The organism is Rhodococcus sp. 1R11, assembly GCF_004563845.1.
GTDB lineage: Bacteria > Actinomycetota > Actinomycetes > Mycobacteriales > Mycobacteriaceae > Rhodococcoides.
In genome coordinates this window covers 57,672-115,342 of the sequence record NZ_SPNG01000006.1, presented here as the reverse complement: position 1 = coordinate 115,342, position 57,671 = coordinate 57,672, and the positions used below count along the sequence as shown (strand labels likewise).

At 64.1% G+C, this 57,671-nt stretch carries 48 protein-coding genes and 1 pseudogene (2 of these 49 cut by a window edge); 19 read left to right on the top strand and 30 right to left on the bottom strand.

Going from position 1 to position 57,671, the window contains the following annotated elements:
- The 7 genes from E4P29_RS12595 to dnaA form a co-directional block, all read right to left on the bottom strand.
- A protein-coding gene (locus E4P29_RS12595) for a PDR/VanB family oxidoreductase (RefSeq protein ID WP_135045101.1) crosses the window boundary here: on the bottom strand, nt 1-379 show its beginning. It extends 755 nt beyond the left edge of the window; 379 of the gene's 1,134 nt are visible here — the first part of the coding sequence; the start codon lies at nt 377-379; the stop codon falls past the left edge of the window.
- Nucleotides 376-1,293 carry a metal-dependent hydrolase gene (locus tag E4P29_RS12590; RefSeq protein WP_135045098.1) on the bottom strand — a complete coding sequence of 306 codons (918 nt, stop codon included), beginning with the start codon at nt 1,291-1,293 and terminating at the stop codon, nt 376-378. Before E4P29_RS12590 ends, E4P29_RS12595 begins: the two co-directional genes overlap by 4 nt.
- 167 nt (nt 1,294-1,460) lie before the next feature.
- Nucleotides 1,461-2,021, bottom strand: a complete 561-nt coding sequence (locus tag E4P29_RS12585; protein WP_135045096.1) for a DUF721 family protein — start codon at nt 2,019-2,021, stop codon at nt 1,461-1,463.
- Nucleotides 2,018-3,250: a DNA replication/repair protein RecF gene (gene recF, locus E4P29_RS12580; RefSeq protein WP_135045094.1), complete on the bottom strand. Its 1,233-nt coding sequence runs from the start codon at nt 3,248-3,250 to the stop codon at nt 2,018-2,020. The genes E4P29_RS12585 and recF overlap by 4 nt, the downstream gene beginning before the upstream one ends.
- Nucleotides 3,251-4,177 (bottom strand): phosphogluconate dehydrogenase (NAD(+)-dependent, decarboxylating), encoded by a 927-nt coding sequence (gene gnd, locus E4P29_RS12575; protein WP_032407751.1) that lies wholly within the window; start codon nt 4,175-4,177, stop codon nt 3,251-3,253.
- 104 nt (nt 4,178-4,281) lie between these two features.
- On the bottom strand, nt 4,282-5,466 hold the full coding sequence (dnaN, locus tag E4P29_RS12570) for a DNA polymerase III subunit beta (protein ID WP_135045092.1): 1,185 nt from the start codon (nt 5,464-5,466) through the stop codon (nt 4,282-4,284).
- A 660-nt stretch (nt 5,467-6,126) separates the two neighbouring features.
- A complete protein-coding gene (gene dnaA / locus E4P29_RS12565) occupies nt 6,127-7,659 on the bottom strand; it encodes a chromosomal replication initiator protein DnaA (RefSeq protein WP_135045090.1) in 1,533 nt (510 codons plus the stop codon).
- Between the two features lie 622 nt (nt 7,660-8,281).
- Here dnaA and rpmH point away from each other — a divergent pair.
- From rpmH to E4P29_RS12520, 9 genes are all read left to right on the top strand, one after another.
- The gene (rpmH, locus tag E4P29_RS12560; RefSeq protein ID WP_026347786.1) at nt 8,282-8,425 is read left to right on the top strand and encodes a 50S ribosomal protein L34; all 144 of its coding nucleotides are present in this window, start codon (nt 8,282-8,284) and stop codon (nt 8,423-8,425) included.
- A 30-nt stretch (nt 8,426-8,455) separates the two neighbouring features.
- Nucleotides 8,456-8,836 carry a ribonuclease P protein component gene (gene rnpA / locus E4P29_RS12555; RefSeq protein ID WP_135045088.1) on the top strand — a complete coding sequence of 127 codons (381 nt, stop codon included), beginning with the start codon at nt 8,456-8,458 and terminating at the stop codon, nt 8,834-8,836.
- Entirely contained in the window at nt 8,833-9,162 is a 330-nt protein-coding gene (gene yidD / locus E4P29_RS12550) for a membrane protein insertion efficiency factor YidD (RefSeq protein ID WP_027495003.1), read from the top strand. The genes rnpA and yidD overlap by 4 nt, the downstream gene beginning before the upstream one ends.
- Before the next feature lie 4 nt (nt 9,163-9,166).
- Nucleotides 9,167-10,258: a membrane protein insertase YidC gene (gene yidC / locus E4P29_RS12545; RefSeq protein ID WP_135045086.1), complete on the top strand. Its 1,092-nt coding sequence runs from the start codon at nt 9,167-9,169 to the stop codon at nt 10,256-10,258.
- Between the two features lie 25 nt (nt 10,259-10,283).
- The gene (locus E4P29_RS12540) at nt 10,284-10,964 is read left to right on the top strand and encodes a R3H domain-containing nucleic acid-binding protein (protein ID WP_167735468.1); all 681 of its coding nucleotides are present in this window, start codon (nt 10,284-10,286) and stop codon (nt 10,962-10,964) included.
- A 2,599-nt stretch (nt 10,965-13,563) separates the two neighbouring features.
- Nucleotides 13,564-14,241 carry a 16S rRNA (guanine(527)-N(7))-methyltransferase RsmG gene (gene rsmG / locus E4P29_RS12535; RefSeq protein ID WP_135045449.1) on the top strand — a complete coding sequence of 226 codons (678 nt, stop codon included), beginning with the start codon at nt 13,564-13,566 and terminating at the stop codon, nt 14,239-14,241.
- Between the two features lie 76 nt (nt 14,242-14,317).
- Complete coding sequence (locus E4P29_RS12530; protein WP_135045084.1) at nt 14,318-15,319, top strand: ParA family protein; 1,002 nt, start codon at nt 14,318-14,320, stop codon at nt 15,317-15,319.
- A 4-nt stretch (nt 15,320-15,323) separates the two neighbouring features.
- Nucleotides 15,324-16,400, top strand: a complete 1,077-nt coding sequence (locus E4P29_RS12525; RefSeq protein WP_135045082.1) for a ParB/RepB/Spo0J family partition protein — start codon at nt 15,324-15,326, stop codon at nt 16,398-16,400.
- 234 nt (nt 16,401-16,634) lie between these two features.
- Nucleotides 16,635-17,315 carry a GNAT family N-acetyltransferase gene (locus tag E4P29_RS12520; protein ID WP_135045079.1) on the top strand — a complete coding sequence of 227 codons (681 nt, stop codon included), beginning with the start codon at nt 16,635-16,637 and terminating at the stop codon, nt 17,313-17,315.
- 38 nt (nt 17,316-17,353) lie between these two features.
- Here E4P29_RS12520 and E4P29_RS12515 read toward each other — a convergent pair whose 3' ends face one another.
- The 8 genes from E4P29_RS12515 to E4P29_RS12480 all read right to left on the bottom strand — a co-directional run bounded on the left by E4P29_RS12515 (nt 17,354) and on the right by E4P29_RS12480 (nt 28,864).
- Nucleotides 17,354-18,547, bottom strand: a complete 1,194-nt coding sequence (locus E4P29_RS12515) for an N-acetylmuramoyl-L-alanine amidase (protein WP_032371397.1) — start codon at nt 18,545-18,547, stop codon at nt 17,354-17,356.
- Nucleotides 18,548-18,685: 138 nt separating this feature from the next.
- Nucleotides 18,686-19,018: a thioredoxin gene (gene trxA, locus E4P29_RS12510; protein ID WP_008711582.1), complete on the bottom strand. Its 333-nt coding sequence runs from the start codon at nt 19,016-19,018 to the stop codon at nt 18,686-18,688.
- Nucleotides 19,019-19,065: 47 nt separating this feature from the next.
- Nucleotides 19,066-20,055 (bottom strand): thioredoxin-disulfide reductase, encoded by a 990-nt coding sequence (trxB, locus tag E4P29_RS12505; RefSeq protein WP_135045077.1) that lies wholly within the window; start codon nt 20,053-20,055, stop codon nt 19,066-19,068.
- 125 nt (nt 20,056-20,180) lie between these two features.
- Nucleotides 20,181-20,939 (bottom strand): hypothetical protein, encoded by a 759-nt coding sequence (locus tag E4P29_RS12500; RefSeq protein ID WP_135045075.1) that lies wholly within the window; start codon nt 20,937-20,939, stop codon nt 20,181-20,183.
- 59 nt (nt 20,940-20,998) lie between these two features.
- Nucleotides 20,999-21,580 carry an RNA polymerase sigma factor SigM gene (gene sigM, locus E4P29_RS12495; protein ID WP_135045073.1) on the bottom strand — a complete coding sequence of 194 codons (582 nt, stop codon included), beginning with the start codon at nt 21,578-21,580 and terminating at the stop codon, nt 20,999-21,001.
- Nucleotides 21,581-21,678: 98 nt separating this feature from the next.
- Nucleotides 21,679-25,887, bottom strand: coding sequence for a lipid II flippase MurJ (locus E4P29_RS12490; RefSeq protein WP_209205395.1), 4,209 nt, complete (start codon nt 25,885-25,887; stop codon nt 21,679-21,681).
- Nucleotides 25,884-28,286: a glycoprotein gene (locus E4P29_RS12485; RefSeq protein WP_245154286.1), complete on the bottom strand. Its 2,403-nt coding sequence runs from the start codon at nt 28,284-28,286 to the stop codon at nt 25,884-25,886. The genes E4P29_RS12490 and E4P29_RS12485 overlap by 4 nt, the downstream gene beginning before the upstream one ends.
- 2 nt (nt 28,287-28,288) lie before the next feature.
- Complete coding sequence (locus E4P29_RS12480; protein WP_135045069.1) at nt 28,289-28,864, bottom strand: NUDIX hydrolase; 576 nt, start codon at nt 28,862-28,864, stop codon at nt 28,289-28,291.
- A 101-nt stretch (nt 28,865-28,965) separates the two neighbouring features.
- Here E4P29_RS12480 and E4P29_RS12475 point away from each other — a divergent pair, with 101 nt between their 5' ends.
- Nucleotides 28,966-30,432, top strand: coding sequence for a CCA tRNA nucleotidyltransferase (locus tag E4P29_RS12475; RefSeq protein ID WP_135045067.1), 1,467 nt, complete (start codon nt 28,966-28,968; stop codon nt 30,430-30,432).
- A 133-nt stretch (nt 30,433-30,565) separates the two neighbouring features.
- Here E4P29_RS12475 and E4P29_RS12470 read toward each other — a convergent pair whose 3' ends face one another.
- Nucleotides 30,566-31,852, bottom strand: coding sequence for an MFS transporter (locus E4P29_RS12470; RefSeq protein WP_135045065.1), 1,287 nt, complete (start codon nt 31,850-31,852; stop codon nt 30,566-30,568).
- A gap of 24 nt (nt 31,853-31,876) precedes the next feature.
- On the bottom strand, nt 31,877-32,809 hold the full coding sequence (locus tag E4P29_RS12465; RefSeq protein WP_135045063.1) for an NAD-dependent epimerase/dehydratase family protein: 933 nt from the start codon (nt 32,807-32,809) through the stop codon (nt 31,877-31,879).
- Nucleotides 32,810-32,926: 117 nt separating this feature from the next.
- Here E4P29_RS12465 and E4P29_RS12460 point away from each other — a divergent pair, with 117 nt between their 5' ends.
- Complete coding sequence (locus tag E4P29_RS12460) at nt 32,927-33,616, top strand: TetR/AcrR family transcriptional regulator (RefSeq protein ID WP_135045061.1); 690 nt, start codon at nt 32,927-32,929, stop codon at nt 33,614-33,616.
- Between the two features lie 54 nt (nt 33,617-33,670).
- The gene (locus E4P29_RS12455; protein ID WP_135045059.1) at nt 33,671-34,288 is read left to right on the top strand and encodes a YqgE/AlgH family protein; all 618 of its coding nucleotides are present in this window, start codon (nt 33,671-33,673) and stop codon (nt 34,286-34,288) included.
- Nucleotides 34,289-34,360: 72 nt separating this feature from the next.
- On the opposite strand, the gene E4P29_RS12450 is transcribed toward E4P29_RS12455, so the two are convergent.
- Genes E4P29_RS12450 through E4P29_RS12435 form a run of 4 tightly spaced genes read right to left on the bottom strand, consistent with a single transcriptional unit; the run spans nt 34,361 to nt 38,149 of the window.
- Nucleotides 34,361-35,722: a glutamate decarboxylase gene (locus tag E4P29_RS12450; protein WP_135045057.1), complete on the bottom strand. Its 1,362-nt coding sequence runs from the start codon at nt 35,720-35,722 to the stop codon at nt 34,361-34,363.
- A 32-nt stretch (nt 35,723-35,754) separates the two neighbouring features.
- On the bottom strand, nt 35,755-36,741 hold the full coding sequence (locus tag E4P29_RS12445) for a bile acid:sodium symporter family protein (protein ID WP_205912897.1): 987 nt from the start codon (nt 36,739-36,741) through the stop codon (nt 35,755-35,757).
- A gap of 18 nt (nt 36,742-36,759) precedes the next feature.
- Nucleotides 36,760-37,740 carry a DUF1648 domain-containing protein gene (locus tag E4P29_RS12440; RefSeq protein ID WP_135045055.1) on the bottom strand — a complete coding sequence of 327 codons (981 nt, stop codon included), beginning with the start codon at nt 37,738-37,740 and terminating at the stop codon, nt 36,760-36,762.
- A gap of 4 nt (nt 37,741-37,744) precedes the next feature.
- On the bottom strand, nt 37,745-38,149 hold the full coding sequence (locus E4P29_RS12435; RefSeq protein WP_135045445.1) for an SdpI family protein: 405 nt from the start codon (nt 38,147-38,149) through the stop codon (nt 37,745-37,747).
- Nucleotides 38,150-38,217: 68 nt separating this feature from the next.
- Between E4P29_RS12435 and leuS the strand changes: the two genes are divergently transcribed.
- Entirely contained in the window at nt 38,218-41,040 is a 2,823-nt protein-coding gene (leuS, locus tag E4P29_RS12430; RefSeq protein WP_135045053.1) for a leucine--tRNA ligase, read from the top strand.
- Between the two features lie 124 nt (nt 41,041-41,164).
- Nucleotides 41,165-42,403, top strand: coding sequence for a lipase family protein (locus E4P29_RS12425; RefSeq protein ID WP_209205394.1), 1,239 nt, complete (start codon nt 41,165-41,167; stop codon nt 42,401-42,403).
- A 5-nt stretch (nt 42,404-42,408) separates the two neighbouring features.
- On the opposite strand, the gene E4P29_RS12420 is transcribed toward E4P29_RS12425, so the two are convergent.
- Nucleotides 42,409-42,834 carry a pyridoxamine 5'-phosphate oxidase family protein gene (locus E4P29_RS12420; protein WP_032367642.1) on the bottom strand — a complete coding sequence of 142 codons (426 nt, stop codon included), beginning with the start codon at nt 42,832-42,834 and terminating at the stop codon, nt 42,409-42,411.
- A gap of 91 nt (nt 42,835-42,925) precedes the next feature.
- On the opposite strand from E4P29_RS12420, the gene E4P29_RS12415 reads away from it, so the two are divergent.
- Together E4P29_RS12415 and E4P29_RS12410 are read left to right on the top strand one after the other, a co-directional pair.
- Nucleotides 42,926-43,651: a molybdopterin-dependent oxidoreductase gene (locus E4P29_RS12415; RefSeq protein ID WP_135045048.1), complete on the top strand. Its 726-nt coding sequence runs from the start codon at nt 42,926-42,928 to the stop codon at nt 43,649-43,651.
- On the top strand, nt 43,635-44,225 hold the full coding sequence (locus E4P29_RS12410; RefSeq protein WP_135045046.1) for a cytochrome b/b6 domain-containing protein: 591 nt from the start codon (nt 43,635-43,637) through the stop codon (nt 44,223-44,225). Before E4P29_RS12415 ends, E4P29_RS12410 begins: the two co-directional genes overlap by 17 nt.
- An 18-nt stretch (nt 44,226-44,243) precedes the next feature.
- Here the strand turns inward: E4P29_RS12410 and E4P29_RS12405 are convergent, their stop codons facing one another.
- From E4P29_RS12405 to E4P29_RS12395, 3 genes are all read right to left on the bottom strand, one after another.
- A complete protein-coding gene (locus E4P29_RS12405; RefSeq protein WP_135045044.1) occupies nt 44,244-45,668 on the bottom strand; it encodes a hypothetical protein in 1,425 nt (474 codons plus the stop codon).
- A 153-nt stretch (nt 45,669-45,821) separates the two neighbouring features.
- Nucleotides 45,822-49,655: a hypothetical protein gene (locus E4P29_RS12400; RefSeq protein ID WP_135045042.1), complete on the bottom strand. Its 3,834-nt coding sequence runs from the start codon at nt 49,653-49,655 to the stop codon at nt 45,822-45,824.
- 40 nt (nt 49,656-49,695) lie between these two features.
- The gene (locus tag E4P29_RS12395; protein ID WP_135045040.1) at nt 49,696-50,934 is read right to left on the bottom strand and encodes a TetR/AcrR family transcriptional regulator; all 1,239 of its coding nucleotides are present in this window, start codon (nt 50,932-50,934) and stop codon (nt 49,696-49,698) included.
- Between the two features lie 353 nt (nt 50,935-51,287).
- Here E4P29_RS12395 and E4P29_RS26315 point away from each other — a divergent pair.
- A pseudogene (locus E4P29_RS26315) lies at nt 51,288-51,509 on the top strand (LuxR C-terminal-related transcriptional regulator); the annotation flags it as partial.
- Between the two features lie 207 nt (nt 51,510-51,716).
- On the opposite strand, the gene E4P29_RS12385 reads toward E4P29_RS26315, so the two are convergent.
- Entirely contained in the window at nt 51,717-52,388 is a 672-nt protein-coding gene (locus E4P29_RS12385) for an SDR family oxidoreductase (protein WP_135045036.1), read from the bottom strand.
- A 22-nt stretch (nt 52,389-52,410) separates the two neighbouring features.
- Nucleotides 52,411-52,926 (bottom strand): DinB family protein, encoded by a 516-nt coding sequence (locus E4P29_RS12380; RefSeq protein WP_135045034.1) that lies wholly within the window; start codon nt 52,924-52,926, stop codon nt 52,411-52,413.
- 107 nt (nt 52,927-53,033) lie between these two features.
- Between E4P29_RS12380 and E4P29_RS12375 the strand changes: the two genes are divergently transcribed.
- On the top strand, nt 53,034-54,371 hold the full coding sequence (locus E4P29_RS12375) for a glycogen debranching protein (RefSeq protein ID WP_135045032.1): 1,338 nt from the start codon (nt 53,034-53,036) through the stop codon (nt 54,369-54,371).
- A gap of 10 nt (nt 54,372-54,381) precedes the next feature.
- Here the strand turns inward: E4P29_RS12375 and E4P29_RS12370 are convergent, their stop codons facing one another.
- The gene (locus E4P29_RS12370; RefSeq protein ID WP_027495037.1) at nt 54,382-55,068 is read right to left on the bottom strand and encodes a thioesterase domain-containing protein; all 687 of its coding nucleotides are present in this window, start codon (nt 55,066-55,068) and stop codon (nt 54,382-54,384) included.
- A 140-nt stretch (nt 55,069-55,208) separates the two neighbouring features.
- A complete protein-coding gene (locus E4P29_RS12365) occupies nt 55,209-56,402 on the bottom strand; it encodes an MFS transporter (RefSeq protein WP_135045443.1) in 1,194 nt (397 codons plus the stop codon).
- A 139-nt stretch (nt 56,403-56,541) separates the two neighbouring features.
- Here E4P29_RS12365 and E4P29_RS12360 point away from each other — a divergent pair, with 139 nt between their 5' ends.
- On the top strand, nt 56,542-57,423 hold the full coding sequence (locus E4P29_RS12360; protein WP_135045030.1) for a LysR family transcriptional regulator: 882 nt from the start codon (nt 56,542-56,544) through the stop codon (nt 57,421-57,423).
- A gap of 67 nt (nt 57,424-57,490) precedes the next feature.
- Here E4P29_RS12360 and E4P29_RS12355 read toward each other — a convergent pair whose 3' ends face one another.
- Nucleotides 57,491-57,671, bottom strand: the final stretch of a protein-coding gene (locus E4P29_RS12355; protein ID WP_135045028.1) for a PhoX family phosphatase. 1,877 nt of this gene lie beyond the right edge of the window; only the last 181 of its 2,058 coding nucleotides appear in the window; the start codon falls outside the window, past its right edge — the gene reads right to left on this strand; its stop codon occupies nt 57,491-57,493.

The window sequence follows — 57,671 nt, the reverse complement described above, 5'->3', positions numbered from 1 at the left end:
ATCCGCACAGGGAGTACTGCCGTCGCCGACCGGACGGGAGGTAGAAATCCAGGTGCATCCCCGGTGCCCACGCCGGCAGGGCCGACCCGTCGGCGGCGGCGAAGGTCAGCTGGACGACCTGTTCGTCGATGCAGAGAACGTCACGGGAGACCAGTGTCAGTTCTCGGGTGCGCACGACGGGAGGTGCCGCGAACGTCGCGTCGTACTCACCGTTGTCGAGTAGGGCGAACCACTTGTCCAGCGCGTCGGTGACCAGTGACACCGTCTGATCCGGCTCGTCTCGCCCGTACAGATTCTGTGGAATCGTGCGGCCGACTCGAAACGAGTCGACCTTTCGAGCCATCGCGTCGAGCCTGCTCCGCAACGTGCGTTTGGTCATCGATCAGCGGACCGCGCCGCCGGCGAGGTGGCGAGATACTGCACGGCCTGGGCCGTCGAGCCTTCCTGAGACGGGTGATATGTGCTCTTGAAGTACCGCAACGATGCCTTCACCATCGACATCGGTGTCGGGAACAGACCGGACTTCGCCACTCGCCTGAATTCTCGGAACGACGGTGTCCGTTCCTTGGGCGACAGATGAGCCAGCGTCGGATCCTGGCTCATCAAGTAGCGCACGCCGCGCGTCCAGAACCACACGAGTGTCGGTGCGATGACGACGTAGGTACGGATACGCCGCGCCGGACGAACGTCGAAGTAGCGCATCACCTCGTATGCCACGGAACGATGCTCGACTTCCTCGGCGCCGTGCCACCGCAACAGGTCGAGCATGACCGGATCGACGTCGGCTTCGTCGAGCTCGCGCGCGTTGAGAACCCAGTCACCGAGAAACGCGGTCAGATGCTCGGCGGCGGCGATCAAGGCGAGCCGCTCCACCAGACTGTTCTGACCGTGGCCCGAGCGATTGCCGAGCGCGCGTCCGAACAGGAACTTCATCTGGTCGACGTACGGATCGACGTCGATGCCATGGGCACGAAGCTGGTCGTGGACTTCGGTGTGGGCCTGCGCATGCATGGCTTCCTGGCCGATGAAGCCGATCACGTCGTCTCGCAACTGATCGTCGTGGATCAGCGGCAACGCCTCTTTGAACGTGCGCACGAACCACTCCTCACCCTCGGGCAGAAGCAGGTGCATCACATTGATCAGATGCGTGGCCAAGGGATTGCCGTCCATGTAGTGCAGCGGCAGGGTATTCCAGTCGAACTCGACGTTGCGGGCGTGGAGAACTACTCGATCTTCGGGGGTTCCGTCGACGTCGACAGCCGTTGTCGACGTCTTCTTCGTAGGTGTGGACACAACTTCTCCTCGTCCGATGGCCGCATGGAACAGTATTCGGTCCCCCGACCGTTGCGTGTCCCGAATCACGCTACGCATACCGACAGTCTCACAGCAACACTGCCCCCAACATCTGTTGAGGATCACGTGTACCAGGGGCTACGACAAACCGCCGTTGGGAACTTTCACTATCCGTACGTGTCCCGCGGACCTCGACCCTTGACGTGACGCTCGCCCTTTCGCCAGCTCTGCGTCGTCGGCCCGGTGATCCGAAGCGACGTGACCACACCGTGGCCTACCGCCGCCGCGATCTTCGCCAGAATCTGCGACTGCATCAGTCTGAGCTGCGTTGCCCATGCAGTCGACTCGGCGGAGATACTGAGTACACCGTCCTTGAGACCGGTGGGGTCTGCGTGGGCCGAGATGTCCTCACCGACGACGCTGGGCCAGCGCCCCAGCACGGCACCCTCCGATACCTTGGCCGACCACCCACGCTTGGACGCGATGCTGTTGGCCAGTGCACCGAATGCCTGCGGATCCCGATCGTCGGGGCCGGCTCCCGACCAACCCCGTCGTCGACGCCCCCGCAGTGCCCGGACTCCACCGGTCGGTGACGAACGACCTTGACCGACCGACTTGCCGCTCGCCTTGGCCGCCGCCCGGGCATCTTCGAGCGCCCGACGAGCGAGGTCGACGCCCTTCAGCTCCGGCTGCTCATCCGGCACGGGTGAGTTCGCTTCGTCGCTCATGACACCTCACTGTCCGACGTCGACAGTTCGGTGATGGTCGAAATACGTCCTGCTGCACCGGAATCGGATTCCTGACGAGCCTCGACGCCGTACCGTCGTGCATCGAGTTCGGGTGGCACGTCCTCGGGAACCGCCGCCGTGATCAGTACCTGTTCCGCATCGGCCGCGACCGCCGCGAGGGCCGTGCGTCGCTTGCGGTCGAGCTCGGCGAACACGTCGTCGAGCATCAGGACGGGGTCGGTCCCGTCCTCGCGCAGCAAGGAAAAGGAGCCGAGCCGAAGAGAGAGTGCATACGACCACGATTCACCATGGCTGGCAAAGCCTTTGGTGGGTCGGTCGCCGAGCATCAACTCCAGATCGTCTCGATGCGGACCGACCAGACACACCCCACGTTCGATCTCTCGCTGTCTCATCACCGAAAGTTGGTGCAGGAAAGCAGCTTCCAAAACATCGACGTCGTCGGACTCCGGTGCTCGGCCGGCATCGGAGAATTCCGGCGGCAGTGCCTCGGCGAGGCTGCAGCGATAGGACAATGTTGCCAGCCGCGATTCCGGTGCTATCGACTCGTAGGCTTGCTGCACGAAGGGCATCAGCTCGTGCACCAAAGATATTCTGGCCGAAAGCAATCGGGCACCGTGGGCAGCAAGATGGCCGTCCCAGACGTCGAGCGTGGCCAGCGCACTCGAGCCGTCGGTGGACGACGAGCCTCGACGGAGCGGCCCGCTGGCAGTCTTGAGCAGTGCAGACCGCTGACGCAGCACCTTGTCGTAATCTGCACGCACAGCGGCCATTCGAGGAATTCTGGTGGTCAGCAGCTCGTCCAGATACCGACGACGCTCACTCGGGTCTCCGCGCACCAGAGAGAGGTCCTCGGGCGCGAACAACACACTCTGCAGTACACCTAGAATTTCTCGTGGACGACGCAGCGGAGACCTGTTCATCCTCGCCTTGTTCGCCTTGCCCTCGAGCAGTTCGACGTCGATGATCAACTCGCGTCCGTGGTTGACCACGGCGCTCCCGACGAACGCGGTGGACGCACCCGCCCTGATCATCGGAGCATCGGTCGAGACCCGGTGTGAGGACAGCGTCGACAGATATCCGAGTGATTCCAGCAAGTTGGTCTTACCGTGTCCGTTGGGCCCGACGAACACGGTCGATCCCGGGCCCAGGTCGACGATGACGTCGTCCCAGGACCGGAAATCGTGAAGTTGCAAAGACCGTACGAACACTTACTCGGTGTTCTTCGGCGCGGGTGCGCGCAGTGTCTCGTCCGCATCCGCCTTCTTGACGGCATGCCCGCCGAACTGGTTCCGCAACGCCGACACTGCCTTCATTGCAGGCGAATCTTCTTGTCGCGACGCGAATCTCGCGAACAGAGCTGCGGAGATGACCGGGGCGGGTACGGCATGCCGAATGGCCTCCTCGACGGTCCATCGACCCTCGCCGGAATCCTCTGTGTACCCCGAGATCTCACTGAACTCCGGATCCTGACCCAGTGCCTCGACCAACAGATCGAGCAGCCACGACCGCACGACGGTGCCCTTGCTCCAGGCCCGCAGTACACCCTGCACGTCCTGCACCAATTCTTCGGCCTCGAGGATTTCGTATCCCTCGGCGTACGCCTGCATCAATCCGTATTCGATGCCGTTGTGCACCATCTTCGAGTAATGCCCGGCACCGACAGGACCGGCGTGGACGAATCCGTCCGCGCGTTCCCCTTCCGGGCGCAGGGCGTCGAAGATCGGCATAGCGCGTGCAACGTGCTCGTCGTCTCCGCCGACCATCAGGCCGTAGCCGTTCTTCAATCCCCAGACACCACCCGAAACACCGGCATCGATGTAACCGATTCCCTTGGCGTCCAACAGTTCTGCGTTGGGCTTGTCATCGGTGAAGCGCGAGTTTCCGCCGTCGATCACCAGGTCGCCCGGTTCGAGAACATCTCCGAGTCCGATGATGGTGTCCCGGGTGATCTGTCCGGAGGGCACCATCACCCACACCACGCGGGGAGCGGTGAGGGACTCCGCGAGACCGGCGAGCGACGGGGTGTCCGTCACCTCGGGCCTCGGGTCGTAACCGATGACCTCGTGGCCGTGCTCGCGCAGCCGCTCGCGCATGTTGAAGCCCATTTTTCCGAGACCGACCAAGCCCAGCTGCATGAGGAAGCGTCCTTGTCTGTGTCAGGTGTAAATCCGGTCGAGCGGGAGTGGAGCCGACGGAACGACTCGTACGATCCCGCAGCTCCAACAGTAACCAGGCAGGATCAGCCCGGCAGCCTGACCGGCATCAACAGATAGGTGTACTGGGACTGAGGCGCCGCGAACTTACCGGAATCGTCGGGCACCAGTTCCTCGTCCGACGTCGGACGCAGCACTGCAGGCCGACTCGGGGTGGTGAAACCGAACGTGACCTTCTCGCTGTGCAAGGAGGACAGGCCGTCGATGAGGTACCCCGGGTTGAACGCAATGGTGAGCGCCTCGCCCTGGAAGTCGGCCGGCAGAGCTTCCTCGGCGCGGCCGGCATCGTCGCCGCCTGCCGAGAGCAGCACACCTTCGGCGTTGAATTCCAGACGCACCTGCGCACCGCGTTCGGCGACGAGAGCCACGCGCTTGATGGCCTCGACCAGCGACGCGATCTCGAGCGTCGCGACGGCCGTGTGCTCTGCCGGCAGCAACTGACGGAACTTCGGGAATTCCGCATCGAGCAGACGAGTGGTCGTGCGGCGCCCGTCGCTGACGATTCCGAGCAAACCGTCGCTCCCGATGGAGGAACCCGAACCGAGAGCGAGCTCGACAGGAGAACTCGCGTTGCCGCCGAGCGTTTTGGCCGACTCGGACAGGGTCTTCGCCGGAATCAGCACTGCGGTGGTGGTGTCGGCGCCGGCGGGAGTCCAGTCCACCTCACGAACCGCCAACCGGAATCGGTCGGTCGCCGCCAGCACGACGTTGGTGCCGTCGATCTCGACACGAATACCGGTCAGCATGGGAAGCGTGTCGTCTTTGCCCGCCGCAATGGCGACCTGGGCAATTGCCTCGGAAAAGACGTCACCGGCCAGCGAACCGGTGTTGCTGGGCAATTCGGGGAGCTGAGGATAGTCCTCGACCGGCATCGTCGGCAGCGAGAATTTCGCGCTCCCGCAGTTGACCAGAACGCGGGTTCCATCGACCGTGACGTCGACAGGCTTGTTCGGCAAGGACTTGGTGATATCGGCAAGTAGCTTGCCCGACACCAGAACTCGTCCTGCGGTGGCCACCTCGGCCGAGACCTTCACCTGGGCGGAGACCTCGTAGTCGAAGCCCGAGACCGTCAATCCCTGTTCGTCGGCGGCGAGCAGAACTCCACCGAGAACGGGTACCGGCGGCCGGGACGGCAGGCTGCGGGCCACCCACGCCACGGAATCGGAGAAATCTTCACGAGCAACGCGAAACTTCAAACTTCCAAGCTCCATCGCTCGGCATTTCCTCTCGTTCGGGGCATTCGTATGCACAGTCGAGCGGTGCGACCACGATCGTCGCGGCTCCAACCGATGCAACGACGAGTCTGGCACATCCAGCGCAAGCACACCGTATGCCCTTCGAGACGAAGTTGAAAGCTCGGGCGAGGCCGCGAAGGGCATCGATGCGGTCGCCGGAAGGGGGCTGTGAACGGATCGTTCCCCAACACCTGTTTTCAAAGAAGTTCTTTCAAGGAGAAAACAGAAGTATTAATAGGTCCTGTGCAATCTGTGCATGGAGCCCTCGCCCTGCTGGTGGCTCGGCGTGGTGTCGTGGGGATGAACTCGGGACCAATCTGCGGTTGACGGACGGCTGCCTGTGGACCAATCGCATCGGTGCACAGGCGCCCACATTCCATCCCCAGAAGTCGACGGTTGTCCACATGGTTATCCACAGGTGTGAATCAATGGTCGACGGCTCCGAAATGTCATCCGATTCGGCCCAGAATCGACCCAGATTCGGCCCTGGATCGGTCCGGAATCGGCTGGGGATTGTGTTCGATCGACGCCCGAGTCGAACCGAGGCAACAGCGATCACCGACGAAAACGGCGACGGCGCCGACCCCCGCAATGGGAATCGGCGCCGTCGCCGTCGTTGCCGGAGAACCGGTGGGTCTATCGCTTCGAGCGCTGCTTGATGCGGGCCGTCAACTCCTGGACCTGGTCGTATACCTTGCGACGCTCGGTCATTTCCTTGCGAATCTTCTTGTCCGCGTACATGACCGTCGTGTGATCTCGGCCGAACGTCTGACCGATCTTCGGTAGCGACAGGTCGGTCAGCTCTCTACAGAGGTACATCGCGATCTGCCTGGCCATGGCCAATGCTCGGGCCTTACCCGGTCCGCACAGGTCCTCGATGGACGTGTCGAAGTACTCCGCGGTGACGGCCATGATCGTGGCCGCGTTGATCTCCAGGCTGGACGAATCGGGAATCAGATCACGCAGAACGACCTCGGCGAGGGTGAGGTCGAGGGCCTGTCCGTTCAACGAGGCGAATGCCGTCACGCGAATGAGGGCGCCTTCGAGCTCGCGGATGTTGCGCTCGATGCGGCTGGCGATCAGCTCCAGGACATCGTGCGGCACGTCGAGTCGATCCATCCGAGCCTTCTTGCTCAGAATGGCGATCCGCGTCTCGAGCTCCGGTGGCTGGACGTCGGTGATCAGGCCCCACTCGAAGCGAGTGCGTAGCCGTTCCTCGAGGGTCGCCAACTGTTTGGGTGGCCGGTCGGACGAGACCACGATCTGCTTGTTGGCGTTGTGCAGCGTGTTGAAGGTGTGGAAGAACTCCTCCTGGATACCTTCCTTGCCTTCGATGAACTGAATGTCGTCGACCAGCAGCACATCGGTCTCGCGATAACGGCGCTTGAACGCCACCTTGCGGTCGTCACGGAGACTGTTGATGAAGTCGTTGGTGAATTCCTCGGTGGAGACGTACTTGACCCGCATCCCGGGGAACAGACGCTGGGCATAGTGTCCGGCTGCGTGCAGAAGGTGAGTCTTGCCCAGGCCCGACGCCCCCCACACGAACAGTGGGTTGTACGCCCGGGCCGGTGCTTCGGCGATCGCTACAGCGGCGGCGTGCGCGAACCGGTTGGAGGCACCGATCACGAACGTGTCGAAGGTGTACTTCGAGTTGAGGCTGTTGGCACCGGACGACGGTGGCGTCGACTCCGGTGGCTTGGTGAAGTACGTCGGCCACGAGTTCTGGACGCTGGCGAGGGCTTCCCGCTCGTCGTCCACTTCCTCGTAATCGGCTGTCTCCGAGTCCGAGGGCTCGTCGTCTCGGCTGGTCAGGACGCGGCGCCGGTACGTCGGAGAACTGGCGGCATCGGGATACGTCGACCGCTCCGTTTCGAGCTTCTCGTCTTCGGGAGCGGAGATACGAACGCCGAGACCTTCGACACCCTGTCCCAGATGACGCCCGAGAGCTCCCAGGATGGGTTCGCGCAGGTCGCGTTCGATCGCTTCCTGAGCGAAGGTCGACGGCACGGCGAGCAGAGCGAAGCCCTGAGTCAACGTGAGCGGTTTGACCAGCGCGAGCCAGGCCTTCTGGCCCTTGGTCAGCGGCGACCCACTGTGTCGGTCGGACGTCAGCTCCGCGACTACCTCGGGCCAGATGCGCGCAAGCGCATCCGGATCGTCGTTCACGTCGATCCCTCCGTCGTCGAGCTTGTAGGTCTCGCCGGACTCCGACAACCGATTCGGTGGGGCGTTTCGAACCCGCGCTACCGCGTCGTCGGATAGCGTCGTCGATCGTGCGCCTCCGCGGCCGAGACAAGGGTCCTTCGGTGGACCCCGCAAGGTACGAATATGCCACCTGAACTGTGTTTCCACACAATTATCCACAGGTGTGGATAAACGACACCGATGTGAGCCCGAACGTCATCGGGGGTCGTGGTATCACGTACACGACAGTCTGACCTGCGCCGATAGCAATTGTCAGTCGTTCGATCGCAGCAACGACCAGTCGCGCGGCGCTACGGAACGACAGATATCGTCGACTGTTCTACCGGTCCGACGTCTCTTTCTCCGGGGCCTGTGTATGAATCGACAAATCGACCGATGCCGCGCGAGTTTGACCACCGGTGACTCGATCAGTACTCTCGAACAGTCACCCAATAGCGAGGTGGCCGATGCTTGCTGGCTGCTCACAGTCTGTCTTCACTCGGATTTCTCGCTCGGGAGGCTAGCGACTTCATCCGAACTCGCTGAGAACCTTTACAGCAGGCGCCGACAGATCGGCGTCGTCGAATCTCGAGGAGTGTTGACCGTGGCCAAGGGCAAGCGGACGTTCCAGCCGAACAATCGCCGCCGCGCGCGCGTTCATGGCTTCCGTCTTCGTATGCGTACCCGTGCGGGTCGTGCAATCGTTTCCGCACGTCGCGGCAAGGGCCGCAAAGAACTCACAGCCTGATAATCGTTCGTCCGAAGCTTGGAGCTCGGGATGCTTCCTGAGCCGAATCGACTGCACCGCGCACGTGATTTCACCGTGGTGATGCGTCGAGGACGCCGAATGGGTAGATCGGATCTGGTCGTACACGCTGTCGCGCGTCACGAGCAGGACATCGCATCCACCGTTCATGGGCCACGTTTCGGATTGATCGTCAGCAAGGCAGTCGGGCCGGCCGTAACTCGTCATAGAGTTGCGCGCCGGCTTCGGCATATCTGTGCCGAGGTGATCGAGGGGCTCGCGGACAACACCGACGTGGTCATCCGAGCACTTCCGGGTGCTGCACACGCATCCTCGGCAGATCTACACGTTCAACTGCGCTCAGGTTTGAAGAAGCTCGGTCTACTCGAAGCTCCGAAGGGTCCGCCGTCATGACATTCATGGGCAACCTTCGTTCCATTCCTGCTCGAACTCTCGTCTACTGCATCGTGTTGTACCGGACCTATGTGTCCCCGATGCGGCCCCCTACCTGTCGCTTCTCCCCCACCTGCAGTGAATACGCCATCGAGGCGCTCCAGGTGCACGGGATGCCCAAGGGCTCGCTCCTGGCAGTCGTTCGCCTCCTCAAATGTGCTCCCTGGCACTCTGGAGGGTGGGACCCGGTGCCCGAACCCGGTAGGTGGCGCGCAACCGTCACCGAGCTGACCGAAACCGAAGAACACCACGATCTCCTGCGAGTGGAAGAACAGAGGAGTACATAGAGCCGTGCTCGACTTCATTTACTACCCGGTTGCCTGGATTCTCTGGGTGTGGCACAAGGTGTTCGGCTTTGTGTTCCAGGACCCCAGCAATGGCTTTGCCTGGGCATTGTCCGTCGTCTTCCTCGTCTTCACCCTCCGGCTGATCCTGTACAAGCCCTTCGTCAAGCAGGTACGCACGACGCGGCAGATGCAGGAACTGCAGCCGCAGATCAAAGCGCTGCAGAAGAAGTACGGCAAAGACAAGCAAAAAATGGCCGTCGAGATGCAGAAGCTGCAGAAAGAACACGGCTTCAACCCGCTGATGGGCTGCCTCCCGGTGTTGGCACAGGCACCGGTGTTCATCGGCCTGTTCCACGTCCTCCGTTCGTTCAACCGCACCGGAACCGGTGTAGGTCAGCTCGGCCTGAGTCCGGAACAGAACCGCGAACTCTCGAATTATGCGTTCAGCGTTGCCGATGTCCAGTCGTTCCTGGATGCTCGCCTGTTCGGAGCTCCCATCTCGGCATGGATCACCATGCCGCAGGATCAGCTCAACGCCTTCGCTGTCGGTCCCGACGCGACCATTCCGTCCACGTGGGTCATCGCGGCTGTATCCATTCCCCTGATGATCATCGCGGCCGTCATGACGCACCTGAACTCACGTGCGTCCGTGGCCCGGCAGAGCGCCGCAGCGGCCGCAAATCCGCAGTCGGCCATCATGAACAAGCTCGCCCTCTACGTGTTCCCACTGGGTGTTCTGGTGTTCGGCGCACTGTTGCCGGTGGCAATCCTGCTCTACTGGGTCAGCAACAACACCTGGACCTACGCGCAGCAACACCTCGTATTCGGCAAGATCGACAAGGAAGAGGCCGCCAAGGTCGCTGCCGCCGTCGAGAAGCGCTCCGAGAATGCGCCCAAGCCCGGAGTGAAGCCGGTCTCGACTACGAAGCCCAAGCCAGGTGCTCGGCCGAAGCTCTCGAAGATGGCACCGACAGGTGAAGAGTCGTCGACCGAAGCCGGAACCACCGGGACGGACTCCTCGTCAGGGTCAGCCACTCCGAGCACACCGCGACCGCAGGCGAACAGGAACAAGTCGACCAAGCGCAAGCGGCGCTGACCGACACGTCGAGAGAAGGACGAACATGGCAGCGCACGCCGAAGAGGCACAGAACGACGAAGTACGGAACGCAGCAGCTGGGGATGGAGTGGGTGACGTGATGGTCGAGACCGATCAGGTGAGTGCCGTCGAGACGGAGTCCGACGACGAAGCAACCGTCGACGACGTCGTGCAGAAGACGCCGTCGGTTCCCGCAAGTGCCGATGACGTTGCCGAGTCGGATGACGAAGACGACGAAGACGACGAGGATTACTTGGTCGAGGAAGGCGAAATCGCCGGCGACTACCTCGAGCAGCTTCTCGACGTGCTCGACTTCGACGGAGACATCGACCTCGACGTGGAGGGTGATCGCGCGATCGTCAGCATCGACGGCGGAGACGATCTCGCCAAGCTCGTCGGTCGCAAGGGCGAGGTGCTCGACGCTCTGCAGGAACTCACCCGTCTGGCTGTGCAGCAGTCGACGGGCGAGCGCAGCAAGCTGATGCTCGACGTCGCCGGCTGGCGCGCGAAGCGCCGCACCGAGCTCGGGAACCTCGGCGCCGAGGCAGCGCGTCGAGTACTCGAATCCGGAGAGCGGGAAGAGCTGACTCCAATGACTCCGTTCGAGCGCAAGATCGTGCACGACGCAGTCGCCAAGATCGACGGTGTCGCAAGCGAGAGCACCGGCGTCGAACCCGCTCGACGGGTAGTCGTCGTCAAAGCGTAAACACTTCCGGTAAGCGATGGCCCCCACTTCGGTGGGGGCCATCGTTGTTTGTATCGAATGCTCAACTCGAATTGCACGGGTGTAATTCGTGCCGGGTGTCGCCGATCGGAGGGGCTCCGAGGGCGGTAAAAAGCGGGTCCAGCGGTATCGAAGTCTTTCGTCACTGTGACGGGTGGTCGCGGCGTGGCTCTGTCCGTGTCATGCGGCGTGAAGGACGTGTTTCACGTGAAACGGACGCTGAGGCAGATGTCGATCGGTAGATCGAGGCGGCTCCCCTTCTGGCGGTCATACGCACGGAGATCATGCGACTGGATCCCGGTCCCTTTCAGTCGACAACCGATGCTCGAGGAACGCTTCCCAGCTTGGCGGGGTGGAGGGTGTCAACCAACTCTGTGCCCCAGCCGATCACGAGTAGCCGAGGCCACCCATCGTGCAGACGCTCAGAACCGCCCGCTCAGTTCTGCCACATCAACGCACGCGGGCGCTGTGTCCCAATTTTCGAGAAAGTAATCAGTCACGGTGGCGCAGCGGACTATCCGACCGTCGGTTCGCTTGCCGCGATGCGCGCCCGCAGCGGGCACATCGTCACCGTGGCCCGTTGCTTGCGGACACGGCAGGCGGGCCTCCGTGTATCGGCCCGGTACACCGGGCTAGTTCATGACCCCGAACGCTGCTGTCGTGTCGGGAGAAGGTTTGCTTCTTCTGATTACCGAGACGGTATCGGATGAAGACGTGAGCCGATCGACGGACGGTGGGTTGTCACTGTGCTGTGCTTGCCGCGCGAACATTTCGAGGCATGAGGCGAAGCAGTTTCCGTGTGGTCGAATCCTGTGATGACCTCGTTCTCGAACGCGACGGCGGTGCGTCCGGGGGCGGCGATGATGCAGGTGGTGTCGGACGATCATGGTCGATTCGCTATGGCGTGACGTGTGGCGGCTCGTAGTCACCTTCGGTCGCTTCATGCCGAGCTGGACTCGGTACCCCAGCATCGGATCGCGAACGTCTGCGAACAGAGGATCACTCATCGTGAGTGCGCCCCGGCGTCGCGTCATCTATACGACGGTCGCGCAGGGACAACGACCTACCCAGGTTGCCCCGCGAGGGGTGCAGACGCGTGTGCGTGTTTCACGTGAAACAGTCGGGTCTCTTGGCCGGCTGTCACTTTCTCGAATCTGGGCTGGCTCGGACTGATGTCGGCTCGCTCCATGAGTCCGACCCCAATTGCACGTGGAGGGGATGGCGTCGCCGCTCCCGATGGCCGTGCAGCCGTCGTCTTCGAGTTGCGTCTGAGGGTGAAGTGATCCAACCGATCGAAGGGACCGAGGGTCGCCTGCGAAATCCGACGACCAGACTGATCGTCAGCAGGACCCGTTGTAGAACTTGGCGCCGAGCCCAGCTGACGGTCATCGAGACGCCGCCGCCGGCGACTGCGTATCCGACCCGCAGAATCGGATCGTGTTTCACGTGAAACACGTTCCAGGGCACGGTCCTGCCATCGAATCGTGCGACAGTTTTGGAGACGCTCTCGCCGATGCCCGGGGTTATCGATGGACCCGGCCCGAGGAGCAGTCGTAACCGCGCGACGTGACCTCGACCGGTGTGGGGTGCTCGCGACAACCGTCGTGACCCGAACTCCGGGAGCAGATACGAACCGTATGACGTTCGTGGGACCGGTTGACGGGTGCCGGCTGCAATGCCGTCGTATCCGGAAGCATGGGAGCCAATCGCGGACGACCCCACGGCGGGTGTTCCCAACAATCGGTCCCAACGAGTGGCTCATGGAATCGGCATTGAGACGGGTGCTGTGTGGCGGAGCCACGGTTGACATGTAGCGGGCTCGGTCGAGTGCGAGATGACGTCTCAGAAGCTGCCGGACGACGAAACCGCCGACGCTGTCCGACCAGAGCGAGCTGTCCGGTTTCACGTGAAACTGTGGCGGTGCCGAGAGCACGGAGACGGCTATCAGCGTTATGACTCGTCTCGACGAAGTGGTGGCTCAGATCCTGGGTGGGAAGGCGGATGCACGACCGCTGTCCACAGCGCCGTCCTTGGGTGGCCTCATTGGATCGACGGATTCTGTAGGACCCGCGATGGTGGTCGGGTCAATCTGCCGGTTGGGTGCTTCGCTTGCGGGCTCGCCGAGTGTCTATGGAGCAACGGTCGTAGTCGGCCCGGCCGAGGACACACGACGGCGGAGGGCAAAGGACAGCGATCCACTTCGAGTCCCCAGCCTGACGCTCTACGTCGAATGGGAGAAAGGAAAGGGCTCTCGTACCGGATGGGTCGGGCCGAACCGGCACATGGTTCACGACCGCCGAGCCTCTGAGACCTCGTCCGTATGAACATGTGCACGACTATTCGGCACGCGGGGCCACCCAGTCGACCGTTCGCGGCAACGCGATCATTGCGGCCTTTGTCGTGGAGCCTCCCACGGTTTCACGTGAAACATCGGAGCGATCCCCCAAGGCTGAACGGTCTCGGTGAGGTCGAACTATCGAGTAGCGACAAAGCACACGGATGGGAGCCCAAGGGTCGACGACATACGATTTGGGCAACTTACAGAGGTGTCGTTTGGCGATCCATGCCCGAGCACGGGATGATGTTTCACGTGGAACAAGAAGCGTCGGATAGCACCGAGTTGATGGCCGTCGCCGAGCAGATGTTCGGAGATGGACTGGATCTCGCCCGGAGGTATCACGAGTCCTTGGCTACCGCCGGGGTCGAACGAGGGCTGATCGGTCCACGGGAAGTTCCGCGACTCTGGGAGCGGCACATTCTCAATTGCGCCGCGATCGGCGAACTCATCGACGAGGGCGAGACTGTGGTCGACATCGGCAGCGGTGCCGGTCTGCCCGGTATCCCTCTCGCCATCGCTCGACCGGATCTTCGGGTGACGCTCGTCGAGCCTCTTCTTCGTAGAACCGTCTATCTGGCCGAGTTCATCGACGAGCACGATTTGAACGTGTTGGTCGTACGCGGGCGGGCCGAGCAGCCCGGCGTGAAGAAGGAAGCCGGTGGCGCGGATGTCGTCACATCCAGGGCTGTGGCACCGTTGGAGAAGCTCGCCAAATGGTCTCTCCCCCTCGTTCACGAACGCGGCCGGATGCTCGCGCTGAAGGGTTCCAGTGCAAGTGAGGAGATCGAACGCGACAGGACTTCCCTCACCCGTATGGGTGCTGGCAAGCTGGAGGTTGTGGAGTGCGGTGTCGGTCTTCTTCCGACGCCCACCATCGTCGTCAGGGCAGTCCGTGAGCCGCGGCGGCTCAGTCGTCACTGATGTCCGATCGCGGGGATCGACCCGCGTCGTCTGTATCGAACGTAGAACACATTCAGTTCCGCACTAAGGAGCACATATGTCGGGTGGGTCGGATCCCGCTGTTTCACGTGAAACAGAGTCCAAGAAGAAGTCGTCGAACGTAGCCGCCAGCAAGGCGGGGGTGACGAGTGGCTTCGAGTACGCCAACTCGATCTCGACCGACGACACCCCGATCGGGGCCGCGGCGCACCGGGCCAGTCAGGTCTTGCATCCCGGATCGGTGACGCTACCGAAGCCGGCGAAGCGACGCATGCTGACGATCGCCAACCAGAAGGGCGGGGTCGGCAAGACCACCACGGCGGTCAACCTCGCAGCCGCACTCGCGCTCCAGGGCCTGACGGTTTTGGTGGTGGATCTTGACCCTCAGGGCAACGCCAGCACGGCACTGGGCGTCGAGCATCACTCCGGGGTGCCGTCGAGCTACGAAGTGCTCATCGGCGAAGTGAAGGCCAAAGACGCAATCCAGCAGAGCCCGCACAGTGAGCGGTTGTTCTGCATCCCGGCGACGATCGACCTCGCGGGTGCGGAGATCGAGTTGGTCTCTATGGTTGCCCGAGAAGGACGCCTCAAGACGGCGTTGTCGGTCGAGGAGTTGTCCGGACTCGACGCCGATTTCATCCTCATCGACTGCCCACCTTCACTCGGCCTGCTGACCGTCAATGCGCTCGTGGCGGCGACCGAAGTGCTGATTCCCATTCAATGCGAGTACTACGCACTGGAGGGTGTGGGGCAGCTGCTTCGGAACATCGAGCTGGTTCAGTCCCATCTCAATCCTGAATTGCACGTCTCGACCGTCATCCTCACGATGTACGACGGCCGCACCAAACTGGCCGATCAGGTCGCCGAGGAAGTGCGGAAGCACTTCGGCGATGCCGTGCTGCGTGCCGTGATTCCGCGCAGTGTGAAGGTCTCCGAGGCGCCCGGGTACGGCATGACGGTGCTGGATTACGACCCGGGTTCACGTGGAGCAATGAGTTACTTGGACGCCGGACGAGAGCTCGCTGCTCGCTCGGCCGGCATCGACGCACGAAAGAAGTAGGGACATGAGTCAAGCACGTAAGGGCGGTCTGGGACGCGGGCTCGCGTCGCTGATCCCCACGGGCCCCGATGCCGGACCGCGCCTCGGCAACGCAGCAGCCGACGTCATCATCGGTGCCGACCGCAACGCCAAGGACAAGCCGGATACCTCGACGAAGCCCAAGCGGGCAGCGGCGTCCGACGACACCACAGAGACTGCAACGGCACCTACTCCGACGCCGCCGGTGCTGAACGGGGACGACCTCTCCCCTGTCGGTGCCGTGTATCGGGAGATCTCGCCGGACCGAATCGAGGCGAATCCCAAGCAGCCGAGGCACGTCTTCGACGACGAATCCCTTGCCGAACTGGTGCACTCGATTCGCGAATTCGGTCTCATGCAGCCGATCGTGGTGCGGCTCGTATCCGGTTCTGCAGCTGCAGGAGATGCCAAATACCAACTCGTCATGGGCGAGCGGCGGTGGCGCGCGAGCCAGGAGGCGGGCCTCGAGACCATCCCCGCGATCGTCCGGGAAACCGCAGACGACGCAATGCTGCGTGACGCACTGCTCGAGAACATCCATCGCGTACAGCTCAATCCGCTCGAAGAGGCGGCCGCATATCAGCAGCTGCTCGAGGAATTCGATGTGACGCACGAGGAACTCGCGGCAAAGATCGGTCGCTCACGCCCCGTCGTGACCAACATGATCCGTCTGCTGAAGCTGCCGATTCCGGTACAGAGACGTGTCGCAGCCGGTGTCCTGTCGGCGGGACATGCACGCGCATTGCTGTCGTTGGACGCGGGATCGGATGCACAGGAATCGTTGGCTGCGCGCATCGTGGCCGAGGGTCTCTCGGTTCGAGCGACGGAAGAAGCCGTCACTCTGGCCAATCGAGAGGACGGTAAGTCCCCCGAACCGGCGCCGAAGCGCAAGCCGATCCAGATGCCGGGTCTTCAGGATGTGGCCGATCGCCTCTCGGATTCGTTCGACACGAGGGTGACAGTGAGTCTGGGTAAGCGAAAAGGCAAGATCGTCGTCGAATTCGGGTCGGTCGACGACCTTCAGAGAATCGTCGAGATGATGGAAGCTCAGAAGAAAAAGTAGCCGCGTTTTTTAGGACCAGTCATACCAGGGCGTAACGTCACTGTGACGTATATCGACGACGAGTGGTCCTGAAAACGGCTAGTTCGATCGAAAACTATTGTGATGCACTAGATTTCGAGGATCTTCCCCGATCGCCAGGTAGCGCGACCCCGTCGCCTATCCTGGTCGAGGAGAGAATCGGCTCCCCACCGAGAATCGAGCGGTGGAACGACTGCACGGAGGCTGAGGTACGCGGTGTCGGCGATGGTGACCGGAGTGACCCTCGGCTCGTTCGAACATCTGCCGGCACATTCTCGGCGGTGCAGCTTCTGGGTCCTCGATCCCGCGTCCGACGGTGCGGCAGTGGACCTCGAATTCGAGAACGAGGTGTGGCTGTCGACGATCATGCTCGAGTGGGGATCGTGCGGACAGTTGTTGTCCGTGGACGGCAACACGATCGGGTGCGCGCTGTATTGCCCGCCCCGCGCAGTTCCTCGGGCGTCGACCTTCCCTACTTCGCCCGTCAGTCCCGACGCGGTCCTACTGACTCAGCTTCGTATAGATTCCCCGGCCGATGCGGATCTGCACTCGGCAACCCTGATTCAGGCGGTCGTCGGCGATCTCGTCAATCGTGGTGTTCGTGCCCTGGAGGCCTTCGGCATTCGCCACAATGCGGACGACGCGTCGCCCGCAATTCCCAACGCGACGGCACACGCAACATGCTCGGCCGCGACATGCATGATCGACGCCGACTTTCTGGAAAAGGTCGGCTTCGAGGTGGTGGCACCGCATCACAGGTTCCCGAGACTCCGCCTCGAATTGGATCGCGATCACGGATGGAAGCAGGACGTCGAATCGGCGCTGGAGCAATTGCTGGTGGCGGCGAGTATCTCCGTGGTCGACATCGAACAGAAGTCGACGGTCGGAGCTCGCTGAACGACGGGCTCGTACCGGTGGCGCGGGGGCGCCGTCGATCAGGGACGGTCGGCGGCTGCGAGTTCCTCGGCCAGTAGTTCGGCGAACGTGAACGTGCCGGTCGGTTGGTCGTCCTGACCCAGGAGGTACAACCGCTTGACGGCGATCAGGATTGCTTCGGCAATGATGTCGCGGAATCGCGGATCGCTCAGTACTTCGACGTCGGATTCGTTGGTGAGGTAGCCGAGGTCTATCTGGATGGTCGGCATGTTGGTGAGCCGCAACAGATCCCACGTGCGGCCGTGACTACGGCAATCCAGAAGTGGTGTGCGAGCCACGATTTCGCGTTGCACGTAGCTGGTGAGGACCTGGCCGATCATCGACGTGGATCCGTGCGAGTTGCCGAAGTGGAAGCTGGCCACTCCGTTGGCCACAGGACTGGTGCTCGACGCGCAGCGAAGCGAGATCATCAGATCTGCGCCCCAGGCGTTGGCGGTCTCCGCGCGGTCGGCCACCGACGGGTTGGTGCCCCGTGCACGAGAGAGGAACGTTTCCATTCCGGTCGCCGCCATTCGGCCTTCGAGACGACTGGCCAGATCCCACAGAATTTCCGATTCGGAGACGCGTCCGAATGTGCCGTCGACGATGCGGCCGGTGTCGGCACCACCGAGATCGGGGTCGATGACGATTCGCTTACCCGTCAACTGTGGGCCCGATTTGCGCACGAGTTCTTCTTCGCTCATAGCGTGGGGCGATCCACCGGTGACGCGGGTTCCGAGGAGGTCGAGTGAACGCAGTGTCGCCGGGCCACAGATACCGTCTGGTGCCAGACCGATCTCGCGTTGGAAGGACGACAGGCCCTCGTGCGTCTTCGGACCGAAGAAGCCGTCGACGCGTTCGTTGTAGAAGCCGAGGTCCTGCAGTCGTGTCTGCAAAGTGGCGACGTCGTCGCCGTACAGCGGAGCGGAGAGCTGGTAGATCAGTGTGCGGGCACCGAGGTGGTAGGACGCCTCTTTGAGGGCGCGATACGTGGCCGGTCCGACGACACCGTCGACCAGAAGACCACGATGCTGCTGGAACGCACGTACGGCACCGTCGAGGGCCCGGTCGAACACCGATCCTGGGGCCGTCCAGTGGCCGTCGTCCATCGGGCCGGGCGGAACCACGGCCTCGTGGAGGAAACCGAGTGCCGAGAGAGTGCCGCGGACCTCGGCGACGGCGGGTCCGGAATCGCCGTGACTGAGCTCCTGCATCCTGGAAAAACCCTCTCGATCGTCCTGACGGTCAACACGCACTTCGATGCGCTGATGTGCCGACGCAAGCATCGGCACATCAGATGATTGTCGCAGAAAGACGGGCGTCTGCGGCAATCCACACCAAGCTTGGGTGAGTCAGATAACGCCCTCGAGGTCCTTGAGCAGCGCGGCCTTGCCCTTTGCGCCGACGATCTGCTTGACCGGCTTGCCACCCTGGAACAGGATCAGCGTCGGGATGGACATGACCTTGAAGTCCCGAGCCGCCTGCGGGTTGGCGTCGATGTCGAGCTTGGCGATGGTCAGCTTGTCCTTGTGCTCGGCAGCAATCTCCTCGAGAACGGGAGCAACCATCTTGCACGGGCCGCACCAGGTGGCCCAGAAGTCGACCAGCACGGGCTTCTCGCTGGTCAGAACGTCGTCGACGAACGACGCGTCGGTGATGGTGACTGTGCTCTTGTCGTCGGACATGTGAATCTCCTCGGTGTGGGTCTGCAAACAGGTGGTGGGGCTACCGGTCAGGCGTTGACGGCGTCGACCGGCTGATCGGCGTGCTCGAGTGTGTTGGTGGTGATGTCGCCCTGCTCGGCCAGCCAACGCTCGGCGTCGATGGATGCGGTGCAACCGGTACCCGCAGCGGTGATGGCCTGCTGGTAGACGTGATCGACGAGGTCGCCTGCAGCGAACACGCCTTCGACCGAGGTGGCCGACGTGGGCGATGCGACCTTGACGTAGCCGGCATCGTCGAGTTCGACCTGGCCCTTGACCAGCTCGTTGCGAGGATCGTGGCCGATCGCCACGAACATCCCGGTGACGTCCAGAGTCGTCTTCTCGCCGGTGACTGCATGTTCCAGTGCCAGGCCGGTGACGCTGGTGTCGCCGAGCACTTCGAGAACCTTGGTGTCGGTGAGGAAGCGAATCTTCTCGTTGTTCTTGGCGCGCTCGAGCATGATGCGCGACGCGCGGAACTCGCTGCGGCGGTGCACGATCGTCACGCTGCGGGCGAAGCGCGTGAGGAAGGTTGCCTCTTCCATTGCCGAGTCGCCGCCGCCGATGACGGCGATGTCCTGGTCGCGGAAGAAGAACCCGTCGCAGGTGGCGCATGCGCTGACGCCGCGTCCGAGGAGCTTTTCCTCACCAGGAATGGAGAGGTACCGAGCGGCTGCACCCATCGCGAGAATGATCGCCCGAGCACGGTAGGTCTCGCCGCCGGCGGAGACGGTCTTGATCGGCCCGGTCAACTCGAGCTCCTCGACGTCCTCGGTGCGGATGTCGGCACCGAAACGTTTGGCCTGCTCGCGCATCTGTTCCATCAGATCGGGGCCCATGATGCCCTCGCGGAAACCGGGGAAGTTCTCGACCTCGGTCGTCGTCATCAAGGCACCGCCGAACTGGGTTCCCTCGAACAGGATGGGCTCCAGCTCAGCGCGGGCGGCGTAGACACCGGCGGTGTATCCGGCCGGTCCCGAGCCGACGATGATGAGATCGTGAACCTTGGGGGTACTCAATGCAGACCTTCCGATCTTGTGCGGCGTGTTCGTGGCGTCGACGCGCGAGTGCACTGAGCACTGCCTATCGACGTACATCTGGTCAACACCACCCTAGAGGCAGTTGTTCCCCGGTGAGAGACGTGTCAGCCGATATCGCGACGCGTGAGGACGTCGGGATTGCCGCGGCGGCAATCGTTGCCCACCGCCAGAGCGACGAACTGCGCCGGACGGGACCCGGCGAGGACGAGCAGGGTTCCCTGTCGGCCGTCGACTCGAACCTGACTGGATCCGAGCACGGCGACGGCGGGATCCACGCCGTTGGCGTCGAGACACGCGGCCAGGGCGGCTGGATCCGACAGGCTGCCGGGGTCGCTTTTGCCGATGACGGTGAACGCGACGTTCGAGTCGAGATCGGTGGAATCGAGAACAAGGGATGGATCGGGTGGCGTGGTCCCCGGCTCGGCGACGACGGGATCCGACGTGCCCGGGCTGTGCAGGACGGCGGCGAAGGTGACCGAGCCACCCGCGAGAAGTGCTGCAGCAGCGGCAATTCCGACGATCATGTGCCGGCGTGTACGCGCGGTACGGGGACGTCTGCGAAGCGGAAGGACGTCGGCGGTACGGTCCGCAGACTCCGTGTCGGCCAGGTTCACGAGAGTGCGATCGATCTGCCGGGCGACGTCGTCGGGAATGGGCATCGTGCCGTTCGGATCCTCGCCCAACTCGTGCAGCTGAGCGGTGACGGTATCCAGTGTCGCCAGTATTCGCATCGCCTCGGCGTCGGCTCGCACCAACGGCCACAGCCGACTGCTCACGTCCTCGGGCAGTGCATCTGCATGCAGGTCGGCCAGCAACTCGGGTGAGAACGGGGCACCGGGTAGAGCGTCGGTGTTCGACGACACGTTCCTGCCTCCCTTCGCCGAGTCTTCTTTCCCTCTCACACGGTTTAGACGCGAGGGGTCTAGATTCGGTTCCCTGCGTCCTTGAGGTACGCGAGCTGCGTCGACAATTTGAGTCTGCCGCGAGCGCATCGACTCTTCACGGTACCGGTGGGAACGCCGAGCAACGCTGCGGCGTCGGCTACCGAGTAGCCCTCCATATCCACGACGACCACTGCTGCTCGCTGGTCGGGCGGCAGCGTCATCAGGGCCTGTCGGACCAGGATGCTGGTCTCGGATTCGGAGATTCGGTCCCGAGGCGACACCGGTTCGTGACTCTCGTTCTCGCTCAACGGAACCGATGGACGCGCCTTGTTTCGGCGAATCCGGTCGAGGCACGCGTTGACGACGATCTTGTGCAACCAACTGCGAACTGCAGCGTCGGCGCGAAACGACCCGGCCGTTCGATGCGCGGAGAGCAAAGCCTCCTGTAACGCGTCGGATGCGTCCTCGGGTGTGTAGCTCGTGCGGCGAGCCGTGAGCCACAGGTGTTCATGATGGCGATGGATCAACGTGGCGAATGCGGTCGGCTCACCGGCTGCATGAGCAGCCAACAATTCCGCATCCGTGCGCTCCCCCAGCGCCGAATCGATACGTTCGGTCATACGAAAACGGCTCCCCCCGTGTCAACGCATGGGGGGAGCCTAGGCCATCGATACCGCGAAGTACGAAACGAACGCGATTTGCCTGTGTATCGCCGGTTTCAGGTGTCGAAACCGATCCCGGAGATCGAGGTTGCGATGCGGCCACCCTGCTCTCCGAGGGTGGTGATCCACACCAAGACGTTGCCGGTGGGTTCGGTGCCGTCGAGTGCGATGTCGGTGCGGCCGTTCTGCAGAGTGGCTTCACCGAGCAGTGTGGTGTCGCCGAGGCTCGGCGAATCGTTGGGAGCGGACCTGATCTCGACGACCGTTCCCGGCGACGTCGATTCGATCCAGGCGTTCTTCAACGTCGACGACGGGATGGTGACGAGCAGTCCGACACCGTTCTTCAACGCCGGGAACTGCTGGAAGTAGGAGTCGGTGGTCCACGCCGTGCTGGGGTTGTTGTCGATCACGTTCGATGCCGTGCCCGGGTTGTCTGCAGACCCCTGTGGGGAGAAGACGCTGACATCGCTCATCGCGACAGGCCCACCGGTCTGCGCCGGGGGTGCAGCGGTATCGCCGGCCGGCGGAGCGGCAGCCGGGGTCGTCAGCCCGAACTCCTGACTGTCCAGCGGCGCATCGGTGCTGTCGCCCGCGATGGAAGTGAACAACCAGTACCCGGCGAACGCCAGAATCAGCACTGTCAGAGCGCCGAGAACGGCGATGGCGATGTTGGTTCGCGTCGACTTCGCCTTCTCGGCTGCCAACTCTTCCGGGTCTGCGAGAGAGTGCCCACTGGCTCCCGGGGCACGCTGGCCCAGTCGGAGTGCCGGCATCAGATCGGTCTTGTCGTTGACCACCGCGGCCTGATCGAGAACGTGCTGCACCGTCGCGGCAGTGCGAATGCCACTGTTCTGCTCGAGCGCTCGCACCGCGACGGCAGAGATCTCGAACGGAACGTCGGGGCGAATTTCGCGAGGCTCGCGCGGCGCACCCTTGTCGTCCCGATCGGCCGGACGCATTCCGCCGACGCTGCGCAGGGATGCTGCGTCACCGGGAACGACGGCTTCTCCGGTGGTGTCCGACAACGGCCAGCGTGCAGTGATCAGGGCGTAGAGCATGGCACCGAGACCACGGACGTCCGAACTGGAGTCGGCATCCGCCAGAGTCGCGGGAAACGCCAGGACGGCGTTGCCGCTGGTACTGATGCGTACACGATCGGGGTGATCGATCGACAGTGCGCCGCCGCTTCGGTGCGCAGCCTCGGCCGCGGCCGCCAGGACCTTGATCGCACGAGCAGCCCCGGTGGGGGCAGGAACCGTGTCGGCCATCTCGCGCAGCGAGCGACCGGGAGTCCACTCGGCGACGACGATTCCGCCGGAGCTACCGCGCACCACGTCGAGCACCCGGGCGAGGCCGGGAGAGTTGATCCGGCCCAGGCGCAGCGTCCGGGACAGGATTGCCTGCGGGCCCTGAGTGCGGTCGTTGGGTGACGCCGTGGACTGCTGATCGGCGTCGACGAACGTCAACGCGACCTCGCGGTCGAGCTTGACGTCGTGGGCCTGCCAGAACTTGAGCCCGCGAGCTCCACCGTGCGGTGCCAACAGGCGGTAGCGTCCGCCGGCCACCGACGCGCCGGGAATCAGCGTCGGTCCGCGAAGGGTGCGCCCGGGGGCATCCGCGGTGGACTTGTCCTCGGCTGGTTTTTCGGCAGCTTTGTCCGTCGTCGGCTTCGGTGCTGGTTTGTCGACTGCAGCCGACTTCTTCGTCGCCTCCACCGGTGTGCTGTCGGTCTTCGGCTCGGCCTTGCTCGCGTCGTCGACCGGCAGCTTCGCCTTCGAGATGGAGACGGTCTTGTCCGACGGCTGGGCCGCCAGCGCTGCCTTGGAGATCGCGATCGTCTGATCCTTGGGAGCAGATGCTTTGCCCGCGTTCTTCTCGGGGGCCTCGGCACTGGATGCTGCCGCCGACTCCGGCGTGCTGGGTGTGCCCGGCTTCTTCGACGACTCGGCTGCTGTCGGATCCGGTGCTGTCGTTTCAGCTGGCTTCGACGGAGCAGATTCCTTGGCTGCAGCAGTGTCCTTGGACGACCCGGCAGATTCGGCCTTCACGGGCTCGGTGCGGTCCTGGGTGTCGACTTCGACTCCGCCGCTCGTTCGGTCGGCTTCGTTTGCTGGAGACTGTGCCGGCCCCCCAGCAACATCGTCGTCGGTCACTGTTACTCCTTCAGGCGAATATGCCCCGTGTTGTTCTACAAGCGGTCGACCTGCAGGGGCGTCTGCCCCCGGGTGCCGTTGACCAGGGTACGGGAGTCGATCCCGCGCAGTGTCCCATGTGGGCTCGGTTCGAATAACAGGAATCACGCTGGTTTCCGCGGCAGCCGGATCCGGCACCGAACCGGACGTCGCAGGCTCGGGCGGGGCCGACCGTCCGAGGACCCGGCGGACAAGACGGCTCAACGCGACGGTGACGGCCAGTACTTCGGGAATCTTGCCGAACCACAGGATGGAGAACGTGATGCCGAGCATGATGACGGCGTCCATCGCGACGCGCACGAAGTTGCCGATCCAGCCGTTCGCCATGGCGTCGAATCCGACGATCCGGTCGATGGCGAGCATGGCTGCGCCGCCGGCCAGCGAGGCGATGAGAACCAGCCAGACAGTCTTCCCGACGTTGGCCATCCGCAGGTTGCCGAGGCTCTTGTGCAGCAGGTACCCGCCGATGACGGCACCTGCGGTGTAGCCGAGGCCGGTCGCGGCGCCGAGGAGCAGCACCACCTGGTCGGGATCGGATGCGACGATCGGCGCGAGCAACGACAGGCCGATCTTGACGGTGGTGATGCCGAGCACGATCCACGTCGGAGTCCAGGCCTTCTCACGCGCGTAGAACACGCGGAGATGGATCAAGACCAGGGCGTACGGGATCAGGGAGAACGCCGACCAGCTCACGGCCTCGCCGAGTCTGGGTGCGACGTCGGCGAACCGGCCGAAGCCGTACAGCGCCACGCCCACCCACGGGCCCGCGAACGTCAGGAACACGACGATCGGCACCAGCGCGACCATCGTCAGCCGAGTGGCGACGGAGAGATCGTCGACCACCGAGGGCGTGTCACCGTTGGCGGCATTACGACTGAGCCTGGGCATGATCGCCGTCAGAACCGTGACGCCGAGAATGCCGTACGGCAACTGCAGCACGATCCAGGCCTGGGAATAGATCGTGGGGCTCGCGTCGTCGGCTCCCGACGAGATGTTGGTGGCGACGATCAGTCCGATCTGACTGATGACGACGTAGAGCACGATGGCGGCCGCCATCGCGCCGAACTTCTTCAGGCGCGCGTCGAACCCCCAGAGTGGGCGCAGGTCGATGCGCTCGCGGCGGAGCGCAGGGATCAGCGCCAGCACCTGGGTGATGACACCGGCGGTGACGCCCAGGCCGATGATCAGCAGCTGCGGGTTCGTCATGTCGACCGGGTTGACGGTGATCTCACCCGGCATCAGGAAGTAGATGCCGAACACCGCAAGTACAACAAGGTTGTTGAACACCGGTGCCCAGGCACCAGGCTTGAAGTTCTGCCGGGTGTTCAGTACGGCCGTGAGCAGCCCTGAGAGCCCGTAGAACATCAGCGCGGGCAACACCAGATAGGTGAACGCAATGGTCAGGTCCTCGTTGACCTTCGGGTCACCGTTGAGCATCAGACGCGCCAGCAGCGGCGCAGCGATGGTTGCGGCTAACGCCACGGTCCCGAGCAGCGCGACCGCAATGGTGAACAGGCGTCGGACGAAGTCACGTCCACCGTCGGCGTCCTCTTGCTCTGCGCGTACCAGGACGGGAACGACGATCGCTCCGAGGACGGCACCGAGCACCAGCTCGGAGATCATGTTCGGGAGAATCGTCGACACGGTGAACGCACTGGCCAGGCCGGCGCCCAGGGTGGCCGTCATGGCTACTTGCTTGGCAAAGCCCGTGATGCGGCTGACGAGGGTCGCCACGGCGATCGATCCCGATGCGGCCAGCAACGACTTCTGAGGTGTGGGTTCGGGCTGTGGCGCCGAGTCGTTGCCGCCCGGTGGAGTCTGCGGCGGAGGAACGGCACCCGACGCCGCTTCAGGTGGGTAGTCCTCGTCCCGGAACCGTGGGATGAGCTGGGTGACGGAGTCGTCCGCTGCAGGTTGACCGTCGAGCGGGGGCGGCGCCGGATAGGAACGCATCTCCGGTCGCGGTTGCCGCTCCCAGGGGGCGGGTCGTGGGGGCGTCGTGCGCCGGAACACCTGCGCTGCGGGCATGCGTGACCGGGGCAGGTCGCCGTCGTACGGCACATTGCCTGTCATGGTCTCTCGTACCCTTCGTCGGCCGGGTCGGGTTGTCCTCGGAATCGGTGCCAGAGTCGTCGGCCTGCAAGCAACAGTAGGAGCGCGCCGGCGCAGGCGGTAATTATCGCGAGGGCTTGACCGTATGCGTTCGATCGCACCGACACCGTCGATACCTCACCGAGCCGGGAGCCGTCGAGAGTGGTGACGGAGAAGTCGACCGACAGATTGCGTTTGTCGTCCACCTCGGCGGGCACGGTGATGGTTCGCGATCCGCGCGCCGGAAGTTGGGTCACGCCGACGTCGCTGATCGTCATCTCCGGTGGCGCGTCTACTCGGAGTAGTACGTTGACCGGCACCGGTAGGTCGTTGCGGGCCACCAGCAGCAGCGGACTCTGCTCGGAGGCAAGTGTGTAGACGCCGCCCGGGGCCAGCACCGTCACCGATCCGTAGACGGTGTCGAGTCCGACGCGGGTCGCGGTGAGACGGGTGCGTGCCATGGCCGCGGCCTCCTCGCCCTCGGCGCTGTCGCGACCTGCGGTCGACAGGGCGCGAAGCATGTCCTCGCGAAGTGGGGCGGTGTACAGGCGCGGAGTGAGAGCGGACTGGGGATCCTCGACCAGCGACTGCGTCAGAGTGTCCACGCGTGCGCTCTGAGTTCGCACCGTCTCGATGGCGGCGGCATCGAGATCGGTCGGCACATCGATGCTGGTCACCGGGATTCCGGTGGGAGGCTCGGTGATCAGGCCGGGTAGCGGGCGCGGCGTCGCCAGGCCCGAGCGCAACAGCGAGGACACCGTCGACAGGATTGCCGACGGCTCGTCGCCTCCCGCGGTCCAGTACTGCGGCGGTGCGACGGTCACCGTGCGGCCGGGTCGATCGGTGCCGACGAGGGCATGGAAATTGATGGCGCCGAGGGCGTCCTGCAGCCTTGCGGTGCGAGAGTCGGTGCCCAGGTCGAAGCGTTGATTCGCCGGGGTCAAGGCCGGGGTCGACGGCGTGGTCCCGACGCCGGCCAGTGCGGCGGTGGTCGCCGAGTCGTAGTGGGTGGCGGCCAAGGTGCCGGTCGGGTCGGCGGCGGTCGGCGCGGTGTCGGTGGACACCAACAGAGATGTCGGCGACGACGTGGGTGGGCTGATGCTGTTGTCGGCGACGAGGACAGTCCCGGTTCCCGACGATCTCAACGCGTCCGCAGCACTCGCGTCGACGCCGCCGGTGGCACTCCAGGTGAAGCCGCGCACCGAGCTGGTGCCGAGGATGCCGTCGACGATGTCGGCCGGAGCAGTGACAGCGCTGCTGAGCAGCGAGGAATCACCGATGTCGGCGACGGCGGCGAGGTCGGTCTGGGCGAACGGCAGGGCCGTCACGCACATGTTCGACGCCAGTGCCTCGAGCCGCGTCAACCATTGGGCTGCGGCCCCGCTGCCGGAGCCCTCCCGCGCGGAGCTGGCCGGATCGGCCGGGTTGTCGACGACGAGGTAGCCGCGGGTCATGTTCGAGACGGTGACCAGCAGGTCGGGATCGATGCCGATGCACAGGCTCGACGCCAGTTTGCCGTCGGGATCGAGACCGGGCTGCGTTGCGAACTCCAGTGCTTTGAGCAGGGTGTCGAGTCGACCACCAGCGGCGAGCTGGGTCGCCAGATCGTCGTCGATCAGGCGCACCCGGTCGTCGATGGAACCGGGAATTCCGGCCGCGAGACGGGGAATGTCGGCGAGCGGCCACAACACCGTCATCGCGACGGGGTTCCGGGTGTTGGGGGGCAGTGGCATCGCGTCGGGCGCTGCGGGGTCGAGCTGACCGGGATTCCGCGGCAGTCCGACGACGGGCAGCAGGAAGCGGGCGTCGTCGAGTCGAGCCGTGCCCCCGTACTCGGGGGTGCCGTTGACGTTGAGCAGCAGGGGGTAGACACCGGGAGCATCGATCCCGAGGGAGGGCTCGGTACTGCTTCGTAGCTGCATCGACAGATCGAACTGGCGGCTCTGATCCTTCTCCAGGGACTCCGCGACCGTAACGAAAGTCCCGACGCGATCGAATCTCTCCTGGTCGAGGGTGAGCGAGGTCCGCAGACCGGACGTCGTGTCGATGGCCGCCGCGCCCTGCAGGCGAACGCTGACGTCGTCGACGCGTCGATCTCCGGTGTTCTTCACCGTGGCGCGAACCGTGACGAACGGGTCGCTGCTGGTGGTGACCGTCGAGGGGGCGACGGTATCGATGCTCAGCGTCAGGAAGGGATCGCCGGACTGCGTCATCGGGGTATCGGGAACGGCGCTGGTGGTGCCGCTGGTGTCTCCAGCGGAATCTGGCTGCGCCGCGGCAGTAGGGAGCTGTTGGGGTACGAATGTTGCTGTGCCGACGGCCGGCGCTGCAGCGAGGAAAAACGAGGTCAATGCGGCGGCAGCGACCTTCCGGGCCCGCACGATCACTTCCCGCCGGGCGTGGGTGCGTTCGTGTCGCCGCCGGTTACGTTCTCGCCGTTCATGTCCTCGATGAGGCGGGTGGCGATGGCGGCGAGTTTGCGTTCGTCGGCGTAGGCGAGTCGGGACGGCAGTTCGCTCAGCGGTACCCAGGCGACCTCGGTGACTTCGAGGTCCTCGTCGGACAGTTCACCGCCCAGGAAGCGGAGGAGATAGTGGTGAACGGTCTTGTGGACTCGGCGGCCTTCGGTGACGAACCAGTAGTCGATGCTTCCCAGCGACGCCAGCACGGTGCCGCGGATGCCTGTCTCCTCGGCGACCTCGCGCATGGCCGTCTGCTCGGCGGTCTCGCCCTGCTCGATGTGTCCTTTGGGCAAGGACCAGAGCAGGCGTCCGCGCCGGTCGGTGCGGCCGATCAGGGCTGCGCAGCGGGTGGCAGGCGGGCCGTCCAGGCCGTCGACCACCAGGCCTCCGGCAGAGGTTTCTCGAACGGTCCGCAGCTTGGGTGCTTCGGTGTCGGCGCGTGCTTGACGCCGCCGCGGGTTGCGGCGGCTCCTGTTCGCACGTTCGGCAGCAGACACCCGATCCATACTAGTTGCCTCGGCGCGCCGCTCCGGCGTGCCGCACCGTGGCCGATGGCCGAGACAATCCGGTCGGTACTGCGCCAGTAGGCTCTTCCACCGTGGCCGATCAGTCCCTGTCTTCCGTTTCCCCCGAGCACGCCGATGCCCGCCGGGAAAGGTTGCTGGCCGCAGCTGCGGTGACGTTGCGTGAACTCGCGCCGGTACTGACCCCGTTGGGCGCGTTGTTCGCTGCCGCGGGCCACGAGCTCTACCTCGTCGGTGGGTCCGTTCGGGACGCGGTTCTCGGTCGTTTGGGAACCGATCTGGATTTCACCACCGACGCCAGGCCGGAGGTCGTTCAAACGCTGCTGTCCGGGTGGGCGGACCATCAATGGGACACGGGCATCGCGTTCGGAACGATCAGTGCGGCCAAGGACGGCCAGCAGATCGAGATCACGACGTTCCGCACCGATTCGTACGACCAGGTCTCGCGTAACCCCGAGGTGCAGTACGGCAACAGCCTCGAAGAGGATCTGATCCGACGCGATTTCACCGTCAATGCCATGGCCGTGCGGTTGGGTGCCGACGGCGTGCAGGAGTTCGTCGATCCGCTCGGCGGCATGGACGCGTTGCTCGAGGGCGTACTCGATACCCCGTCGGCACCGGAAACGTCGTTCGGTGACGATCCGCTGCGGATGCTGCGCGCGGCTCGTTTCGTGTCGCAACTCGGTTTCTCGTTGCTGCCGCGGGTGCACAGCGCCATCGTCGACATGGCGGATCAGATCGACCGCATCACCGCCGAGCGCATTCAGGTGGAGCTGGACAAGCTGATTCTCGGTGCCCACCCGATCGAGGGCATCGACGTGATGTGCGAAACCGGTCTGGCTCAGCGCATCATTCCCGAGGTGCCCAACATGAAGCTCGAAATCGACGAGCATCATCAGCACAAGGACGTGTACTGGCATTCGTTGACCGTTCTCAAGCAAGCCATCGACCTCGAGGACGGCGACCCCGATCTCGTACTGCGTTGGGCCGCACTGCTGCACGATATCGGCAAGCCCGACACCAAACGTAACGAGCCCGGCGGCGGCGTCAGCTTTCATCACCACGAAGTCGTGGGTGCCAAGATGGTGCGAAAGCGTATGCGCGCGTTGAAGTATTCGAAGAAGATGATCGAGGACGTCTCGCATCTGGTGTTCCTGCATCTGCGATTCCACGGGTACGGCAAGGGTCAGTGGACCGACTCGGCCGTCCGCCGCTACGCCACCGATGCCGGGGAGCTACTCCCCAAGTTGCACAAGCTCGTTCGAGCCGATTCGACCACCAGGAACAAGCGTCGAGCAGCCGCGCTGCAGGCGACGTACGACGACCTCGAAGAGCGTATCGCCCGCATCGCCGAGCAGGAGGACCTGGCGCGGGTTCGTCCGGACCTCGACGGCAACGCGATCATGGAGCTGCTCGGTATCCCCGCCGGCCCCGACGTGGGCAAGGCATGGAAATTCTTGAAAGAACTCCGACTCGATCGGGGACCCCTCTCCCGCGAGGACGCCGAAGCCGCGCTGCTCGAGTGGTGGCCGACGCAGTAGCGCGTCCCGCGCACGTGCACGGAACTTCGTAGCCCACTACGAGCTTCCACTCACGACGAGCGAAGCTCGGCCTTGACGAGAGAGACGTTGTAGCTGTCCCACTCGGAGACGGTGAGGGTCAGCTCGTTCGACGTCAGCGCGGTGCGCGCCTCGTGTTGAGTATCGCTGCGACGAAGCCGACCGCGTAAATCCCTGCTCCGACGAACACCAGCGCGTGCGCAGTGGGATCCTGGCTCAGTTCCGTGGCGTCGGGGCCGACGGCGAATGCGGCCGCGGCGAGGGCACCGACGAACGCCACGTTGAACACGGTGTCCTGCAACGCGAATACTCGTCCACGATGCGCGTCGTCGATCTCGATCTGCATGGCCGCGTCCCCGCTGAGTTTGACGGTCTGCCCAGCGATGCCGAGGAGAAATGCTCCGAGCAGCAGGCTGGTCTGGGTGAGACCGGAGACGGCACCGACCTGAGCGGCGATGGCCAGGACGAGGGCGGTGGCGATGGTGCGGGTGCGGCCGAACCGTGGGACGGCGAACGGGGCGATGACGGCAGCGAGAAACATTCCGGTCGCCGTGGCTCCGACGGCAATGCCGAAGCCGGCGAGGCCGCCGGGCAGGGAACTGTGCGTGCTCTCCCGCAGCACCAGCACCATGATGAGGGTGTTGATGCCGAACACGATGCGGTGTGCCCCGATGCCGATCATCGCGGTGGTCACTCCCGGCGACCGCCACACCGCCAGGGCACCCGACTTCAGTCCGGCGGCAACATCTTTCAGCGGGTTGCCGGGCCGATCGACCGTATCGGGACCGAGAGACCGCGGCGCGAACCGTCCGGCCGCGACAGCACCGACCACCGAGCCGGTCGCGGCCAGCCCGACGGCGACGCCCGAACCGAGATCCCCCGCTCCGACGGCACCGATCACCGCGACCGCCAGTCCCGCGCCGCCCGCCGCGAAACCGGAGCCGACGGTGGCCAGTACCGAGTTCATCGGCACCAACCACGATTGCCGCACCACGTGCGGCAGGGATGCCGATGCGCCCGCCAGCACGAATCGACTGAGCCCCACGGTGGCCAGAGCCAACAGAAGCAGCGGTGTGGCGTCGACCCCGGCACACAGAAGTACGGAGGTCGCGGTGATGAGCACGATGCGAACAATGTTGGCCCACAACAGAACCGATCGACGATCCCAGCGGTCCAACAGCGCCCCTGCGAACGGGCCGACCAGTGAGTAGGGCACGAGCAGAACAGCGAAGCCGGCGGCGATCTCGGCGGGGTTGGTGGCGCGTTCGGGATTGAACAGGATGGCACCGCTCAATGCGGCTTGGAACAATCCATCACCGAACTGACCGGCGAAACGAACGGTGGTGAGCTTTCCGACGCCCGGTGACTCACGTAGGCGGGTACGAAAGGTGGCGTCGTTCACCGACGGGACTCTATCCCGCGTCGATCACACCGATACGGCGGGCTTGTCTGCCTTCCACCATGCGATCGTGGCGGCCGTGCCGTCGGCGAGAGGGGTGGGCTCGAGGCCGAGAACGCGCTCGCTGTGGCTCGAGTCGAGGATGTAGGGGTAGCGGAACTGGTACAGGGTGTCCCCCAGCTCGTTCATCGGACCGGAAACGAGCCCCAGTGCTCGCATGACCCAGGCCGGTATGACGCCGATCTTCGGGGTCGGCAAGTGCGCTGCAGCAGAGTACATCTCGATCATCTCTCGTTGCGTCACCGCAGGAGCGGTGGGTGCATGCAGGACGGTGTTCCACGTGGACGGTCGTGCGGCCGCGACGATCATCGCGGCTGCGAAATCCGGCACGTACGTGAAGGAATGGGGCAGGTTCGCGGCCCCGATCACCCGAATGGTCTTACCGGCGAGCACATTGGCGACCACTCGTTCTCCCATGTGAGAGGTCAGCACCCGTGGGCCGTAGAAGTCCGAGGCGGCGACGCTGACGGTGGGGGTCGAGTGCGCGTCGCGTGCGGCCAGGAGTTCGGTGCGCACACCCAGCTTGCGGAACGTGGCGTTTCTGGGCGAGTCCTCGCGAATGGGCCCGTCGATCCGGCCGTAGGCGTAGAGACTTTCGGGGAACACGACGACCGTGCCCGCCGCCGCGTCGAGCACGCGCCGTTCCATCGCCTCGAGCTTGTCGCGCCACACCTTGTCCTCGTAGGCGGCATGGGTGCAGTGATAGATGGCGGTGGCTCCGTCGACGTGCGCTCGGAGGTCGTCGGACTCGATGTCGACCGATCGCCGTTCGATGTTCGGATGCTGTGGTCCGCTGCCGGATCGAGTGAGGATACGCACCGTATGTCCCTGCGCGGCAAGCTGTTCGGCGATCGTCCAGCCGACGGGTCCGGCACCGGTGACGACGTGAAGTTCTGACATGGCTACTCCGTTTCAGTAAACGAGAGCGGTGCTCTCTGATGTATCGAGTGTGCACCTCTGCTTGCAGAAAAGCAAGAGCAGTGCTCTCTCAAAAGAGCGGCAGTTACAGTAGCGAGCATGTCGAGCACTCCGCGTACCCGAGCCCGCGCCCAGACTTTGAGCGACATCACCCGCATCGGACGCGAGCACCTGGCCGCAGACGGTGCTGCGGCCCTGTCGCTACGCGCGGTCGCCCGAGATCTGGGCGTCGTCTCCTCAGCGGTCTATCGCTACGTCTCGAGCCGGGACGAACTACTGACGTTGCTCGTCGTCGATGCGTATTCCGAGTTGGGCGACGAGGTCGACGCGGCCGTCGACGCCGCGGACGGCCCTGCCGACAAATTCCGGGCGTTGAGCCGGGCGGTGCGTCGATGGGGACTGCGAGAGCCGGCCCGGTACGCGCTGCTCTTCGGCAGCCCTGTACCCGGTTACCACGCGCCCGCCGAACAGACCACCGGCCCGGGTACCCGGGTGATCACTACATTGGTCGCAGTCCTGAACTCGGCCTGGAGCGTCCGTCGCCCGGACATCGAACCGGCACGTACCGAGTTGGCGTCGCTGCACGGTAGTTTCGAGGACATCCGCGCCCAGATGGAGATGGACCTGCCCGACGAGCTCATCGCCCTGGGCGTGATGGTGTGGGCGTCACTGTTCGGTGCGATCAACTTCGACGTGTTCGACCAGTACGGCGCGACGACGTTCGCCGACCGGGACGCGTTGTTCGAGTTCCAGTTGGGAATTCTGACGAAGATTGCCGGGCTCGAGTAGGACTGAGGACTGGCCGTCGTGCTTGTGCCACATCCGGCGGTGTGCGGTGCCACAATGGCTGATGTGGCAGCGCATGCGGAGGAACCCGAGGACCGGACGGCGTCGGCACTGCACGATGTTCGCCCCGGCAGTCTGCTGGTGTCGTCCATCGAACTCGTGGAGCCCACGTTTCGGCGCACCGTCATCTACATCATCGAACACAACGACGCGGGCAGTCTCGGCGTCGTGATCAACCGTCCCAGTGAGACCGCGGTGCAGAACGTGCTGCCCGATTGGTCCGAGCTCGCTGCGAAGCCGCGGGCCCTGTTCGTCGGTGGTCCGGTCAAGCGTGATTCGGCACTGTGTCTGGCCACGCTGCGCACCGGTGCGTCGATCGACGGGGTCGCCGGTCTGCGCAGAGTCGACGGCCGGGTGGTGATGGTCGATCTGGATTCGGACCCCGCAGACATCGCGCCGTACGTGGAGGGTGTGCGCATCTTCGCCGGGTACTCGGGGTGGACGTTCGGGCAGCTCGAAGGTGAACTGGACCGAGAAGACTGGATCGTGTTGTCGGCCTTGGCTTCCGATGTGATCGGTCCGCCGCGAGTCGACCTGTGGGCGCAGGTTCTGCGTCGTCAGCCGATGCCGTTGGCGCTGTTGGCATCCCACCCGATCGACGTCGAACGGAACTGAGAGCGGCTGCGCCGCACGTGCGCGGAACTTCGTAGCAGGGGTCGAGTTTCCACTCACGACCCAGGACGCAACCTAGTGCGAAAAAGCCCGCGCGGTCGAGTGTCCACCTGATGTCAGTCCGTCGATCACCTCGTCGATGGCGATGCAGAGCATGCGTCCGAGGTCTGCGCTGAAGCCCTCTCTGACGACGATTCTGAGCACGGCGACGTCGGTGGCGTTGTCGGGCATCGTGTACGCCGGCACCTGCCAGCCGCGGGCTCGCAGTTCGTGGGACACGTCGAACACGGTGAACTCGCAGTGCTCTTTCAACATGAACGACAGGACCGGGATGGCCGATCCATTGGTGATCACCTCGATGTCCGGGTGCTTCTCGAGGTGTTTGCTGACGCGAACTGCGGTGTCGCGCAGTGCTTTCATGATGTCGGTGTAGCCGGACCGGCCCAGGCGCAGAAAGTTGTAGTACTGGCCGATCACCTGATTGCCCGGCCTCGAGAAGTTCAGAGTGAAGGTGGGCATGTCGCCGCCGAGGTAGTTCACGCGGAACACGAGATCCTCGGGCAGGTCTTCTTTGGTCCGCCAGACCGCGAATCCGATTCCCGGATAGGTCAATCCGTACTTGTGTCCGCTGGCGTTGATGGACTTGACCCGAGGCAGACGAAAGTCCCATTCGAGCTCCGGGTACAGAAACGGTACGACGAAACCACCGCTGGCCGCGTCGACGTGAGCCGGTACGTCGGGTCCACCGCCGTCGGCGATCTCGTCGAGGACGGCGCAGATTTCCTGTACCGGTTCGAGTTCACCGGTGAACGTGGTGCCGAGAATTGCGACGACGCCGATGGTGTTTTCGTCCACCGCGTCCCGAACCTGGTCCGGGGTGATGACGTAGCGCCCGCGTTCGACGGGCAGGTACTTGGGTTCGACGTCGAAGTAGCGACAGAACTTCTCCCACACCACCTGGACATTGCTGCCCAACACCAGGTTCGGGGTTCCTGTCCCGGCCCCCTTCGCCCGCCAGCGCCACTTGAGCGCCAACCCCGCCAACATGACTGCCTCACTGGAGCCGATGGTCGAGACGCCGGTGGCCGACGACGGGTCCTCGCGGTCGAGGCCGGGTGCGTGGAACAGGTCGGCGACGATGTTGACGCACCGTTCTTCGATGGCCGCGGTCGACGGGTACTCGTCCTTGTCGATCATGTTCTTGTCGAACGTCTCCGCCATCAGCTTCTCGGCCTGCGGATCCATCCATGTGGTGACGAACGTCGCCAGATTGAGGCGTGAGCTGCCGTCGAGCATCAGTTCGTCGTGGATGTAGCGGTAGGCGGCGTCGGGGTCGAGTTGATTCTCGGGGAGTCGTAGTGCGGGTACAGGATCGGTGGCGAGGCGGCCGGTGTAGGCGGCAGAGACGACGCCATCCGTGTGCAGTTTCCTGGGCATTGTCTTCTCCGATTTCTCGACTGACACCCAACCTAGTCCGCGACGACAGCCGCCGGGCTCGGTTCCGGTCGACGCGCGAAATGCTGAGCGATGACGGTGCACACCATCAGCTGGATCTGGTGGAACAGCAACAGCGGCAGGACGATCAACCCGATGGGCTGGCCGACGAAGAGCACGGCGGCCATCGGCAGCCCGCTCGCCAGGCTCTTCTTGGATCCGCAGAACAGCAGTACCAGACGATCCTCCAGCGAGAAACCGAACCACTTGCCTGCGTACCAGGTAATCGTCAGAACGAGGGCGAGCAGCAGGATGCACACGGCGACGACGATGCCGATGCGCCACAGGGCGACCGAAGACCACACGTGTTGGTTCATCGACGCGCTGAAGGCGGAGAAGACGACCAGCAGAATCGATCCCCGGTCGACGAGTTTCGTCGACGCGCTGTGGCGGGTCAGCCAGCCCGTCACCCAGGGTCGGAGCAGCTGACCGACAGCAAACGGGAGTAGCAGCTGCGCAACGATGTCGAGGATCGAGCTCGGATCGATGCTCGCCGAACCCGTGGTGGTCATCAGCGCGAGCACCAACAGTGGGGTGACGAACACGCCGAGAATGTTGGAGAACGACGCGCTCACCACGGCACCGGCCACGTTCCCTCGGGCGATGGAGGTGAACGCGATCGAGGATTGGACGGTCGAAGGCACCAGGCAGAGGAACAGCACTCCGGTGTAGAGGTCCTCGCTGAGCAGACTCGGTTCGAGGACCCGCAGGGCCAGGCCGAGCGCGGGGAACAGCAGGTACGTCGACGCCAGGATCACCGAGTGCAAGCGCCAGTGTTTGACGCCTTCCCAGGCGTCACGTGGGGACAGTCGCGCGCCGTAGATGAGGAACAACAGCCCGATGGCGACGCGTGTGACCCAGCCGAGAACGTCCTCGGCGGTTCCCGACGCGGGGAAGATGCTCGCCAGCGCGGCTACCGCGAAGATGCTCAGCAGGAAGGGGTCCAGGACGGTGTCCCGCAACGCTTTCACTCGGCCTGCTCAGTCCGCAGTGGTGGTGCGGGCGCGATCGGTGAGGGTGTTGAGCATTCCCGCGATCGTGTCGGCGGCTGCGGTTCCGATGGTCAGTCGATCACCGTTGGCGAAGGTGACGAATGCCGCCGGCCCGGCTTCGGTGGCGACGGCGTAGTTGCCGCGGCCCTTCGCTCGCAGACCCCACCCGCCGAAGTCCTTGGCCGGGTTCACCGTCCGCACCGAGGCACCGGTGATCTCGCCGATGTCGTAATCGAATGCCGCCATTCCCAGGCTCGAGACGTAGAGACCGTCACTGTCGATGTGCACGGTGAATCGCAGCAGGGACAGGATCAGGATGGTCAGCGGAACGAACAGAAAGATCGGCCAGGGCGAATTCGATAGATAGCACGTCACGCCGGCTCCGGCTGCCGACAGTGCGATCACCGTGACTGCGGCGACGCGGCTCGCTCCGACGGGAACCACCAGCGGCAGTTCGAGGCCGCACCGAGGAAGGTCGGTGTGCAGGGGTGCGGTGGCGACGACGCGTTCGCGATGATCCCGCAGGCGCGACGCTCCGAACAGTCCGATGGCGAACCCGGCAACGGTACCGACGGCGATGGCCCAGCCGGGAATGGTGACGCTCTGCTCGGTGGGTAGGTCGAGTTCGCGTGTGAGGGTCGCGATCTCCAGCACGCCGATCGTCCCGACGACGGTGAGCCCGATGATCAACATCGTCCGACGCATGATCAGCAGCACTCGGGCCAGGGCAGCCACCGCGCTCACACCGCCGCCGACCAACACGATGACGATGGCGACGGTCCAGGCGTTGGCGAGCGGATTGGAGAAGTCGTCCGGTTCGGTTCCGCTGAAGTGAGTCGCCACCTGGTCCGGCAGGCGACCCTCCCACAGGTAGGCCAGGACGAGGCAGAGAGCGGCAACCGCGAGCGGGAGGACGACGCCGAAGACGACTCCGGCCGGATCGAAGGTGCGCGGACTCTTCTGTTTCATGCGCTCAGCTCGGCTGGCAGGCGTCCTTGAGGCTGCACGAGATGCACGATTGTCCGCATCCGTCGGCCTCGGCGGGTGCCGGCGCTGCCGCGGCTGCGCGGGCACCGATGGATCCGCCGGCTGCGGCGATGAACAGCGCTGCAGCGAGGGCAACGACCACTCCGACGACCGCTGCGATTCCGTTCAGTGCGAGTGCGGCGACGCCGCCGATGGCCAGTACCAGCGCAGATGCGGCTGTGGTCGGGCCGGCGACACGATTCGCGAGGACGAACGTCTCGTCGTCGCGCATTGCCTCGGGGGTGCGGACACCGGCGAAACGATTGCGCGGGAGTCGGCCGAGCAGCGACAGGGCAGCAACAGCCCCGACGACGAGGGCGAGCACGAACAACACAACCGAGACGATGACCACCTGGCCAGGATACGGCGCAGCGAGGTCCTGGTACCAGGCGGGCCGCGTCACACTTTAGGCTGGTAGGTGTGACCGATTCCGTTGAAGCATCCACCGAGTCCGTTCCCGAGTACCGCTACACAGCCGAACTCGCCGGGCGCATCGAGGAGCAGTGGCAGGACCTGTGGGAATCGCAGGGCACCTTCGACGCGCCCAACCCGGTCGGAGCGCTCGCCGGAGACGTCCCGAAGGACAAGCTCTTCGTCCAGGACATGTTCCCGTACCCGTCGGGCAGCGGCCTGCATGTCGGGCACCCACTGGGCTACATCGCCACCGATGTCTTCGCGCGGTACCACCGCATGCAGGGACGCAACGTGCTGCACGCACTGGGCTACGACGCCTTCGGACTGCCCGCCGAGCAGTACGCCGTGCAGACGGGTACGCACCCGCGCAGCACCACCGAAGACAACATCGTCAACATGCGACGCCAGTTGCGTCGCCTGGGTCTCGGGCACGATCGTCGACGGTCCCTGGCGACGACGGATGTCGACTTCTACCACTGGACGCAGTGGATCTTTCTGCAGATCTTCAATGCCTGGTTCGACGACGAGCTCGGCAAGGCGCGCCCCATCTCGGAGCTGGAGGCGGAATTCGCCTCGGGTGAGCGGACCTTGGACGACGGCCGCTCCTGGGAGTCGCTGACCATCGGTGAACGCCGCGAGGTGATCGACGGCTTCCGTTTGGTGTACGAGTCCAACTCGATGGTCAACTGGTGCCCCGGGCTGGGTACCGTGCTGGCCAACGAGGAGGTCACCGCCGACGGACGTAGCGATCGCGGCAACTTCCCGGTCTTCCGAAAGAACCTGCGCCAGTGGATGATGCGCATCACCGCGTACTCCGATCGGCTGGTCGACGACCTCGAATACCTGGATTGGCCCGAGAAGGTCAAGACCATGCAGCGCAACTGGATCGGGCGCTCCCGCGGTGCGCAGGTCTCGTTCTCCGGGATCGAGGTGTTCACCACTCGCCCGGACACGCTGTTCGGTGCGACCTACGTGGTGCTGGCGCCCGAGCACGATCTGGTCGACGGCATGGTGGCCGAGCAGTGGCCGGCCGGAATTTCGGACAAGTGGACCGGCGGTGCCGCGACACCGGCCGAAGCCGTTGCCGCATACCGCGCGTCGATCGCCGCGAAGTCGGATCTCGAGCGGCAGGAGAACAAGGAGAAGACCGGCGTCTTCATCGGTGCGTACGCCGAGAACCCGGTCAACGGCGAGCAGGTGCCGGTGTTCATCGCCGACTACGTGCTGACCGGGTACGGCACCGGTGCCATCATGGCCGTTCCGGGCCACGACGCACGTGACTGGGAGTTCGCGACGGCATTCGATCTGCCTGTGCGCGAAGTTATCTCCGGTGGCGACGTCACCGAGGCCGCCTACGTCGGCGATGGCGAGCTCGTGAACTCCGGTTTCCTCGACGGCCTACCGGTCGACGAGGCCAAAGCCGCTGTCATTTCCCGACTGGAGTCGGAAGGCAAGGGCCGCGGCACAATTCAGTACAAGCTGCGCGACTGGCTCTTCGCGCGCCAGCGCTACTGGGGCGAGCCGTTCCCGATCGTCTGGGATTCCGAAGGCAATCCGCACGGACTGCCCGATTCTGCTCTGCCGGTAGAACTTCCCGAGATCGAGAACTACGCCCCGGTGTCGTTCGATCCTGACGACGCCAGCTCCGAGCCGTCCCCACCGCTGGCCAAGGCCGATGAGTGGGTCAATGTCGAACTCGATCTGGGCGACGGACTGCAGACCTACACCCGCGACACCAACGTGATGCCGCAGTGGGCCGGTAGCTCTTGGTACCAGCTGCGCTACGTCGACCCCACCAACTCCGAGGCCTTCGCAGACCCGGAGAACGAAAAGTACTGGGTGGGGCCGCGTCCCGAAATCCACGGACCCAACGATCCGGGCGGAGTGGATCTCTACGTCGGTGGCGTCGAGCATGCGGTGTTGCACCTGCTCTACTCGCGCTTCTGGCACAAGGTACTGTTCGATCTGGGTCACGTCAGCTCCAGCGAGCCGTACCGTCGCCTGTACAACCAGGGCTACATCCAGGCCTACGCGTACACCGATTCCCGCGGGGTCTACGTTCCTGCAGCCGAGGTCGTCGAACGCGACGGCGGCTACTTCTACCAGGACCAGCCCGTCAACCGCGAGTACGGGAAAATGGGTAAGTCGCTGAAGAACTCGGTCTCCCCCGACGAGATCTTTGCCGAGTACGGTGCCGACACCCTGCGTGTCTACGAGATGTCGATGGGTCCGCTGGACACCTCGCGCCCGTGGGCGACGAAGGACGTCGTCGGCGCGCAGCGGTTCTTGCAACGCGTGTGGCGTCTGGTGCTCGACGAGGTGACCGGCGAGGTTCGCGTCACCGATGCCAAGCCCACCGAGGACACGCTGCGAGTGCTCAACCGGGTGATCGACGGTGTGCACGCGGATTACGCTGCGCTGCGCGACAATACGGCCGGTGCCAAGCTGATCGAGCTGACCAACCACATCACCAAGGCGTACCCCGACGGTGCTCCGCGCGGGGTGGTGGAGCCCTTGATCCTGATGCTCGCTCCTCTGGCACCGCACCTCGCCGAGGACCTGTGGGGCAGGCTCGGACACGAGAAGTCGTTGGCGCACGGGCCATTCCCGCGCGTGGAGAAGAAGTGGCTCGTCGCCGATACCGTCGACTACCCCATCCAGGTCAACGGCAAAGTTCGTAGCCGCATCACCGTGCCGGCAGATGCAACCAAGGACGACGTCGAGAAGACGGCCCTGGCGGACGAGAAAATCGCGGCCCTGCTCGACGGCAAGGCCCCGACAAAGATCATCGTGATCCCGGGAAAGATGGTGAACGTCGTCCTGAAGTAGCTCTCGCCTCCGCCGAACTCGAAGTTATGGATGAAAATCTTGCGATTTCCGTCCATAACTGCGAGCTCGCGGGGGTTTAATTTGTTGCATGTCACTGGCTGGTAGAGGGTTTGCGTTGAGGCTGATGGCCTCCGTCGTGCTACTTCTTGGGTCCGCGACGCTCGTGAGTGTGCCTGTTGCACAAGCAGATCCGGGGCCCGGCTCACCGATTCCCGCCGACGATCCGTTCTACGATTGGGACGGCGGCCTGGACGTCTCTCCGGGAACGGTGCTGCGGTCGAGGCCGATGACGTTCCGTACCCCCACCCAGCCGACGCCGATCACAGGTAGCCAGGTTCTGTACCGAACTACCGACCAGCAGGGCGACGGCGTCGTCACGGTCGCCACGGTGCTGCGGCCGTTGGTCCCCGGGCCGACGCGGATCGTCTCGTACCACATGGCCTACGACGCCCTGGGCTCGCAATGCAATCCCTCGTACACCCTCAGCGGCGGGTCCACGAGTCCCATTGCCGGTGCGGAACAGGCGGTCATTGCCGGTTACCTTGCAGCCGGCTACACCGTCGTCGTGCCGGATTACGAGGGCGAAGAGCTCGAGTGGACGATCGGGCGGCAGTCGGGCTACGCCGCTCTGGACGGCATTCGTGCGGCGCAGTCCCTCCTGCAGGTTCCGTCGAGCACCCCCGTCGGGATGATCGGTTACTCCGGTGGATCCGTCCCGACGCAGTGGGGTGCCGAAGTTGCCCCCGAGTACGCGCCCGAGCTGAATCTGGTCGGTGCGGCGGCCGGCGGGCTACCGGTCGACCTGGCTCACAACCTTCCGTACGTCAGCGGCAACAAGCAGTGGGCGGGTGTCATTCCGGCACTGATCGTCGCCTACGAACGTGCGTACGGCCTCGACCTGAACAGTTTCATCTCCGACTACGGCTTCGAGGTTATCGATCAGGTCGATCAGGAGTGCATTGCCCAGTTCGCCGACGACTACCCGACACTCACCGACGCCTCGATGGTCAAGGCCCCGTACACCTCCCTGTTGGATGTACCCGAGGTGGCGGCGGCGATCGACGACAACATCATGGGTAGCCAGGGCACTCCGCGGACTCCGGTGTTTCTGGCGGTCGGCCACGCCGATCCGATCGGCGATTCCGTCATGATCACCGGCGACGTGCAGGGACTGGCTCACGATTATTGCTCCAGGGGCGTCGATGTGCAGTACGCGCAGTACGACGGCCTGACGCACAGCGACGCCTTCCCGGCCTTCGAGGCGCAGAGTCTGCAGTTCCTGACCGAACGGTTCGGCGGTGGGCCGACGCGCAGCAACTGCGGGACCATCCCGCCCGGTAATGCCTTGACCCCGACTTCGTAGTTCTCTCAGATGGCCCCGAGATCGGCAGACAGCCAGTGTTCGGGGCGCAGGTAGAACACAACGTTCTCCTCGTGCTCACGGTTGGCCATCTCGAGGTATCCGTCGACCTTCTCCGGGGGCAGGTAGCGGGCCGCCATGGCGCGCAGCAATTCCGGGGTGCTCGGTTCCTCTCGCGCCACCGGACCCTCGACGCTGACGTAGCGGATCGTCGGATCGGACTGCTCGATCATCAGGGTGAATCGCCCTGCAGTCCTGATCAATTGGGCCTTCTTGGACGTGGCACCGGTCAACACCCAGGCTTCACCGCCGGGGGTGTAGTCGTACCAGATCGGTACCGTCAGCGGGCCACGGTCCGCCCCGGCCGCTACCGAGAGGGCGGCGATATGCGATTCGGCCAGATACTCTTCGCGTTCTGTCTTCGACAGTGCCATGAACCAACCGTAAGACTTCCCCGGGCGAAGTTCCAGACCTGATTCGACGCCCAATGTGGCCTGATCCTGGTCCGCCGTGGACAGTGGAGGGATGCCGATCGACGAGCCGAAGATTGCGGGTAGCCCCGTGGGTCGCCGAGTCGTGCTCGGCCTGGTGGCGGCCGGGGTCGCGGGCATCGTCGGTGGGGGCGCGGTGCAGAAGGGTCTCGCGTCGGTACTCGGGCCGATCGGTAACCACGATCCGACGGGACTGATCGGACTGATTCCCGTCGGCGACAATTTTCGGTTCTATTCGGTGACGCAGGGCGCGCCGCGCAAGGACGAGAACTCCTATGCCCTGACGGTGGGCGGTTCCGTCGACACACCGCGCACGTTCACGCTGCAGGACCTCCGCGCGATGCCGCAGACGTCGTTGGTACGTGACTTCCAGTGCGTGACGGGATGGCGGGTACCCGAAGTTGCCTGGAGCGGAGTGCGATTGGCGGACATCCTCGACGCCGTCGGACCAACCGCGTCGGCCGACTCGGTTCGCTTCACCTCGTTCGACGGAACCTACACGGAGAGTCTGACTCTCGAGCAGGCACGTTCGGACGACGTCCTGGTTGCGTTGACCATGCTCGACGGTCCGGTGACCCACGATCACGGGGGGCCGGTGCGGTTGTTCGTCGCTTCGATGTACGGCTACAAGAGCCTCAAGTGGCTTTCCGGAATCGAGTTGACCGACAACGTGGTTCCCGGATACTGGGAGAAACGCGGGTACGACATCGATGGCTTCGTCGGCGAATCGAACGGACGTCGCGATGAACCGACGAGTTGACGACCGCGCACGGTTCGACCGAGTCGAGCGGTACGTGCACTGGGCGGTGGGAGTATTGGTCGTCGTCTGCATCGTGACTGCGGCAATTCTCTATGTAGGGTCGCTCGCGGTTCTCGTCGGCCATCGACCGATCGTGGAGTTCGTTCACGTGTGGTCCGGCTTCCTACTGCCGGTTCCGTTGATCGCCGGTGTGATTTCCAGGGGATATCGACGGGACATGACGCGCCTCAACAGATTCGTCGCCGACGACTGGAAGTGGTTGCGCTCCAAGGCTCGACGCATCGGAGCGATCGGCGTCGGCAAGTTCAATGCGGGTCAGAAACTCAACGGCGCGCTCAGCGGCGGGTCGATTCTGGTGCTGCTGCTCACCGGTGCAGTGATGTACTTCCAGAACTGGAGTCCGTTGGACTGGCGTATCGGTGCAACATTCGTACACGACTGGTTCGCCCTGGGATTCGGGCTACTCGTCGTCGGACACATCACGTACGCGTGGCGCGACCCGGAGGCAATGCGCGGGATGACACAGGGTGCCGTGACCAGGGAGTGGGCAGAGCACGAGCATCCGGAGTGGTGATCGTGCTCTGCGACACGGCTATTGGATGGACTTCTGTTTGCCACCGGTGACGAAGCCCTCCGAGCGGAACGGTCTCAGCCGCACGTGGGGCTCTGCTTCTCGACCCTTCTGGTCGTGCACCACTCGGTACTCGGCACTCAGTTGGCGCAGGCTTGCAATGGACAATTGGCGAACCTGTTCGGCCGTCTCGGTATCCGGCAGTTGTTCGGGCCGCAGTTCCACATCGAGGGTGAGAGTTTGCCGTTGTTCGCTGTCGGTCTCACAGCGGGCGATGAACCGACCGGTCAGCCGTGTTGCCAGGGAGATGTGCTCGACGGCGGGTCGGATGTAGTCGGGGTAGATGTTGACGGCACTGTAGATCGCGGCGACGTCGGTCCGTCCGAAAACGAGTAGGTAGTAGGCGTCCGTGTCGATGCCTTCGGCGAGCGAGGCGTAGCCGGCCTCGGCCAACCGAGTTCGAATCTCGCTGCCCCTGAGGATGTCTCCCCTGTCGTTCACGCGATAGCGGACGAGCGGAAGCACTCCACCGACAGTGAACAGGAGGTACCCGTCCGTGTCGACTTCGATGTAGGTGAATTCCGGTTGGTACTGAACGAAGGCAGGTTGCTGCACGACGTTTTCGGCTGTGTCGTCCGTGCCGAACATCAGGCGGTTCAGAGTCGAATCATGTGCGGCAGCCGAGCGGATGGCAATCGTGGAGGCCGTCTCGTAACCCACGAAGCCGACATCGGTCGCCCCGTAGACGACGCGTACTCGATCGCCGTGTGCATCGCCGAGCATGGAGTGAATCAGAGCGCGCCACGCTTCGCTCACGGGCTCACCACCCACGATGACGACCACTCGGTGCCGGCGTAACAGATCACCGTGAGTGTCGAGGAGGTCGCGGACGATCGGAGGGTACGCAAAGATCACGATCTGCTCGTACCCGTCGGCGGCTTCGTTGACCACGTCGGCGATGGCGTCGGGGTCCATGCCGGGGGTCGCGATGGACAGCCGGTGCCCACGCCTGCGGAGATCGAGCAGCATCGAGTACATGAAGGCACCACCGATATAGGGACCGAGCGGGAAGGTGACGAGTGCGAGAGTTGCGCGGCGTTCGGTATCGGCACTCTCCCGCAGAACACGACCGAACATCGCTGCGCCGTGGTCGGCGGTGCGTTGGCCGCGCGACCAGAACGTCGGTTTTCCGGATGATCCGGCGCTGCTCGCAATGGTCTCGACGTCTTCTGGGCGGCCGGCCTGCAAGTCGGTGAGGATGCTGCGTAGCCGATAGGTGTCTTTCGACGTCGTCGGCAAACGGGAGAGGTCTTCTGCCGTAACGATCGAGTCCACTGCGATCCCGTGCTCGTGCAGCAGGCGGCGATATGCCGGTACCGACTGGGCAATGGACTGGACGAGTTGAAGCGCCGTGTGCGCGGGGTCGTGGAGCTCTGCCGGTTTCATTGGCATGACCTTTCGATCGTGCCCGTCTCCGTTGGAGGGCAGACGGGAATCGCTGTGAGGAACAGTTTGATTCGATCGCGGATCGGTCTTGCTCCGATGTTCGAGAAATCGAGAGATGTCGATGAACATCGACGCGAACTATTCGGTGCCGGTCTACCTGTGCCTGTCCCGGGAGTGCCTCGCGTCGTCCGCTTCCTGCACCGCAGCGGCGTATGCCCTCTGCGCGGCTGCGAGTCCGAAGTGCTGGCCGACTGCCGCACCATGCGCATCGACGGCAGCACACAGTGCCGGTCCGGGTGCTGACCAGTTCGTGCCGGCCTTCAGCCTGTAGAAGGCCGATCTGGAAATCGAGAACAAAGTTTGCCCGAGATGGGCGTCGTCCCTGCTGTCCTCGATCCGACGGATGGTCCGGTAAGCCCTGTCGGTCGCCTGCTCGAACTCGTTTCGTCGTTGCTCGAGTCCACGAAGGGCATTGATGAGCCGCTGGTCGTATCCGGCCGAGTTCGATGACTCGTCGAAAATCGACGAGCACGGCACACCCTGGGCTGAGCTATCGTGTCGAACGAGAACCTCTTTGAAAGTGCCGCTTGCGATCAGTTTCGGTGCGAGGCTCAGTCGGTCGCCGAATTCCTGTGCGCGTTCTGCGAACAACGCTGACTCGAGCAGTCCCTGTATCAGCTGAGCGGTCAGTTCTATCGGCGTCGTACGGATCATGTTGGCCAGTCGGTCGTAGTGCCGATCGTGTGCTCGGCGCAGAATTGCTGTGACAGTGCCCGTCAACTTGTGGGACGCCTTGGCACGCGCCTTCTTGTTCAGCTGTGACAGCGCGGACCACGTCATTGCGAGGTGCGCTAGCGCGTCGTCCAGGGTTCCGGTCTCGGCCTCTGTACGCAGGAACCGTGCGAGAAGTCGAACACCTTCTGCATCGGTTTTGCCCGACGAGCGCGGTGCGAAAGTGAGGGTATAGACAGTGGGCCATTGGTCGGCAAACGATGTGGGACTGCGCGCTATGGTCTGCAACAACGCGTCTCGAGCGGCGTCGACGACCATCGGTGGCGAAACCTGTTGTGTTCGAGGCGAAACGGTAGGTTTCGGGGTGATGCTCGTCGTGATGAACTTCGACAGCAGGTCTGCAGCTACCGTTGACGAGTCCGCGCGGCGAGAGCAGGTTCCGATCGTCCGTAGTAGCAGCGCTGTACCCTCCACGCTCGTTGCCTGTTCGAGCCAGGCGGCCAGTAGGTCCACCGATGGCCGGATCATGTCGTGGCGCAGCAGGATACGGAGCATGCCGGCACCTGCCGCCTGGCTGTCGTGGGTGCCGGTGATCAGTTGTTCCGTCCAGCGCTGCAGGAATGGCGCATGTGCACGTAGCGCAGTGTGATTGTTCTGGTGACGAAGCAAGTCCGCGACGGCCTGGGGTCGACCGAGCCGGTGAGCAATCGCCAGCGCTGCACGAACGAGTAGCTCCGGTCTTTGATGTGCCCGAAGTAGCGAGTGATCGAGGAAGACCTCGGCCGCCCGAGGGCCGGGGCCGGCCACTGCGTCGACACGCGACAGGTGATCCGCAGCGGTAATTGCGGTGGGTTCACCCCACACGATCGCTACCGGGGCCAGCGCAACCAGGTAGTCGCCGGAAGTGAACAGTCGACGGTCACTCGCGTACCTGTGGATCGTCATGGACACGATGTCGCGAATCACCTCTGCGGGGACGGAGGGGTCGGACAACATCTGTCGAGTGACCGCCGCCCAAATCGCCGGGCCGGGGCCTGGATTTCGATCGTCGACAGGCAGGTGGTCGTGCAGCAGTACGGACAGCGTGGCGGTCAGCGACGTCCTCGCGAACGATGGTGTTGCGAGAACCTCGCGTGAGAACACGTCGGCGAGTCGATGCGGTGCCGTGGGCCCGGACAGCGAGAACAATGTGGCGAGCGTGGCTTCTACGAGGCCGACGTGGTGTGGTTCGTCGATGTGCCGCAGTGCCATGCCGACTGCCGTCAGGTGGGCGTCTGCGGTCGGATCTCGCTCACTACCTCGACGCTCGAGGTCGGCGCAGACTTCGCCGACCCAATGGAACCACCGGCCCGTCCAATCGTTTTCCAGGCGACCGCGAAGAATGTCTGCGGCCACCACAGCGCCCATGGCCCGTCGGATGATCTCGACGTCACGAGGGTTCGAGTGTGCCTGCATTTCAATGGCACTGTCCTCGAGACGGACGAGAAAAAGGTTGTCGACCAACGCATCCCAAAATTCTGCCACCATCTGCACGTACCGAGCAACGGTGTGCGCGCTCTTGCGGACCGAATCTTTGTCCGCCTCCGTCGAGCGTTCGCTGAGCCCCTCGATCACCGAAAGGATCGCGTCGCGAACCACATTCGGAGCAGCCGGGGTCAGGTAACGCAGAAGAGTGAGGGGCTCACTGCTCGATCGTAGGTAGTGAGTTCGGGCAGCTGCCAGATCCGCGTACATCGCGGTCCGGCTCACGAGGTTCGCAATGGTGTGTGGATCGCGCCCGGCGAGATACGCCGCAGTGGTTGTTATCTCTGGACGGAGTTCGGGACGTCGAACCCATAGACGATAGAGGTGCTCTGCCACCGACGTCGAGTGCCCATGTACTCGCGGGAGGGTCCGCAAGAAGCGTCGTAGTTGTTCGTCGGTCAGGACAGCGACCATGTCGTCGGTGAGTTCGAGCAGATCCGGGTGATGCGCCCAGACCGTCATGACAGACGAAATGTGTTGTGGGTGTTCGGTTCCGATGAGACTGCGGCAGCTCGCGCGCACAATCGTCCGCGCCATCACGTCCGCCCCGAGAACGATCAAGGTCTGTTCCACAACGGCCCCGACGAGCAGATCGTCGGGTACCCGCCCCGCCCGTTCGACCAATCTCGGAAGTTCACCGTCGGCACCTCGCGCAGCGAGACCCTGGGCGGCGGCGAACTCGAAGAACGTCCGATGGAGAAATCGGACGCGATTGTGGGTCGTGACCAGGACTCCTCGCCGCGTCAACGTCCGAACATGTCTACGCAGAACAGCGGCGTCGTACGTTCGATCGGCAGAAGCCGCAACCTGAGTAGTCCACCGAATCAGGACGTCGACAGGTGGTTCGAGAGTTCCCAACGCCAACAGGGCTATTGCGAGGAAGCCCGTAGTGGCGGAGAGGTCATCGGCGTCGTCCGGAGGGAGGTCGGCTCCAGCTCGGTGATCGCTGACGATACGGCGGCACCAGAACAAGTTGTAGAGGCCGGTGACGTCCAATTCCAAATGTGGGAAATAGGGAGCAGACAGGGAGAACAGTAGCCTCAGCAAGAGAGGGCTGGTACAGACGTCCTCGACGAGAGCCCCACGCGCGCGTGCTGATTGGATCGCCGCGACGGGGTGGGCCGGCCGGACGGAGTCGAGGTCGACGAACTCGTCGGTCAACGCTGTGATCGCGATCGGAAGCTCGGATTTGGAGGAGTACGGTCCGAGGGAGATCTTGTGGCCGAGATTTGTCGGAAGGCTCTGGCCTTCCAGCGGTCTGGTCGTCATCACCACCGGAACGTGTGCTCGTGACAGTGTCTCGACCAGATCGATGACGTGGTGGCGAGCAGCGGGACTGTGCAGCATGAGGTCAGTGGTGTCGAGCAGCAGAATCGAGTCCGGTTGGGAGACCACAGCCGAAACAACGTCGTCGAGCGACGCATTCCGGATTCCATCGGTACCGGACTGTAGCCACGTTGCCGACAGCAGCAACGGATTCCGTCCCAGTGTTGTCAGGGTGCGGTGTAACGACCACAGCAGGGTGGACTTCCCGTGTCCCGCTTCTCCGACGATGATGCGTGGTTCGATCCCCGGGGACAACAGCTGCTGAACCAGGGCAACTTCGATATCTCGCTCTACATACCAACCGTCGTCATCGTGGTGAGGCCGACTCCCTATGTCGTCGAGCAGATGCTCCGACAGACGGGTCAATCGATCCCACAGTGTCGAAACCGATTCGGTGACGGTCACCTGTCGACGCCACCCGCGTGGCCACGCTTGTCCAGCGTCGTCACCGCGGCCGTATCGCAACACCGGGCATCAATATTCGCAGGACACCCTGCGCCACTTCGGTTGCGGACTCCGCGGGACGCGTCAGGCAGCGGAAGAGAACGTTGTTGGTCAACATGATTGCAGCTTCGAGTGCCGTAGCGTCATCGCTGAACACACCGCTTTCACGTCCGCGTTCGAGGATGGGGACCACAGCGGACGGGAGATAGAGGTTTTCGATGACCGTTGTGACAGTGCTCGGTTGTTGAAACTGCTCGAAGCTCAATGCGAGCAGCATGCCCGAGCTCATGGCGCGATTGTCGATGACGAACTCGCCCAACGACACCAACGTGCGTTGCAGGGCAGTGGCGGGGTCGACTCCCAGACGTTCGTCGGCGCGACGGAGCCGAAGCACACGGTCGAATTGAGGTTTCAGGGCCGCAACGATGATGTCGACCTTGCTCGGAAACAGGCGTCGAAGGTCTTCCACGCGGATCTTCGCTGCCGCCGCGATGTCGGCCAGGGTGACCAGGAAGTAGCCATTGTCGACGAATAGAGTCTCGGTCGCCGCGATCACGTCGGCCTCGAGGTCGGGGCGCAGAGTATCCGAGATATCGCCCGGATCGGGTTGGGCACCGGTGCGGTCGGAATGAAGGGGGTCGATGGCCCACTGGAGAATCGAGTCGGTGGCCGATGCAACGTCGTCGGAGGACACAGAGCCCGGCGTCAGTACCTCCCGGAGCGCAAGCCCGTCGAGTAGAGCCCCGAGAACCGTCGAGAGGTTCGTCAGCGACAGTGGTTGGCGCAATGATCCGCCGTGAGCCTGCACTGCGTGGCCGATAATGGATCGCAGGTCGGTATCGAAGCGCTCGAACTCGGGGACGACGGCTTTCCGGGCACCGTTGTGATCGGCAGCCAGCAATACTGCGATGAGGCGACGCCGCATGAGACCGGCCCTGAGGTCGTCGAACAGCGCCGACACCGGAGCTTTCGCGTCCTGTGCACCGCCTGAAGCCGCTATACCGGTGTAATCCAGTGTGAGGTGGTCGAGGAGGTCTTCGACGAATGCCTCTTTGCCGCCGGACCCGCCGCCACGAGAGTTACCGGGGTACGTGTTGTGGAAAGTCTGGTGGGACAGGCCCGCGCGTTCGACGACGGCCGAGATCGAGAGCGAACGCGCAAGGTCCGTCGTGTCCATGTCACTGAGCAGGCGATACCCGGCCTGGAGGAACTGCTCCCGTGGGAGTGACTTCTGGTTCACCGACAACCGCCTTCGTCCACCTGGACCGCATTGGTTTGGATCTTGAACTATAGCAATCGGACCGTTCGGATCCGGCAGTTTAGTTTCAACTACAGGCCGGTGTAGGCGGACATGCTTTATGGAGTGGAGGCTCGAATACGCTTGTGTTGCATGGAGTTCGGCAACCGTGGTCAGATTCAGGTAGGCCTGTAGGCCGATTGTATGAGGAGGCCAAGATGGTAGCGACGAGTCATCGACCCCAACTTTATTCGCGAGTCTCGGTGTCGAGCAGCGTCCGCTCTCCACTCGGCACCAGGCCCGGCGGAGCACGGCCTACACCCGCGCCCACGCGGGCTGCGCCTGTGTACACCCCACCGGGACTGACCGCCCGTGAGATCACCGTGCTCAAGGCGTGGCTGGACTGCGACTCCAAGGTCGACGTGGGCGCACGCCTCCACATCGCGTTGGGCACCGTCAACACGCACCTGACGAGAATCCGCGACAAGTACTCCCGCGTCGGCCGCGCCGCTCCCACGAAAGCTGCACTCGTCGCGCGCGCCCTGCAAGACGGCATCGTGAAACTGGACGAGCTCTGAAGTTGGATTGTCCGCGTTGCTGAAACCTGTGGATGCGTTCCTGACAATTCGGCCACCGTCCCCACGACGACGTCCTCGAGCCCCTCGGCGACCGCTACCACCACGGTATCGCCTGCAATACGTAGAGGGTCGCAGTCAGTCCGTAAGCAACGCGGGGTCGAAGCTCACGTTGGGAGTGGAAACTCGACCCCTGCTACGAAGTTTCGCTCACCTGGTGCGTAGCACCAATTCCGTGGGGTGAGCATCGGCGGGAGTATCGATTGCGTTGCGCACTGCACGGGCAACGGTGCTGGGCTGCAAGAACTTCGAGCCGTCGTACTCCCCGCCCTCGTGCGCAACGATCTCCTGCTGCATCTCGGTGTCGATGCGCCCTGGGTGCACCGAGGTGACGCGCAACGACGGCTCCTCGAGGCGCAACGCATCAGCGAAGGCGCGGAGCGCGAACTTGCTCGCCGCGTAGGCACCCCAACCCGGGTTGGCGCGGATGCCGGCACCCGAATTGATCAGCACTACATGACCTTTGGCGGAGCGCAGGGCAGGCAGTAGCAGTCGGGTCAGCTCGACGACGGCGATGACGTTCACCTCGTACTGGCGACGCCAATCGTCCGCCGTCGACTCTTCGACCGTCCCGAGCGCCGCCACCCCGGCGTTGTGCACCAGAACGTCGAGAGAATCGATGTTCGACGCGGCGGCGGCCACCGCGTCCGGATCGGTCAGTTCCACCGGCCATGGGGTGGACCCGGACAGTTCCGACGTAATCGGCGCGAGGGACTCGGTGGACCGACCACCCAGCAACACGTGATGATCGGGAGCGAGCAATCGAGCGATATGGGCCCCGAGACCCCGGCTTGCTCCGGTCACCAACGCAGTACGAGTCATACAGCCACAGTAACCAGAGCGGCTAGAAGCTCATCCCCGCCTCGGCTGCCCACGCCTGAGTGGTGTTCGCGCCGTCGAGTTCCTCACGAATGATGTCTGCGTGGCCGGCGTGCTGGGAGATTTCGCGAAGAATGTGCAGAACCGTGAATCGTGCACTTTGCCAGATTCTTTCGGGTGCCCACGGTGCCGTCGGAACGGGTACCGACAGGTCGAGGTCCAACGTCTCCAGCGCTGCCGAAGTGGCACCTGCCACCTCTTCCCATTCGGCGACGAGTCCGGCGACGGTCTCGTTCTCGGCCATCACGTACTCACTGCCGGCGGCGGCCATGTCGAATTCGGCCGTCTCGTCCAGCTCTGCAATCACTGTCATCCAGTGCCGCTCGTTGCTGATCACGTGGTGCAGCAGTCCGCCGAGGGTCAGCTCGCTCGCGGTGGTGCGGGTACGCGCCTGTTCCTCGCTGATGCCGCGGACGGTGATGAGGAAGTTCGCGCGCTGTTCGGCGAGCATTTTCTGAATGTCGGTGTTCTCGGTGGCCATTGTTTTCCTCCTGGTAGCTGGTGAAACTCACACTAGGAGCGATCGCGGACACCTTCGGTCCGCAATCCAACCGAGCAGAAATCGGCCGCCGGACGCAAACTATCTGCATGGGCGATCGCGGTTTCACTTCCACGCAGCTGGCCGCACGTGCGGCGTATCTGCTCCGAGGCAACGACCTGGGCACCATGACCAGCGCAGCACCCAGGTTGTATCCGCACATGTGGAGCTGGGACGCCGCTTTCGTCTCCGTCGGCCTCGCACCGTTGAGCGTCGAGCGGGCAGTCGTGGAGATGGACACGTTGCTCTCGGCGCAGTGGAAGAACGGGATGATTCCGCACATCGTGTTCGCCAACGGTGTCGACGGCTACTTCCCCGGCCCTGCGAGGTGGGCCACCGGGACGTTGGCGACCCACGCTCCGATGAGTCCGCAGACCTCCGGAATCACCCAACCACCCGTCCACGCGATCGCCGTGCAGCGCATCCTCGATCACTCCAAACGCCACGGCCGCACGACGCGAGCGGTGGCGGAGGAGTTTCTCGATCGCCGCTGGGGTGATCTGGTGCGGTGGCATCGTTGGCTCGCCCAGGCCCGCGACGTCGACGACAACGGACGCATCGCGCTGTTCCACGGCTGGGAGTCCGGCATGGACAATTCGCCGCGATGGGATTCGGCCTACGCCAATGTGGTTGCCGGAGAGATGGATCCGTATTTTCGCGAGGACAAGGCGGTCATCACCGACTCGTCTCAGCGGCCCAGCAACATCGAGTACGACCGCTACATCTGGTTGGTGGAGGAGATGAAACAGGTCGGCTACGACGACGATGCGTTGAAGACCAAGATGAGCTTCGCCGTCGAGGACGTGTTCGTCAGTGCCATCTTCGCCGTCGCGTGCGACGTCCTCGCCACCATCGGGGAGGACCACTCGCGGCCGCGCTCGGATGTGCGCGAATTGCGCGGGTGGGCGGACAAGTTCCGCAAGGGAGTCATCGCGACCACCGACACGCGTTCGGGCGGGGCACGAGATTTCGATCTGCGGACGGGTCAGTGGATCGGCACCGAAACCATTGCCATGTTCGCGCCGCTGCTGTGCGGAGGATTGCCGCGTGAGCAGGAGCGCAATCTCATCCGGATCTTCGAGGGAACCCGGTTCTGCGGTCATCCGGATCTGCGGTACGCGGTGCCGCCGTCGACGTCCCCGGTGTCGAAAGACTTCCGCGCTCGCGAGTACTGGCGTGGACCGGTGTGGCCGGTGATGACATGGCTGTTCTCGTGGGCTTTCGCACGCCGCGGGTGGTCGGAGCGATCACTGTCATTGCGAGACGAGGGTCTGCGCCAGGCAAGTGACGGCAGCTTCGCCGAGTACTACGAGCCGTTCACCGGCAAGCCGCTCGGCAGCATGCAGCAGTCCTGGACGGCCGCCGCCGTGCTGGATTGGCTCGGATGAGCCGGACGGGTCAGCCGAGGTAGCTGTCGACCAACGGGCCGACGACGTCGAACGAGGTGGCGTCGGGCACGAGGTATTTGGCGATCGTGCCGCAGACGAAGGGGTGCCACGCAGATCCTGAGTCGGTTCCCATGGAGGAGACGGCGAGGATGTCGCCGAAGTAGATGCCCGGCAGGTGCCGTTGGGCGAGTTCGTCGTTGTGCGAGGCCACGGCGAGCAACTCCTCGGCATGGCTGCGATCGATGTCGTCGCCCATGGATCCGAGCAGGTCGGCGCTGTCGGCGCTGGACCGAACGGGGTCGCTGTCGAGCAACGTCAGTGCACCGACCGTGACGCCGCGACTCTGCAGCTCGACGGCGATGGCGTGCGCGAGTACTCCACCGAAGGACGTGCCCAGCAGGTGTACGGCTCCGTCGGTCTGGATGCGAACGATGTCGTCGGCGTACTGCGAGGCCAAGGCGACGAGGGACTCCGCGAGCTCTCCCGACGTCGGGACCTGGACGCCGTAGATGGGACGCGCGTCGTCGACGTGTGCTGCGAGTTCCGCGTAGCAGTCGACCAGCCCGACGAGGGGGTGGATGCAGAACACCGGGTCGAGGTGGCCGGCCGTACGGATCGGTGCGATGGTCGGCACCGCGTAATCGGACGGGTCGAGTTCCGTGAGAGCCACGTGGATGCGATCGTTCACGACAGTCATGGGTGCGCCTCCGAGCCAAGAGAAGTAGTTCGTGTTTCTATGGTTTGTTCGTGCCGACTCTGGGTATGTCGCCGTCGGCAGCGTGAGTGTTACCCACGTCTCATCGAGAACGACTCAACCACGTCTCGGAACAGAACGCATTAGTGACTGTTCACCATCGTCGGCTCGGGTCCACCGGGCGTCCCGCAGGTGTTTTCCCGCCGATGACGGGCGTCCACCTGCAGATCCAGCAGCCAGACCAGCAGTGCAGCGACCGCGAACACGGCCCCCGTCGCGCACACGCCCGTCCACTCGAAATGTTTCCAAGCCAACGTCCCGACCGCAGATCCTGCTGAGGCACCCACGAAGTACGTCGTCATGTAGACGGAGTTGATTCGGGCGCGAGCAGCCGGTTCCAGGGCGTAGACGATGTGCTGGTTGCTCACATGCACGCCCTGCAGTGCCAGGTCGAGAAGTACGAATGCGACCACGAACACCACCCAGTAGTGGCCGCCGACGGCGAACATCGGCCAGAGTGCGATCAGCAGAACGGCACAGGAACCGCTGGCCCATTGCACCAGTCCGCGGTCGGCAAGCCGGCCCGCGACCGAGGCCATCAGAGCGCCGCCGACACCGGCCAATCCGATCAGTCCGATCTGAACGGCACCGAAGCCGAATCTCGACGACAGCAACAGCGTCATCGTCGCGAACACCGCGCTCACCGACGCGAAGCCGAGACCTCCGAGCACCGCGCGGGTCCGGAGCCTGGGGTGAGTGCGCACCAGCCGAACCATCGACACCAGCGCCGAGCCGTAGGTGACGTCCGCCGTCGCGGTGTTGCGTGGCAGCACCCGCCACAGGCCGGCCGCGGCGATCAACATCAACACCGCCGCCACGCGGTAGACGCCCTGCCACCCCGTCACCGACGACAGCAGCCCCGAGATGCTGCGTGCCAGCAGGATGCCCGTCAGCAACCCGCCCATGACCACTCCGACGATGCGTCCGGATTGCTCCGGGTGTGCCATCGACGCGGCAAACGGCACGATCACCTGCGCCGCCACCGAGAACAGTCCAGCGATCGCTGTGCCGACGAGGAGCCAGGCGAGGCCGGGCGCGAATCCGGTGATCGCCTGACCCGTCGCAGCGAGAATCATCAGTCCGACGCTCAACGTGCGGCGATCGACGACGTCGCCGAGGGGCACGATGAGCAGCAGGCCGAGGGCGTAGGAAATCTGTGCGACGGTCACCGAGGTGGCTGCGGCTGTCTCGGACACGTCGAATTCGGAGGCAATGAGGTCGAGCAGCGGCTGGTTGAGGTAGTTGCCGCCGGCCGAGAGTCCGGTGGCTACCGCCATGAGGGCGACCACGGGGGTGCTCACGCCGGTACGCGAGGTGCTTGCTGTCTTCACTTGGACAAGGGTGCTCGTCGTACATCCAGCTGTCCAATAGAACGTTTCGCATGATCGATCGCCAAAACAGATAGAGTCGCGAAGCGTGGAACTCAGACACATCAGGTACGCCGTGGCGGTTGCCGAAGAGCATCATTTCGGGCGCGCAGCGACGCGGCTGCGGGTCGCTCAATCGGCGCTGAGCAGCCAGATCAAAGACCTGGAAAAAGAGCTGGGCGTAGATCTGTTCGCTCGCACGAGCCGAAGCGTCGCCATCACCCCGGCCGGGCAGATCTTTCTCGAACGCGCGCACAGTGTGCTCGGTGCCGTGTCCCGATTGGTGGCCGACGTCGCGCCCGATCCCACGACCGCCATCCGGCGGCTGCGCGTCGGCATGATCGCGCCTCTCGCCCGTGTCGATCTGGCCGCGGTGGTCGGTCGAGTCTCCCAGCGATTTCCCAACACGTCGGTGACGTTGCTGCCGCGGCCGAGCGCCGACATTCTCGACGGCATCGCACGCGGAGACCTCGATCTCGGAATCATCGGACTCGCGCCCGGACGCCCGCATCCGGGATTGTCGGTCACGGCCCTGTGGACCGAACCACTGTCACTGTTCGTCGGCCCCGATCATCCTTGGGCCCAGAGGGATTCGATCCGGCTGGCAGACCTGTCCGAGATGACGATGATCGACCGGCCGGCGGGCAGCGAGGCCAGACTGCAATCCGATCATGCATTCACCCGCTCGTCGGTTCCCCGTGGACGCATTCTGGAGGCCGATTCGGCCGACCTCATCGGTCAACTCACCGCAGCAGGGTTGGGTGTGACACTGCTGCCGTCATCCTTGGCGTCGATTCTCCCTGGACTACACATGATCGACGTCATCGATGCACCGACACGAACGGTGTCGGTGGTGACCAACCCCGAGCATGCGAATGCCGTGATCGCCGCGGTGGTCGCGGATTTGATCGCATCGTCGATAGCGACATGAACACCGCCCGACGCCCGTGGTCGAGGATTCGACTACGGGCATCGTGGCTGACTCGAAACAGCCTGGGCTAGGCGGACTTCCACACCGCGACGATGGACGGCCGCGGCTGGGTGTCGCCGCCGTCGGGCCAGTGCGAGATCGGAGCGTCGGCGGTGGCGTCGTCGCTTTCACCCGGGTGCTGGACGCAGACCATGACGCGCTCGTCGGTGACGATGGGGCCGCAGGTCTCGCCGCCGGCGGGGACGGTC

Bases quoted from the DNA above. Each gene is read 5' to 3' on its own strand.
- E4P29_RS12405 (WP_135045044.1), bottom strand. From the start codon at position 45,668: ATGAAACCGGCAGAGCTCCACGACCCCGCGCACACGGCGCTTCAACTC.
- E4P29_RS12440 (WP_135045055.1), bottom strand. From the start codon at position 37,740: ATGAAACAGAAGAGTCCGCGCACCTTCGATCCGGCCGGAGTCGTCTTC.
- rsmG (WP_135045449.1), top strand. From the start codon at position 13,564: ATGTTTCACGTGGAACAAGAAGCGTCGGATAGCACCGAGTTGATGGCC.
- trxA (WP_008711582.1), bottom strand. From the start codon at position 19,018: ATGTCCGACGACAAGAGCACAGTCACCATCACCGACGCGTCGTTCGTC.
- E4P29_RS12465 (WP_135045063.1), bottom strand. From the start codon at position 32,809: ATGTCAGAACTTCACGTCGTCACCGGTGCCGGACCCGTCGGCTGGACG.
- E4P29_RS12455 (WP_135045059.1), top strand. From the start codon at position 33,671: ATGGCTGATGTGGCAGCGCATGCGGAGGAACCCGAGGACCGGACGGCG.
- E4P29_RS12525 (WP_135045082.1), top strand. From the start codon at position 15,324: ATGAGTCAAGCACGTAAGGGCGGTCTGGGACGCGGGCTCGCGTCGCTG.
- E4P29_RS12515 (WP_032371397.1), bottom strand. From the start codon at position 18,547: ATGCAGGAGCTCAGTCACGGCGATTCCGGACCCGCCGTCGCCGAGGTC.
- E4P29_RS12540 (WP_167735468.1), top strand. From the start codon at position 10,284: ATGGCAGCGCACGCCGAAGAGGCACAGAACGACGAAGTACGGAACGCA.
- E4P29_RS12420 (WP_032367642.1), bottom strand. From the start codon at position 42,834: ATGGCACTGTCGAAGACAGAACGCGAAGAGTATCTGGCCGAATCGCAT.
- E4P29_RS12415 (WP_135045048.1), top strand. From the start codon at position 42,926: ATGCCGATCGACGAGCCGAAGATTGCGGGTAGCCCCGTGGGTCGCCGA.
- E4P29_RS12460 (WP_135045061.1), top strand. From the start codon at position 32,927: ATGTCGAGCACTCCGCGTACCCGAGCCCGCGCCCAGACTTTGAGCGAC.
- gnd (WP_032407751.1), bottom strand. From the start codon at position 4,177: ATGCAGCTGGGCTTGGTCGGTCTCGGAAAAATGGGCTTCAACATGCGC.
- E4P29_RS12375 (WP_135045032.1), top strand. From the start codon at position 53,034: ATGGGCGATCGCGGTTTCACTTCCACGCAGCTGGCCGCACGTGCGGCG.
- E4P29_RS12365 (WP_135045443.1), bottom strand. From the start codon at position 56,402: ATGGCGGTAGCCACCGGACTCTCGGCCGGCGGCAACTACCTCAACCAG.
- E4P29_RS12425 (WP_209205394.1), top strand. From the start codon at position 41,165: ATGGCCTCCGTCGTGCTACTTCTTGGGTCCGCGACGCTCGTGAGTGTG.
- E4P29_RS12370 (WP_027495037.1), bottom strand. From the start codon at position 55,068: ATGACTGTCGTGAACGATCGCATCCACGTGGCTCTCACGGAACTCGAC.
- rnpA (WP_135045088.1), top strand. From the start codon at position 8,456: ATGCTTCCTGAGCCGAATCGACTGCACCGCGCACGTGATTTCACCGTG.
- yidD (WP_027495003.1), top strand. From the start codon at position 8,833: ATGACATTCATGGGCAACCTTCGTTCCATTCCTGCTCGAACTCTCGTC.
- E4P29_RS12490 (WP_209205395.1), bottom strand. From the start codon at position 25,887: ATGACAGGCAATGTGCCGTACGACGGCGACCTGCCCCGGTCACGCATG.
- E4P29_RS12530 (WP_135045084.1), top strand. From the start codon at position 14,318: ATGTCGGGTGGGTCGGATCCCGCTGTTTCACGTGAAACAGAGTCCAAG.
- E4P29_RS12585 (WP_135045096.1), bottom strand. From the start codon at position 2,021: ATGAGCGACGAAGCGAACTCACCCGTGCCGGATGAGCAGCCGGAGCTG.
- sigM (WP_135045073.1), bottom strand. From the start codon at position 21,580: ATGACCGAACGTATCGATTCGGCGCTGGGGGAGCGCACGGATGCGGAA.
- E4P29_RS12380 (WP_135045034.1), bottom strand. From the start codon at position 52,926: ATGGCCACCGAGAACACCGACATTCAGAAAATGCTCGCCGAACAGCGC.
- dnaN (WP_135045092.1), bottom strand. From the start codon at position 5,466: ATGGAGCTTGGAAGTTTGAAGTTTCGCGTTGCTCGTGAAGATTTCTCC.
- E4P29_RS12410 (WP_135045046.1), top strand. From the start codon at position 43,635: ATGAACCGACGAGTTGACGACCGCGCACGGTTCGACCGAGTCGAGCGG.
- E4P29_RS12385 (WP_135045036.1), bottom strand. From the start codon at position 52,388: ATGACTCGTACTGCGTTGGTGACCGGAGCAAGCCGGGGTCTCGGGGCC.
- E4P29_RS12450 (WP_135045057.1), bottom strand. From the start codon at position 35,722: ATGCCCAGGAAACTGCACACGGATGGCGTCGTCTCTGCCGCCTACACC.